54 protein-coding genes and 2 pseudogenes (1 of these 56 cut by a window edge) are annotated in these 56,590 nt (G+C 66.2%); 37 read left to right on the top strand and 19 right to left on the bottom strand.

Going from position 1 to position 56,590, the window contains the following annotated elements:
- Positions 1–1,567, top strand: the end of a protein-coding gene (gene smc, locus E3O11_RS04225) for a chromosome segregation protein SMC (protein WP_092449243.1). It extends 2,099 nt beyond the left edge of the window; only the last 1,567 of its 3,666 coding nucleotides appear in the window; the start codon falls outside the window, past its left edge; it ends in the stop codon at positions 1,565–1,567.
- 40 nt (positions 1,568–1,607) lie between these two features.
- Positions 1,608–2,165 carry a HutD/Ves family protein gene (locus tag E3O11_RS04220; protein ID WP_092449242.1) on the top strand — a complete coding sequence of 186 codons (558 nt, stop codon included), beginning with the start codon at positions 1,608–1,610 and terminating at the stop codon, positions 2,163–2,165.
- Positions 2,166–2,329: 164 nt separating this feature from the next.
- Here E3O11_RS04220 and fdxA read toward each other — a convergent pair whose 3' ends face one another.
- The 9 genes from fdxA to E3O11_RS04175 are packed head-to-tail and all read right to left on the bottom strand — an operon-like array spanning position 2,330 to position 11,685.
- Positions 2,330–2,647, bottom strand: coding sequence for a ferredoxin (gene fdxA, locus E3O11_RS04215; RefSeq protein WP_092449241.1), 318 nt, complete (start codon positions 2,645–2,647; stop codon positions 2,330–2,332).
- Complete coding sequence (locus E3O11_RS04210; RefSeq protein WP_092449240.1) at positions 2,644–4,044, bottom strand: FAD-dependent oxidoreductase; 1,401 nt, start codon at positions 4,042–4,044, stop codon at positions 2,644–2,646. The genes fdxA and E3O11_RS04210 overlap by 4 nt, the downstream gene beginning before the upstream one ends.
- A 44-nt stretch (positions 4,045–4,088) precedes the next feature.
- Positions 4,089–5,009 carry an ABC transporter permease gene (locus tag E3O11_RS04205; protein WP_092449239.1) on the bottom strand — a complete coding sequence of 307 codons (921 nt, stop codon included), beginning with the start codon at positions 5,007–5,009 and terminating at the stop codon, positions 4,089–4,091.
- Positions 4,999–5,784 carry an ABC transporter ATP-binding protein gene (locus E3O11_RS04200; RefSeq protein WP_092449238.1) on the bottom strand — a complete coding sequence of 262 codons (786 nt, stop codon included), beginning with the start codon at positions 5,782–5,784 and terminating at the stop codon, positions 4,999–5,001. The genes E3O11_RS04205 and E3O11_RS04200 overlap by 11 nt, the downstream gene beginning before the upstream one ends.
- A complete protein-coding gene (locus E3O11_RS04195) occupies positions 5,781–7,208 on the bottom strand; it encodes a sulfate adenylyltransferase subunit 1 (protein ID WP_092449237.1) in 1,428 nt (475 codons plus the stop codon). The genes E3O11_RS04200 and E3O11_RS04195 overlap by 4 nt, the downstream gene beginning before the upstream one ends.
- 4 nt (positions 7,209–7,212) lie before the next feature.
- Positions 7,213–8,259 carry an ABC transporter substrate-binding protein gene (locus tag E3O11_RS04190; protein ID WP_092449236.1) on the bottom strand — a complete coding sequence of 349 codons (1,047 nt, stop codon included), beginning with the start codon at positions 8,257–8,259 and terminating at the stop codon, positions 7,213–7,215.
- The gene (cysD, locus tag E3O11_RS04185; protein ID WP_233195300.1) at positions 8,259–9,170 is read right to left on the bottom strand and encodes a sulfate adenylyltransferase subunit CysD; all 912 of its coding nucleotides are present in this window, start codon (positions 9,168–9,170) and stop codon (positions 8,259–8,261) included. Before cysD ends, E3O11_RS04190 begins: the two co-directional genes overlap by 1 nt.
- The gene (locus E3O11_RS04180) at positions 9,167–9,952 is read right to left on the bottom strand and encodes a phosphoadenylyl-sulfate reductase (protein WP_092449234.1); all 786 of its coding nucleotides are present in this window, start codon (positions 9,950–9,952) and stop codon (positions 9,167–9,169) included. The genes cysD and E3O11_RS04180 overlap by 4 nt, the downstream gene beginning before the upstream one ends.
- On the bottom strand, positions 9,949–11,685 hold the full coding sequence (locus tag E3O11_RS04175) for a nitrite/sulfite reductase (protein ID WP_092449417.1): 1,737 nt from the start codon (positions 11,683–11,685) through the stop codon (positions 9,949–9,951). The genes E3O11_RS04180 and E3O11_RS04175 overlap by 4 nt, the downstream gene beginning before the upstream one ends.
- A gap of 321 nt (positions 11,686–12,006) precedes the next feature.
- Between E3O11_RS04175 and ftsY the strand changes: the two genes are divergently transcribed.
- Together ftsY and E3O11_RS04165 are read left to right on the top strand one after the other, a co-directional pair.
- Positions 12,007–12,882: a signal recognition particle-docking protein FtsY gene (gene ftsY / locus E3O11_RS04170; protein ID WP_092449233.1), complete on the top strand. Its 876-nt coding sequence runs from the start codon at positions 12,007–12,009 to the stop codon at positions 12,880–12,882.
- A gap of 22 nt (positions 12,883–12,904) precedes the next feature.
- Positions 12,905–13,408: a DUF2004 domain-containing protein gene (locus E3O11_RS04165; RefSeq protein ID WP_092449232.1), complete on the top strand. Its 504-nt coding sequence runs from the start codon at positions 12,905–12,907 to the stop codon at positions 13,406–13,408.
- Between the two features lie 102 nt (positions 13,409–13,510).
- Here the strand turns inward: E3O11_RS04165 and E3O11_RS04160 are convergent, their stop codons facing one another.
- Positions 13,511–15,004 (bottom strand): MFS transporter, encoded by a 1,494-nt coding sequence (locus E3O11_RS04160; RefSeq protein WP_092449231.1) that lies wholly within the window; start codon positions 15,002–15,004, stop codon positions 13,511–13,513.
- 61 nt (positions 15,005–15,065) lie between these two features.
- Here E3O11_RS04160 and E3O11_RS04155 point away from each other — a divergent pair, with 61 nt between their 5' ends.
- The 3 genes from E3O11_RS04155 to E3O11_RS04145 all read left to right on the top strand — a co-directional run bounded on the left by E3O11_RS04155 (position 15,066) and on the right by E3O11_RS04145 (position 18,453).
- Positions 15,066–15,665, top strand: coding sequence for a TetR/AcrR family transcriptional regulator (locus tag E3O11_RS04155; protein WP_158251637.1), 600 nt, complete (start codon positions 15,066–15,068; stop codon positions 15,663–15,665).
- Positions 15,666–15,744: 79 nt separating this feature from the next.
- Complete coding sequence (gene ffh, locus E3O11_RS04150; RefSeq protein WP_092449230.1) at positions 15,745–17,334, top strand: signal recognition particle protein; 1,590 nt, start codon at positions 15,745–15,747, stop codon at positions 17,332–17,334.
- Positions 17,335–17,664: 330 nt separating this feature from the next.
- Positions 17,665–18,453 carry an LLM class F420-dependent oxidoreductase gene (locus E3O11_RS04145; RefSeq protein ID WP_092449229.1) on the top strand — a complete coding sequence of 263 codons (789 nt, stop codon included), beginning with the start codon at positions 17,665–17,667 and terminating at the stop codon, positions 18,451–18,453.
- Positions 18,454–18,589: 136 nt separating this feature from the next.
- Here E3O11_RS04145 and E3O11_RS04140 read toward each other — a convergent pair whose 3' ends face one another.
- Complete coding sequence (locus E3O11_RS04140) at positions 18,590–19,726, bottom strand: glutamate--cysteine ligase (RefSeq protein WP_092449228.1); 1,137 nt, start codon at positions 19,724–19,726, stop codon at positions 18,590–18,592.
- Between the two features lie 201 nt (positions 19,727–19,927).
- Between E3O11_RS04140 and rpsP the strand changes: the two genes are divergently transcribed.
- From rpsP to rimM, 3 genes are read left to right on the top strand one after another with little or no spacing between them, the layout of a single operon-like run.
- Positions 19,928–20,332, top strand: coding sequence for a 30S ribosomal protein S16 (rpsP, locus tag E3O11_RS04135; protein ID WP_092449227.1), 405 nt, complete (start codon positions 19,928–19,930; stop codon positions 20,330–20,332).
- Positions 20,333–20,335: 3 nt separating this feature from the next.
- The gene (locus E3O11_RS04130) at positions 20,336–20,572 is read left to right on the top strand and encodes an RNA-binding protein (protein ID WP_035879344.1); all 237 of its coding nucleotides are present in this window, start codon (positions 20,336–20,338) and stop codon (positions 20,570–20,572) included.
- A gap of 4 nt (positions 20,573–20,576) precedes the next feature.
- Entirely contained in the window at positions 20,577–21,233 is a 657-nt protein-coding gene (rimM, locus tag E3O11_RS04125; RefSeq protein ID WP_233195299.1) for a ribosome maturation factor RimM, read from the top strand.
- Between the two features lie 115 nt (positions 21,234–21,348).
- Here rimM and E3O11_RS04120 read toward each other — a convergent pair whose 3' ends face one another.
- The 3 genes from E3O11_RS04120 to nirB are packed head-to-tail and all read right to left on the bottom strand — an operon-like array spanning position 21,349 to position 26,019.
- Positions 21,349–22,587 carry a uroporphyrinogen-III synthase gene (locus tag E3O11_RS04120; protein ID WP_092449225.1) on the bottom strand — a complete coding sequence of 413 codons (1,239 nt, stop codon included), beginning with the start codon at positions 22,585–22,587 and terminating at the stop codon, positions 21,349–21,351.
- Entirely contained in the window at positions 22,587–23,396 is an 810-nt protein-coding gene (gene cobA / locus E3O11_RS04115) for a uroporphyrinogen-III C-methyltransferase (RefSeq protein WP_092449224.1), read from the bottom strand. The genes E3O11_RS04120 and cobA overlap by 1 nt, the downstream gene beginning before the upstream one ends.
- Before the next feature lie 4 nt (positions 23,397–23,400).
- Complete coding sequence (nirB, locus tag E3O11_RS04110; RefSeq protein ID WP_241994635.1) at positions 23,401–26,019, bottom strand: nitrite reductase large subunit NirB; 2,619 nt, start codon at positions 26,017–26,019, stop codon at positions 23,401–23,403.
- A 311-nt stretch (positions 26,020–26,330) separates the two neighbouring features.
- Between nirB and nirD the strand changes: the two genes are divergently transcribed.
- The 9 genes from nirD to E3O11_RS04065 all read left to right on the top strand — a co-directional run bounded on the left by nirD (position 26,331) and on the right by E3O11_RS04065 (position 32,914).
- The gene (gene nirD, locus E3O11_RS04105) at positions 26,331–26,744 is read left to right on the top strand and encodes a nitrite reductase small subunit NirD (protein ID WP_233195293.1); all 414 of its coding nucleotides are present in this window, start codon (positions 26,331–26,333) and stop codon (positions 26,742–26,744) included.
- Positions 26,741–27,595 (top strand): sirohydrochlorin chelatase, encoded by an 855-nt coding sequence (locus E3O11_RS04100; RefSeq protein WP_092449223.1) that lies wholly within the window; start codon positions 26,741–26,743, stop codon positions 27,593–27,595. Before nirD ends, E3O11_RS04100 begins: the two co-directional genes overlap by 4 nt.
- 9 nt (positions 27,596–27,604) lie before the next feature.
- Positions 27,605–28,438 (top strand): tRNA (guanosine(37)-N1)-methyltransferase TrmD, encoded by an 834-nt coding sequence (gene trmD, locus E3O11_RS04095; RefSeq protein ID WP_092449222.1) that lies wholly within the window; start codon positions 27,605–27,607, stop codon positions 28,436–28,438.
- A 9-nt stretch (positions 28,439–28,447) separates the two neighbouring features.
- Positions 28,448–28,990, top strand: a complete 543-nt coding sequence (locus E3O11_RS04090; protein ID WP_092449221.1) for a hypothetical protein — start codon at positions 28,448–28,450, stop codon at positions 28,988–28,990.
- A 175-nt stretch (positions 28,991–29,165) separates the two neighbouring features.
- Positions 29,166–29,507: a 50S ribosomal protein L19 gene (gene rplS, locus E3O11_RS04085; RefSeq protein ID WP_092108884.1), complete on the top strand. Its 342-nt coding sequence runs from the start codon at positions 29,166–29,168 to the stop codon at positions 29,505–29,507.
- A gap of 149 nt (positions 29,508–29,656) precedes the next feature.
- Entirely contained in the window at positions 29,657–30,385 is a 729-nt protein-coding gene (lepB, locus tag E3O11_RS04080; RefSeq protein WP_092449220.1) for a signal peptidase I, read from the top strand.
- Positions 30,385–31,029, top strand: a complete 645-nt coding sequence (locus E3O11_RS04075) for a ribonuclease HII (RefSeq protein ID WP_092449219.1) — start codon at positions 30,385–30,387, stop codon at positions 31,027–31,029. The genes lepB and E3O11_RS04075 overlap by 1 nt, the downstream gene beginning before the upstream one ends.
- 12 nt (positions 31,030–31,041) lie before the next feature.
- Complete coding sequence (locus tag E3O11_RS04070) at positions 31,042–31,365, top strand: DUF2469 family protein (RefSeq protein WP_092449218.1); 324 nt, start codon at positions 31,042–31,044, stop codon at positions 31,363–31,365.
- 49 nt (positions 31,366–31,414) lie between these two features.
- Positions 31,415–32,914 (top strand): glyceraldehyde-3-phosphate dehydrogenase, encoded by a 1,500-nt coding sequence (locus tag E3O11_RS04065; protein WP_092449217.1) that lies wholly within the window; start codon positions 31,415–31,417, stop codon positions 32,912–32,914.
- 205 nt (positions 32,915–33,119) lie between these two features.
- On the opposite strand, the gene E3O11_RS04060 is transcribed toward E3O11_RS04065, so the two are convergent.
- On the bottom strand, positions 33,120–33,563 hold the full coding sequence (locus E3O11_RS04060; protein ID WP_092449216.1) for a nitroreductase family deazaflavin-dependent oxidoreductase: 444 nt from the start codon (positions 33,561–33,563) through the stop codon (positions 33,120–33,122).
- A 39-nt stretch (positions 33,564–33,602) separates the two neighbouring features.
- Between E3O11_RS04060 and E3O11_RS04055 the strand changes: the two genes are divergently transcribed.
- From E3O11_RS04055 to dprA, 4 genes are all read left to right on the top strand, one after another.
- Positions 33,603–34,742, top strand: coding sequence for an alcohol dehydrogenase catalytic domain-containing protein (locus tag E3O11_RS04055; RefSeq protein WP_092449215.1), 1,140 nt, complete (start codon positions 33,603–33,605; stop codon positions 34,740–34,742).
- A gap of 150 nt (positions 34,743–34,892) precedes the next feature.
- The gene (locus E3O11_RS04050) at positions 34,893–35,249 is read left to right on the top strand and encodes a YraN family protein (protein ID WP_092449214.1); all 357 of its coding nucleotides are present in this window, start codon (positions 34,893–34,895) and stop codon (positions 35,247–35,249) included.
- Positions 35,249–36,784, top strand: a complete 1,536-nt coding sequence (locus E3O11_RS04045; RefSeq protein WP_092449213.1) for a YifB family Mg chelatase-like AAA ATPase — start codon at positions 35,249–35,251, stop codon at positions 36,782–36,784. Before E3O11_RS04050 ends, E3O11_RS04045 begins: the two co-directional genes overlap by 1 nt.
- Positions 36,781–38,310: a DNA-processing protein DprA gene (dprA, locus tag E3O11_RS04040; RefSeq protein ID WP_241994634.1), complete on the top strand. Its 1,530-nt coding sequence runs from the start codon at positions 36,781–36,783 to the stop codon at positions 38,308–38,310. The genes E3O11_RS04045 and dprA overlap by 4 nt, the downstream gene beginning before the upstream one ends.
- Positions 38,311–38,568: 258 nt before the next feature.
- On the opposite strand, the pseudogene E3O11_RS04035 reads toward dprA, so the two are convergent.
- A pseudogene (locus E3O11_RS04035) lies at positions 38,569–39,450 on the bottom strand (pyridoxal phosphate-dependent decarboxylase family protein); the annotation flags it as partial.
- 74 nt (positions 39,451–39,524) lie between these two features.
- Between E3O11_RS04035 and E3O11_RS04030 the strand changes: the two are divergent.
- Both E3O11_RS04030 and E3O11_RS04025 read left to right on the top strand, forming a co-directional pair.
- Positions 39,525–40,493: a phosphodiesterase gene (locus tag E3O11_RS04030; protein ID WP_092449212.1), complete on the top strand. Its 969-nt coding sequence runs from the start codon at positions 39,525–39,527 to the stop codon at positions 40,491–40,493.
- A gap of 126 nt (positions 40,494–40,619) precedes the next feature.
- A complete protein-coding gene (locus E3O11_RS04025; protein ID WP_241991111.1) occupies positions 40,620–41,633 on the top strand; it encodes a tyrosine recombinase XerC in 1,014 nt (337 codons plus the stop codon).
- Between the two features lie 57 nt (positions 41,634–41,690).
- Here the strand turns inward: E3O11_RS04025 and E3O11_RS04020 are convergent, their stop codons facing one another.
- Complete coding sequence (locus tag E3O11_RS04020) at positions 41,691–42,227, bottom strand: murein hydrolase activator EnvC family protein (RefSeq protein WP_092449211.1); 537 nt, start codon at positions 42,225–42,227, stop codon at positions 41,691–41,693.
- Positions 42,228–42,566: 339 nt separating this feature from the next.
- Here E3O11_RS04020 and rpsB point away from each other — a divergent pair, with 339 nt between their 5' ends.
- The 9 genes from rpsB to E3O11_RS03975 all read left to right on the top strand — a co-directional run bounded on the left by rpsB (position 42,567) and on the right by E3O11_RS03975 (position 49,378).
- Positions 42,567–43,511: a 30S ribosomal protein S2 gene (rpsB, locus tag E3O11_RS04015; protein ID WP_092449210.1), complete on the top strand. Its 945-nt coding sequence runs from the start codon at positions 42,567–42,569 to the stop codon at positions 43,509–43,511.
- A 10-nt stretch (positions 43,512–43,521) separates the two neighbouring features.
- Positions 43,522–44,349: a translation elongation factor Ts gene (tsf, locus tag E3O11_RS04010; RefSeq protein ID WP_092449209.1), complete on the top strand. Its 828-nt coding sequence runs from the start codon at positions 43,522–43,524 to the stop codon at positions 44,347–44,349.
- 122 nt (positions 44,350–44,471) lie between these two features.
- The gene (gene pyrH / locus E3O11_RS04005) at positions 44,472–45,254 is read left to right on the top strand and encodes a UMP kinase (protein ID WP_092449208.1); all 783 of its coding nucleotides are present in this window, start codon (positions 44,472–44,474) and stop codon (positions 45,252–45,254) included.
- Between the two features lie 30 nt (positions 45,255–45,284).
- On the top strand, positions 45,285–45,839 hold the full coding sequence (gene frr / locus E3O11_RS04000; RefSeq protein WP_092449207.1) for a ribosome recycling factor: 555 nt from the start codon (positions 45,285–45,287) through the stop codon (positions 45,837–45,839).
- Between the two features lie 11 nt (positions 45,840–45,850).
- A complete protein-coding gene (locus E3O11_RS03995; protein ID WP_092449206.1) occupies positions 45,851–46,864 on the top strand; it encodes a phosphatidate cytidylyltransferase in 1,014 nt (337 codons plus the stop codon).
- A gap of 46 nt (positions 46,865–46,910) precedes the next feature.
- The gene (locus tag E3O11_RS03990; protein WP_092449205.1) at positions 46,911–47,555 is read left to right on the top strand and encodes a DivIVA domain-containing protein; all 645 of its coding nucleotides are present in this window, start codon (positions 46,911–46,913) and stop codon (positions 47,553–47,555) included.
- Between the two features lie 54 nt (positions 47,556–47,609).
- Complete coding sequence (locus tag E3O11_RS03985) at positions 47,610–48,269, top strand: aggregation-promoting factor C-terminal-like domain-containing protein (protein WP_092449204.1); 660 nt, start codon at positions 47,610–47,612, stop codon at positions 48,267–48,269.
- A gap of 51 nt (positions 48,270–48,320) precedes the next feature.
- Positions 48,321–48,623: a hypothetical protein gene (locus E3O11_RS03980; RefSeq protein ID WP_170851556.1), complete on the top strand. Its 303-nt coding sequence runs from the start codon at positions 48,321–48,323 to the stop codon at positions 48,621–48,623.
- Positions 48,620–49,378 (top strand): alpha/beta hydrolase, encoded by a 759-nt coding sequence (locus tag E3O11_RS03975; RefSeq protein ID WP_092449203.1) that lies wholly within the window; start codon positions 48,620–48,622, stop codon positions 49,376–49,378. The genes E3O11_RS03980 and E3O11_RS03975 overlap by 4 nt, the downstream gene beginning before the upstream one ends.
- A gap of 14 nt (positions 49,379–49,392) precedes the next feature.
- Here the strand turns inward: E3O11_RS03975 and E3O11_RS03970 are convergent, their stop codons facing one another.
- Positions 49,393–50,442, bottom strand: a complete 1,050-nt coding sequence (locus E3O11_RS03970) for an AI-2E family transporter (RefSeq protein WP_092449202.1) — start codon at positions 50,440–50,442, stop codon at positions 49,393–49,395.
- A 23-nt stretch (positions 50,443–50,465) separates the two neighbouring features.
- Positions 50,466–52,073, bottom strand: a complete 1,608-nt coding sequence (locus E3O11_RS03965; RefSeq protein ID WP_092449201.1) for a coiled-coil domain-containing protein — start codon at positions 52,071–52,073, stop codon at positions 50,466–50,468.
- A 244-nt stretch (positions 52,074–52,317) separates the two neighbouring features.
- On the opposite strand from E3O11_RS03965, the gene E3O11_RS03960 reads away from it, so the two are divergent.
- From E3O11_RS03960 to E3O11_RS03950, 3 genes and pseudogenes are all read left to right on the top strand, one after another.
- On the top strand, positions 52,318–54,144 hold the full coding sequence (locus tag E3O11_RS03960; RefSeq protein ID WP_092449200.1) for a DUF8094 domain-containing protein: 1,827 nt from the start codon (positions 52,318–52,320) through the stop codon (positions 54,142–54,144).
- Positions 54,141–55,118, top strand: coding sequence for a tetratricopeptide repeat protein (locus E3O11_RS03955; RefSeq protein ID WP_092449199.1), 978 nt, complete (start codon positions 54,141–54,143; stop codon positions 55,116–55,118). The genes E3O11_RS03960 and E3O11_RS03955 overlap by 4 nt, the downstream gene beginning before the upstream one ends.
- Positions 55,119–55,692: 574 nt before the next feature.
- Positions 55,693–56,590: pseudogene (locus E3O11_RS03950) on the top strand (hypothetical protein); the annotation flags it as partial.

Genomic DNA, 56,590 nt, shown 5'->3' with positions numbered 1-56,590 from the left:
CGCCCTCGAAACGCAGCTCGCCACTCAGACGGAACGCCGCGGCCGCCTCACGGTGCAGGCCGACGCCGCGACCGCCGACCTCGCCCGGGTCAGCGCCGCCCTGACACTCGCGACCCGCGCCGTCGAAGAGGTCGAAGCCGTCGTCGCCGAGGCGTCCGCCACGCTGGTCACCGCCCAGTCCCGGCCACGACCCCTCCTCGATGCGACCGTGCGCGATGCGCTCTACCGTGAGCTGGAGGTCGCCCGGGATCGTGAGGTGGAAGCTCGCCTCCAAGTTGAAACGGCCCGCGAACGGGTGCGGGCCGGTGAGGCACACGTCGTCGCCCTGACCGAGCAGCTCGCGGCCGAGCATACGGCCGCCGAGGCCGCGGCCCGGCGCGCCGTCATTCGCCGCCGCCAAGTGGATGCCGCTTCCCGCGTTGCCGAGGCGCTCCCGGCCGTGCTCGCCGCGGCCGACCGCTCGGTCGCCGAGGCCCGGCTGCGTCTGGCCAGCGCCGAGGCCGAACGCACCAGTCAGAACACCGAACTGCAGCAGCTTCGCCTCGACGAGAGCGCCTGGCGTGAGCGGCTGGCCGCGATCACCGAGAACGTGCACGGTCTCGAACTCGAGATCTACGAGAAGAAGCTGCACCTCTCGGCTCTGCTCGAACGGGCCGGCAGCGAACTGGGCCTGACCGAAGACGTGCTTGTGGCCGAGTACGGGCCCGATCAGCTGATCCCGACCGACGGCATGATCGTCTCTGACGACTCAGGCGCCGACAGCACCCCGCACGCCAGTGGGGCCAGTGAACGCGCTGCCGGTGAGCGCGACAGCGACAACCGCACCGCGAGCGATCGCGACATCGCGGGCCGCAGAGCCGACGGCATCCGCTTTAATCGGGCTGAACAGCAGAAGCGGTTCGCGGCCGCCGAACGCAAGCTCGGCCAGTTGGGCAGGGTCAACCCGCTCGCGCTCGAAGAATTCGCCGCGCTCGAGCAGCGGCACCGATTTCTCACCGAACAGCTCACCGACCTCACCGAAACTCGCAGCGACCTGCTCACCATCATCGCCGACATCGACGAGAAGATGCAGGCCATCTTCTCCGACGCCTTCGACGACACCCAGGCGGCCTTCGCCGAGGTGTTCCCGGTGCTGTTTCCCGGCGGCAGCGGCAGTATCTGGCTCACCGACCCCGATGATCTGCTGACGACCGGCATCGAGGTGTCGGTCAAACCGGCCGGCAAGAAGATCGAACGGCTCTCGCTGCTCTCGGGCGGTGAACGTTCCCTCGCCGCGGTCGCTCTGCTGATCGCCATTTTCAAGGCCCGCCCCAGCCCGTTCTACATTATGGACGAAGTGGAAGCGGCCCTTGACGACGCCAACCTCGGCCGGCTGCTGACCATCTTCGAAGATCTGCGCGAAACCAGCCAGCTCATCGTCATCACGCACCAGAAACGCACCATGGAAATAGCGGATGCCCTCTATGGCGTCAGTATGCGGCAAGACGGGGTCAGCGCCGTCGTCGGTCAGCGCGTGGGGACTCGTGCTGACCAACGAGAGCGCGACCGGGAACCGGCGGCGTCCTGACCGCTCGGCGTCTGCCGTCTGCTAACCTGAGCCTGAAATCATGCACATTATTCGACTTGACTCTCTTCGACCCGCCCCCTGGCGTAACGGCGGAGGGACCACCCGCGAGGTGGCGTCCTTCCCCGCCGGCGCGGTGGACTTCGACTGGCGCATCAGCATCGCCGACGTGACCGCGGCCGGTGATTTCTCGAGTTTTCCAGGGGTCGACCGCATCCTCACGGTGATCGAGGGCGAGCTGATGGTCGTGATCGTCGATGGCGAAGAGCACGCCATGGAGCAATACCGGCCATTCCGGTTTTCCGGTGACAGCGCGACGAGCTGCGCCCTGCCGGTCGGCGATACCAGAGACCTGAATGTGATGACGAGGCGCGGAGCATTCAAGGGCTTTCTGTCGATCGTCGAGCTGTCGAAGAAACGCGCCCACCCGGTGTTCGACGACCAATTCGCCCTACTGCTGAAGGGGTACGCCGTCGTGACCGCCGGCGGCGAGGAGGCCAAGCTGGGTGCCCTCGATACCGTGCGCGGCGACGATCCAGCCCCGGAAGTTCTCGGACGGGGATTCCTCGCCGTCATCACCCTGGAAGCGGTTCCGACCTAAGCGGATGCTGTTGCGGCATTCGCCACCGCTTCGTTGCCGAGCAAGCCTGCGGCATACAGAATCACGAGCGCGATGAGAAGTGCTCCTGCAATGAGCAGTGCTACCCACATTGCCGGCCTCAAGCCCGAGCCTTATCCATAGCGTGCAGAATATCAGTCGCGCCGTTACCCCTGTGGCGGCAGCGCGCTGATCACCGCGTGGTCCTTGGCGAGCACGCCGACCTTGGCCGCGCCGCCCGGGGAGCCGAGGTCGTCGAAGAATTCGACGTTGGCCTTGTAATAGTCGGCCCACTGTTCGGGCAGGTCGTCTTCGTAGTAGATGGCCTCGACCGGGCAGACCGGTTCGCAGGCGCCGCAGTCGACGCACTCATCGGGGTGAATATAGAGGGAGCGTTCGCCTTCATAGATGCAGTCCACCGGGCATTCGTCGATGCAGGCACGATCTTTGACATCGACGCAGGGCAGCGCAATCACATAGGTCACAGTGTCAGCAACGCTTCCGTGCGAGAGATCGCAACCTGTTCGGCCCGAGAGACGACTTTGACTCGCTCCCGACCGGGAGTGACCAGGTCCTGCGCGCCGAGCAGCTGCTCGTGCGCGTCCAGGGTGCGCCAGCCCGCCCAGGTCGTGAACTCGACGCCGCGCTCCGCCAGCAGGGTCAGAATCGCCTCCGCTGATTCGTCAGCCGTTTCGCCGGAGACGAGCGCGGGCAGGTCGGCCACGAGCCGGGTCACCGTCTCGAGGGCGTCGCCCTTGGTATGGCCGATCAGGCCGACCGGGCCGCGCTTGATCCACCCGGTGGCGTAGAGCCCGGAAAGAGGCTCGCCGGCGGCATCAAGCACCCGCCCGCCGTCGTTCGGAATGACGCCGCGCACGGCGTCGAACGGCACCTCGGTCAGAGCGCTGCCCCGATAGCCGACCGCGCGATAGACGGCCTGCACCGGGTAGTCGACGATCTGGCCGGTCGACCGCACGCCACCGTCTCCGGTGTGTTCGGTACGTTCAAAGCGGATGCCTTCCACTCGTCCATCGCCGTAGACCTCGACCGGCGAGTGCAGAAAGTGGAGGTGCAGGCGACGTGAGGCGCCGAGCGGAGCCTTGGTGAGCCATCCGTTCAGCGTGCGGGTCATGATCTTGACCTGGTTGTTGCTGGCGACGAGCTGTTCGCTGTGCGAATCGGGAGTGAAGTCTTCGGCGTAGACGACGAGGTCGACGTCGGGAATATCGGCGAGTTCGCGCAGTTCGATCGGGGTGAATTTCACCTGTGACGGCCCGCGGCGGCCGAACACGTGCACGTCGGTCACCGGGGATCCGTCGAGCCCGGCGTAGACCGAGGCGGGAATGTCGGTGCTGAGCAGATCGTCGGCGTGCTTGGCCAGGATGCGGGCCACGTCGAGGGCGACGTTGCCGTTTCCGATGACGGCCACGTCCGTCGCGTCGAGCGGCCATTCCAGCGGCACATCGGGGTGGCCGTCGTACCAGGAGACGAAGTCGGCGGCGCCGAACGAGCCGGGCAGGTCGATGCCGGGAATGACGAGCGGGGCGTCGAGAATGGCGCCGGTGGCGAAGATGACCGCGTGGTAGTGCTCTCGCAGATCAGCCAGGGTCAGGTCGGTGCCGTAGGTGACGTTGCCGATGAAACGAATGATGCCTGCGTCGAGCATCTCCTGCAACGACTTGACGATGCCCTTGATGCGCGGGTGGTCGGGGGCGACGCCGTAGCGAATGAGTCCGTAGGGGGCCGGCAGCGCATCGAACAGGTCGATGGCCACGGTGTGACCGGTTTCGAGCACGAGTCGGTTGAGAATATTGCCGGCGTAGATTCCGGCCGGGCCGGCGCCGATAATGGCAACGCGCAGTGCACAGGGAGCGGGGGTCATAAGGAGCCTTTCAAACAAAGGGAAGAAGAGTGGATGCGGGCGGGTCAGCGCAGGCCAGCGGCCATCAGTCCGCGGCGGCGCAGCAGGCGACGCTCGATCGGGGCGAAGATCACGAGTTCCACCAGGATTCCGACGAACAGAATCACCAGGATCGTGGCGAGCACCCCGGACAGGTCGGCGAGCTCGCGGCTTTGGTGCAGCATGGAACCGAGACCGAAGCCGATCGTGCCACCCATGGTGATGATCTCGGCGGCCATGAGTGAGCGCCAGGCGAAGGCCCAGCCCTGCTTGAGGCCGGAGAAATAGCCGGGCAGGGCGGCGGGCAACACCACGAGGGTCGCCATCTGCAGGTGCGAGGCGCCGAGTACCGTGCCGACGCGGCGCAGCTGCGGTGGAATCTGGTCGACGCCCGAGACGAGCCCATTGGCAATCGAGGGGACAGCGCCCATCAGAATGACGAAGTACACCGTGGCGTCGGTGAGGCCGAACCACATGATCGCGGCGGGAACCCAGGCGACCGAGGGGAGCACCTGCAAGCCGGAGAGCAGCGGTCCGAGCGCACGCCGCACCGGGCGGCACTCCGCGATTAGCAGCCCGATCGGGGTGCCGATGGCGATGGCGATGAGAAAGCCGAGACCGCCGCGCTCGAGGCTCGTCGATACCGCGAGTTGCAGGCGGTCGCTCGACCAGGCACTCACGAGGGAATCGAATACGTCTAAGGGGCCGGGAGTGAGGTCGGGCCGGGGTTTGACGATGAGAATGTAAACCTGCCAGGCCGCGACCAGCGCAATGAGCAGCAGAATCGGGGGAAGGACACCGTCGAGGGTGCGGCGAAAGGCGCCGCGGGGCGTTTCGGGAACGGCCTGCAGCGAATCCAAACCGGCTTCGAGGCGGCGCAGTTCGTCGTGGCTCGGGTCGTTGGTTGCTCCGCCACGAATGGTGTCGGTGCGAGCATCAAGCGGCATTGCGGCGGATCTCCTCGCGCAGCTGGTCAGTGATTTCGTCACCGAGGCGGGCGACCTCGGGGGACTCGATCCGGCGGGAGCCGGTGTCGGTGATGGTCCATTCGTTGACGATGCGGCCTGGGCGTGAGGACATCAGCAGAATGCGCTGTCCCAGCCGTGCGGCCTCGCGCACGTTGTGGGTGACGAACACGATCGTGCGGCCGGTCTGGCGCCAGACCCGTTCGAGTTCTTCGTGCAGCAGGTCGCGGGTGATGGCGTCGAGCGCGGCGAAGGGTTCGTCCATCAGCAGCACCTTGCGGTCCTGCGCAAGCGAGCGGGCCAGGGCGACCCGCTGCCGCATACCCCCGGAGAGTTCGTGCGGGCGTTTGTCGGCGGCATCGGCGAGGTTGACCAGGTCGAGCAGTTCGAGGGAATCCGCTCGGCGGTCCTTGCGCGGAACCCCGCGCAGTTTCAGGGCCAGCTCCACGTTGCGGCCGGCCGTCAGCCACGGAAACAGCGCTGCGTCCTGGAACATGACGGCGGCCTTGCCGCTCGCCACGGTGACGGCGCCCTCGGTGGGTTTCTCCAGGCCGGCAATGATGTTGAGCAGCGTGGACTTTCCGCATCCGCTTGCCCCGAGCAGGCAGACGAACTGGCCGGCTTCGATCGACAGGTTGATGTCATCGAGCACGAGCGGACCGGTGCCGTAGCGCTTACCGAGGCCATCGATCGTGATCGCGACGGGTTCGAGCGCGGTCGGGGCCGGGGCGACAGACACGCTGGTCAGGGAGGTCACGGCGACACGTCCGACCCGGCACCCGAGCCGTCGCCGGCGCGGGTGGGCTCGCCCGGCGCGGTGACGATACCGGCGGCCAGGGTTGCGCCGTCCTGCGGGTGAATGACGAGGAACGCCCCGGAGCGACGATTCTGCGCATAGCGTTCCACCGGCAAATCGCGCGACAAACGGATGTTGGCCTGCCCGATATCGTTCACGGCCAGGCTGGTGGCGGGTTCGACGCCGAGGGTCGTGAGGTCGAGGCGGCCGGTGACCTCGCGAATCAGGGCCTGCACGACGGTCGTGCCGAACTTCAGGAGCACGCGGGCTCCCGGTGCGAGCGGACGCGGGTCGAGCCAGAACAAATCGGCTTCGAGGGCGCGGGTGACCGGGGGCAGGCTGCCTGCGGCCGCGATGACGGCCCCTCGGGCGATGTCGAGGTCGTCGGCCAGGCGCAGCGCGATCGACTGGGGCGCGAAGGCCTCGTCGAGCTGCACTCCGGCGAAGTCGATACCGGTGACGGTGCTGGTGCCGCCGCCGGGCTCGACGCTCACCATGTCGCCGACCTTGATGCTGCCGCTCGCGACCTGCCCGGCGTATGCCCGGTAGTCGCGGTAGGAATCGGCCAGTTCCGGGGAGACGACGACCGCGCCCTGCGGCCGCAGCACGAGCTGAACCGGCAGGCGGAACGCCTCGGTGGCGCGCCCGGAATCGTCGAGGTCGTCGATCACGGTGAGGGTTTCGAGCAGTTCGAGCAGGCTCGGACCGGCATACCAGGGGGTGCGCTCGGAGCGGTCGACGACGTTGTCGCCGACCAGGGCCGACACCGGAATGACGTGGACCTCCGCACGCGAGTCAAAACCGAGGCCGAGTTCGGCGGTGACCAAGCGAACGCTCGCCTCCACCTCACGGAAGGAGGCCTCGTTGTAATCGAGGAGGTCGATCTTGTTGACCGCGACGATTACGTGCGGCACGCGCAACAGGGCGACAACGCTGAGGTGCCGGCGGGTCTGCTCGAGCACGCCCTTGCGGGCGTCGATGAGCATGATGACGGCATCCGCTGTGGTGGCGCCGGTGACCATGTTGCGGGTGTACTGCACGTGGCCGGGGCAGTCGGCGAGAATGAACGAGCGGGCGGGAGTCGCGAAGTAGCGGTAGGCCACGTCGATGGTGATGCCCTGTTCGCGTTCGGCGCGCAGGCCGTCGGTCAGCAGGGCGAAGTCGATGCCACCGCTCTCGCCGCCGAAGCCACGCTCGGTGGACGTGCGGGTGACGGCTTCGAGCTGGTCGGCGAGGATCGCCTTCGAATCGTGCAGCAGCCGGCCCACCAGGGTGGACTTGCCGTCGTCGACCGAACCGGCCGTCGCGAAGCGGAACAGGGTGCCTTCGGGGGCGGCGACGGCGGCTTCCGTGGTGAGGTCCTGGGTGTCAATGGTGAGGGTCATGCGATTACTCCGTTCCGAGTCCGGCGGCCGAAACAGGCGCGCCTTGCGCTGCGGCGAGAATGCCGTTGAGCTGGGTCAGGTCAAACAAGCCATTGAGGTCGCCGTCTTTTGCGAGGCCGGCAGAGACTGCTCGTTTCAGCGAGACCGGAAAAGTGCCGGCCAGGGGGTCATTGGTGAAGTGCAGGCCGACCAATGCGCGTTCGATGACCGCGTCGGCGAGCGGCTTGCCGGTGTCGGCGGTCAGCTTCGCGTTGATCACGCCGGCCGCCTCGGCCTGGTGCTCGTTCAGCCAGGCAATGGATGCCGTGTGTCCCTCGAGCAGCGCCCGCACCGTTTCCGGGTGGTCGCGATTGAAATCAGCACCGACAAGCAGCACGGTCGTGGGGAATTCGCCCTTCGGCCACCGGGATGATTCTTCGACGAGCACGTGAGCATCCGCTTCGAGCACCAGCCGAGAGACCCAAGGTTCGGGCAGCCAGGCGCCGTCGATCTGCCCACTCTGCAGCAGGGTGAGCGCGCGGGCGTTGTCGGTCGGGGTGACCGTCACGTCGCCGCCACCGGTCGTGCTGGTCTCGTAACCCTCGTCCTCGAGCCAGGAGCGGAGGGCAATGTCCTGCGTGTTGCCGAGCTGAGGGGAGGCGAGAGTCGTGCCGGCGAGGTCGGCGGGGGAGTCGATGCCGTCGCGCACGACGAGGGCGGCGCCGCCGATTGTGGCACCCGCCACGATCACCGCGCTCTGCCCCTTGCTCTGAACAAACGTGTTGATGGCCGGGCTCGGACCGACGTAGGCGGCATCGATAGCACCGGCGCTGAGCGCCTCGATCGCGGCCGGACCGGCACCGAAAGCCTGGGCGGTCAGGGTCGTTTCGCCGAGGGCGTCGGCGAAGAATCCCTGCTCGATGCCGACCAAGGCCGGGGCATGGGTGAGGTTGTCGAAGTAGCCGAGTCGGATTTCCTGGACCGGCCCGGTGGCGGAGGCCGCGCCGGAGCATCCGCTCAGCAGCAGCGTCACGGCCAGGGTGACGCCGACCGCGGAGATGGGGACGCGCATCAGAAGTATCCTTCCTTCTTGCGGTCTTCCATGGCGGCCTCTGAAATGCGGTCGTCGGCGCGGGTTGCGCCTCGTTCGGTGATGGTGGAAACGCCCACTTCGCGCACGACATCGGCGACGGATGCTGCGGTCGAGTCGACCGCACCGGTGCAGCTCATATCACCCACCGTGCGGTACCGAACCGTGCGCGTTTCGACGGTTTCGTCGGCACGGGGCAGGCTGACCGGGCTGACCGAGCGCCACATATTGTCGCGGCGGTAGACCTCACGCTCGTGGGCGTAGTAAAGCGGGGGCAGCTCGATGTTTTCGCGTTCGATGTAGCGCCAGACGTTGAGTTCGGTCCAGTTGCTGATCGGGAAGGCGCGCACGTGCTGGCCGACGGTGTGGCGGCCGTTGTAGAGGTTCCACAGTTCGGGGCGCTGGTTGCGCGGGTCCCACTGGCCGAATTCGTCGCGCAGGGAGAGGATGCGTTCCTTGGCGCGGGCTTTGTCTTCGTCGCGGCGGGCGCCACCGAAGACAGCGTCGTGCCGGCCGGCGGCGATGGCGTCGAGTAGCGGGAGGGTCTGCAGCGGGTTGCGGGTGCCGTCGGCGCGTTCGGCGAGACGGCCGTCGGCGACGTAATCCTCGACCTTGGCGACCGTGAGGCGCACCCCGTGCGCTGCGACGGTCTTGTCGCGAAACTCCAGCACCTCGGGGAAGTTGTGGCCGGTGTCCACGTGCAGCAGCGAGAAGGGAATCTTGCCCGGCCAAAAGGCCTTCGCGGCGAGGTGCAGCACCACGACGGAGTCCTTGCCGCCGCTGAACATGAGCACGGGCCGCTCGAACTCGGCGACGACCTCACGAATAATGTGGATGGCTTCGCTCTCGAGCACGTCGAGTTCGGAAAGGCGGTGTGCCGTCGTGGTAGTCATAGGTGGAGCCCGCATTCTGTCTTCTCGAGGGTGGCCCAACGGCCGGAACGGGGATCGGCTCCCGCCGCGACGGGCTGGGTGCACGGGGCACAGCCGATGGAGGGGTAGCCCTGCGACAGGAGTACGTTCACCGGCACGTGATTCTCGGTGGCGTAATCCATCAGTTCGTCGTAGCTCCAGGCGGCGACCGGGTTGACCTTGACCAGGCCATTGCGTTCGTCCCAGGTGACCAGGGGCGTGTTGGCGCGGGTAGGGGCTTCGTCGCGGCGCACACCGGTGAACCACAGTTCGTAGTCGCCGAGCGAACGCTGTAGCGGTTCCACCTTGCGCATGGCGCAGCAGGAGTTGGGGTCGCGGGCGAACAGTTCGGCGCCGTGCAGGGCGTCCTGCTCCGGAACTGTCGTGAGCGGCAGCACGTCAACGACAGTCACCGGAAGGGCGGCGGCGACAGCGTCGCGGGTCTCGTAGGTTTCGGCGAAGTGGTAGCCGGTATCGAGAAAGAGCACGTCGACGTCGGGCAGCTGCTTCGACACGATCTCGGGGAGTACCGCGTCGGCCATGGAGCAGGCGACGGCGACACTGTCGGCGCCGAAGTTGCGCGCGACCCAGGCCACGACCTCCGCAGCGGTGGCCTCGCGCCCGTTGGCTGCTGCGGCCGCTTCGAGTTCGGCTGAGCCAGCTTCGGCGAGGGCCTGCAGTTCGGCGGCAGGTCGGCGCGGCGGCAGGTCACGGGCAACGGATGCCGCGGCCTGTTTGACCGCGTTCAGATTGATGGCGCTCATTTGAGGTCCTCCTCGTCGGCGCGGTGCGCCCACTGGGCAAAGGTTTCGTCGTCGGTGCGGGCGGCCAGGAAACGCAGCACGAGGCTCTCGACATAGTCGGCGAGGTTCTCGGCGGTTACCTTGAGGCCGCGCACGGTACGGCCGAGGCCGGCCTCGTCACGGTCAGCGGAGACCAGGCCGCCGCCGAGGTGCACCTGGAAGCCGGGGGTGGACCCGCCGTTGCCGTCGGGCAGCAGCTGGCCCTTGAGCCCGATGTCCGCAGTCTGAATGCGGGCGCAGGAGTTGGGGCATCCGTTCACGTGCAGGCTGATCGGGTGCGGGGCATCGATTCCGGCGAGCCGTTTCTCCAGCTCGAGGATGGCATCCGTTGCCGTCTGCTTGGTCTCGACGATGGCTAGCTTGCAGAATTCAATGCCGGTGCAGGCGATGGTCGAGCGGCGGAACAGGCTCGGGCGGGCCGACAGCCCGATCTCGTCGAGGGCCGCGATCAGGGGTTCGACGTGTTCTTCGGCGATGTCGAGCACGACGAGCTTCTGGTGCGGCGTGGTGCGCAGTCGGCTCGAACCGTGGGCTTCGAGCAGGTCGGCGACACGGGTGAGGGTCTGACCGGAGATACGACCGACGAAGGGGGCCAGCCCGATGTAGAAGCGGCCGTCCTTCTGCTTGTGCACACCGATGTGGTCGCCCTGCGTCTTCGGGCGCGGTGCGGCAGGGCCGTCGGGCAGGGTATAACCGAGATATTCGTCTTCGAGAATACGACGGAACTTGTCGGTGCCCCACTCGGCGAGCAGAAACTTGAGGCGGGCCTTGCCGCGCAGGCGGCGGTAGCCGTAGTCCCGAAAGATGGAGACGACGCCGCGCCAAACCTCGGACACCTGGTCGGGAGCGACGAAGGCTCCGAGCCGTTCGGCCAGACGCGGGGTGGTGCTGAGCGCGCCGCCGACCCAGAGATCGTAGCCGATGCCGAGTTCGGGGTGCTCCACGGCCACGAGGCCGATGTCGTTGATCTCGTGCACGACGTCCTGGCTGGGGTGACCGGTGATGGCGGTCTTGAACTTGCGCGGCAGGTTGGCGAATTCGTCGGTGCCGAGATATTTGCGGGCAAGCTCGTTGATCGACTCGGTCGGGTCGATGAGTTCATCGGCGGCGATGCCGGCCACGGGGGAGCCGAGGAACACGCGCGGCACATCACCGCAGGCCTGGGTGGTTTCGAGTCCGACGGCTTCGAGGCGGCGCCAGATTTCGGGCATGTCCTCGATCTGGATCCAGTGCAGCTGAATGTTCTGGCGGTCGGTCAGGTCGGCGGTGTCGCGGCCGAAGTCGCGGGACACCTCACCAATCACACGGGCCTGTTCGGTCGTGAGCTGGCCGCCGTCGATGCGCACCCGAAGCATGAAGTAGCGGTCTTCGAGCTCTTCCGGTTCCAGGGTGGCGGTCTTGCCGCCGTCGATGCCGGGCTTGCGCTGCGTGTAGAGGCCCCACCAGCGAAAACGGCCGTGCAGGTCGGTGCCGTCGATCGAGTCGAAACCCTGCTTGGAATAGATCTGCTCGATGCGGCCGCGCACGGCGAGGCCATTGTCGACCTGTTTCCAGACCTCGTTGCCGTTGAGCGGTTCGGTGCCGTCGATCTTCCACTGGCCGTTCGGACGGGTGGATGGCCGCGGCGAGCGAGCTGCTGCCAGCTTGGTGGCTGCCGCCGGAGCGTTCTCGGCCCCCGTCGTGACGGTGGGCACCGTCTCGGTTTCGTTCGGCACGTCGGCTCCCTCGGTTTGCGGCGCCGCTCCAATGATTTCGATCGCAGCGACCCCGCCAACGCTACTGCGACCACGGTGCAATGTCGCAGCCGAGGGTCACGTGCTGTCACACACTGTCACGCAGCGTCACACAGACCGCCGGGTACTCGGCGCGCCTTCCGGGCAGTGGATGACGGCGGCGCCTGAGTGGTGTCGCGGACATCCGCTTGGTTGGTGCCGCTCACCGGCCATTGCTGCCACGGGGACAAGCTGGTGCCGCTCGCCGCGCGCAAGGCGGCGGCGCCCCCGTAGGCTAGGGACATGGCTGAACGCACCCCCTGGTCCCTCTCCGGCGCACTGCGCGGAATGTTCACGAAGAAGACCATCGACGCGCAGACCTGGGACGACCTCGAGGACGCCCTGCTGCAGGCCGATTTCGGCCCGAATATCACCGAGTCGGTCATCGCCGACCTGCGTGCCAAGGTCGCCAAGTACAACACGACCGACCCTGCCGATTTACAGCGGATGCTGCGCGAAGGAATTGAAGAGCGGCTGTCCGTTCTCGACTCCACCCTGACCCTCTCCGAACGGCCGGCCATCGTGCTCGTCGTCGGCGTCAATGGCGTGGGGAAGACCACCACGATCGGCAAATTCGCCAAGTTTCTGCACACCTACGGTCGCAGCGTCGTTATCGGCGCGGCCGACACTTTTCGGGCGGGGGCGGTCGAGCAGCTGGCGACCTGGGCCGAACGAGCCGGGGCGCAGATCGTGAAGCCGCAGATGACCGGCCAGGATCCGGCCTCCGTCGCCTTTCAGACGGTCGAGAAGGCGAAGAACGAGGGCATCGAGATCGTGCTCATCGACACCGCCGGGCGGTTGCAGACCAAGGGCGGACTGATGGACGAGCTGACCAAGATTCGTCGGGTCGTCGAAAAGCAGGGACCGATCGCCGAGGTGCTGCTCGTGCTCGATGCCACGACTGGTCAGAACGGGCTTGCCCAGGCCGAGGCGTTCATCGAGCACGCCGGGGTGACCGGGCTCGTGCTGACCAAACTTGACGGCTCAGCGCGTGGCGGCTTCGTGCTCGCCGTGCAGGAAAAGACCGGCATTCCGATCAAGCTGGTCGGGCAGGGTGAGGGCATCAACGACCTCACCGGTTTCACCCCGCACGTGTTCGCGCAAAAACTCGTCGGCTGATGAAGAATTTAAGAGGAGCACTATGAGCATCGAACACGATTTCTTCGGAATTCTCGGGGACGAAGACGAGGGCGAGGTGTACTGGTCGGAGTCGGCTGAGCTCGGAGACCAGAGCGTCGAGATCGACCTCAGCTCGCCCGACGAAGATTCGGTCACCGCCGAAGCGCTCGATATCGCCGCGGCCATGATCGGGTCGATGGAGGACCTCGACTCCCAGGTGCGGGAATCCCTCGTCGCTGATCTGTCGGCCGAGGTCTCCGTGACCAGCCAGTACATCGCCGAGCAGCTCGACGAAATGGACCAGGAAGCGATCGAAAACGCCATCATCTGGGATTCCGGCGACCAGCAGATTGACTTCCTGCGTTCGCTGCGCCTGCAGCGCATCGGCTTTCACCCGCACCGCGCCGGCAGCGAAGCGCACTTCGCGGTGCTCGAATACGCCATCAGCCCCGACGACACCGACGGCCTGCTAGTCGTGACAATCGACGTACACGGCGACACCGTCCAGGTAACCCTGGACAGCTAACCCATCATTTCCGGGCCCGGGCCCGGAAACCGGGCCCATGATCTATCGTGGGCCCGGTTCCTTAGGGTGGGCCCAGGTGAGCGCCGGCAGCCCCGAACCGGGCTACCCGAGGTGTGCGGCCTGCCCCGCGCCGAGCAGGTCTTCCTTGCGCGGGCGCACCAGGAAGAAGGCGATGGGCCCCGCCGCGAAGATAATGATGGCCGCCCACAGGAAGGCGGACTGGTATCCGCTCACGAGAGCGCCCAGCTGAACGACTTCGGTGGGAACCTTACCGATCAGGTACGAACTCACGGCAGCGGTGTACAGCGCGGTGAACAGGGCGGTTCCGAGCGAACCGCCGATCTGCTGCATCGCAGTCACGGCAGCGCTCGCCGCACCGGCATCATGCTCGGCAATTCCCGACAGAGCCACGTTCTGCAGCGGCACGAAGATCATGGCGAGTCCGGCGCCGAGCAGAATGAGCCCCGGCAGCACCTCGAGCGAATAGTTGCCGTTCACCGTGATCTGAGTCATCCAGAGCAGCCCGGCCGCGCCGACGATCGGTCCGACGGTCATCGGAATGCGCACGCCGGTACGCGCCAGAAACTTCGACAGCACGCCGGCACCGATCATGATCGTCGCGGTCATCGGCAGGGAAGCCAGCCCGGACTGAATCGGGGTGTAGCCCAGCACGATTTGAAAGTACAGGGTGAGAAACAGCAGCCCTCCGAGCAGCGCAGCACCCGAGAGCAGCGCCGTGAGGAAGGCTCCGCCGCGTACCTTGTTTGCCATAATGCGTAGCGGCAGCAGCGGATGATTCGACCGCTTTTCCACCAGCACGAACAGCACGAGCAACACCAGTCCGAGCGGGAGGCAAACGAGCACGGGCGAGCTGGCCCACCCACTCTCGGCCTGCGCGAAGCCGAATACCAGGGATCCGAGGCCGAGTGCCACGAGAATACTCCCCGGCACGTCATATCGGGTATTTCCGTGTGCCTTGCTCTCGCGAACGACCGGGATGGCGGCCGCAATCGCCACGATGGCGATCGGCACGTTCACGTAGAGGCACCAGCGCCAGCTTGCGTACTCGGTGAGCACGCCGCCGAGGATGAGGCCGACCGCCGCGCCGCCGCCGGCGATCGCGCCGTAGACGGCGAAGGCTTTGATGCGGTCCTTGCCGCCGGGAAAGTTGACCGTGAGCAGGGCGAGCGAGGCTGGCGCGAGCAGCGCGGCGAACAGGCCCTGCAGGCCGCGGGCGGTGAGTAGCTCCCAGGTGCTCTGGGCGGCGCCGCCGAGGGCCGAGGCAATGGCGAACCCGGCCATGCCCACGATGAAGGAGCGTTTGCGGCCCCAGAAGTCGGCAATACGCCCGCCGAGCAGCAGCAGCGCGCCGAAGACAAGCGAGTACAGCGTGACGACCCAGGTGCGCTCGCCGTCGCTCATGCCGAGCGCGGTCTGTGCCTGGGGGAGCGCGATGTTCACGATGGTTCCGTCGAGTACGACGGTGAGCTGGGCGAGCGCCACGATGGCCAGCAGCAACCACTTTCGTGGGTGGGGCGCGGTGGCCGCCGACGCGGGCGGGGCAGAACTGGACTGGTTTGTACTGATACCGGGCATAACAATGACTCTATCGTGCAAACCGAACGAACTAGTTTGTTTTGTAAACTATAGTGAAAACATGGCACGCGACGGAGCAGACCCCCAGACCCGCATTCTTGAGGCGGCGCGCACCGAATTCGCCGCCTACGGACTAGCCGGGGCCCGCATCGACCGCATCGCCAAGAGCGCCGCGGCGAGCAAGGAACGCCTCTACGCCTACTACTCCGACAAGCAGCAGCTGTTCCTCGAGGTGTTGGAGCTCAACCTGCGCGAGTTCGCGAGCGATGCCGTGCTCACCGACAATGACGTGCCGGCCTTCGCCGGAGCGCTGTTCGATCACGGAATGCTGCACGGTGACCACCTGCGCATGATCGACTGGGCCCGCCTCGAGACCGATGGTACCTGGCTGCCGGCCCTCGAGGTCATGCTGGGCTATCGGGACGAACAGGTGCGGCGCATCCGCTTGGCACAGACAGCCGGTCGGGTCGATGCTTCCTGGCAACCGGTGCAGCTCATGACGCTCATCTTCGGCATCGCCTCAGCCTGGGTTCACGAGCCCGGGGCGGTGCTCGCGCACGGGGGCCCTCCTCCGGACGTGACGGCAATCGCGGTTCGCCGAGCCAACGTCGTTCGTGCGGTCGAGCGGCTGATTGCACCGAGTGTGGCGGCGCAGAACTGACGCTCGCCCGAATTTGACGGAACCGCGCCTCAGCATCCGTTTCGAAGTAGCAGCAGCCACCGGTTAAACTAAACGCATCATGGCAACTTTTGGAAACCTCTCAGATCGTCTTGCCGAGACGTTCAAAAACCTCCGCACCAAGGGCAAGCTCAGCGCAGCGGATGTCGACGGCACCGTTCGTGAGATCCGTCGCGCCCTGCTCGACGCCGACGTCGCCCTCGAGGTCGTCAAGGATTTCACCGGCAAGGTGCGCGAGCGCGCCCTCGGCGACGAGGTCAGCAAGGCGCTGAACCCGGCCCAGCAGGTTGTGCAGATCGTCAACGACGAGCTCATTACGATTCTCGGCGGCCAGCAGCGCCGGCTGGAATTCGCCAAGAAGCCGCCGACCATCATCATGCTCGCGGGCCTGCAGGGTGCCGGTAAGACCACCCTCGCCGGCAAGCTCGCGAAGTGGCTCGCCAAAGACGGCCACACCCCGCTGCTCGTCGCCGCCGACCTGCAGCGCCCCAACGCGGTCACCCAGCTCGAGGTCGTCGCTAAACAGGCCGGTGTCGCCGTCTACGCGCCCGAGCCCGGAAACGGTGTCGGCGACCCGGTCAAGGTCGCCCGCGACGGCGTGAAGTACGCCCTGCAGAAGGTTCACGACGTCGTCATCGTCGACACCGCCGGACGTCTCGGTGTCGACGCGGAGCTCATGAAGCAGGCCGCCAACATTCGCAAGGCGATCGATCCAGACGAGGTGCTCTTCGTCATCGACGCCATGATCGGCCAGGACGCCGTCGCCACGGCGAAGGCCTTCCAGGACGGCGTCGACTTCACCGGCGTCGTGCTCACCAAGCTCGACGGTGACGCCCGCGGTGGCGCCGCCCTGTCGGTCGCTTCGCTCACTGGACGCCCGATCATGTTCGCCTCGACCGGTGAAGGACTCGACGACTTCGAGCCGTTCCACCCGGACCGCATGGCCGGTCGCATCCTTGACCTCGGTGACATCCTCACCCTGATCGAGCAGGCGCAGGGTGCCTTCGATGAGGACGAGGCCCGCAAGGTCGCCGAGAAGTTCGCGACCGACTCCTTCACCCTCGACGACTTCCTCGGCCAGATGCAGCAGCTGCGCAACATGGGTTCGATCAAGAAGATGATGAGCATGCTGCCCGGCGCCGGCGCCATGAAGGCGCAGCTCGAGAACTTCGACGAGCGCGAGATCGTGCGCACCGAGGCCATCATCCAGTCGATGACCAAGCTTGAACGCACCACCCCGAAACTGCTCAACGGATCGCGCCGCATGCGCATCGCGAAGGGTTCGGGCATGACCGTCACCGAGGTGAACCAGCTTGTGCAGCGCTTCGAACAGGCCGCCAAGATGATGAAGACAGTCGCCAAGGGTGGTATGCCCAATATCCCCGGCATGGGCCCCATTCCCGGTGCCGGCTACGGCGGCAAGCCCAAGCAGGTGGCCAAGAAGAAGGGCTCCAAGTCGGGCAACCCAGCCAAGCGCGCTGCCGAGAACGCCGCGATTGCCTCGGGCGTTAAGTCTGCCGGTGAGTCTTCCAAAGCGGATGCCGCCGGCTCCGGTTTCGGCCTCGGCTCCGGCGCCCAGCCGGGTAAGGGCAAGGCCGGCGGCCCCACCGAAGAGGAAATGGCCGCGCTGCAGAAAATGCTCGGCCGGTAGTATCCGTTTGGGGAAAGCCTTTGGTGGGCCGGGCCCGCCTTACGGAAGCGGGCCCTTGATGGATCATGGGCCCAGTTTCCGGGCCCGGGCCCGGTCGCAGAAGGTGGGCCCAATCTGCTCGCTGAGTCCGTGGACCGCGCGTAACTCCTGCAAATCGTGAGCGCCAGAAGCCCGTTCCGTGCAAATTACTGGGATCTGCGGTGATCGCCGAAGAAATGGCAGGAGTTGTGCGCGTGCAGTGGCCTTCGGTCGGCGCTGGAGGCCTGGAGGCCTGGAGGCCGGGGGCCTGGGCGCCGGGGCACGAACCGTGGGCGGTCTTAGGCTGGACGCATGACTTCGACGGCGAACCACAACGTGCGCATCGGTGTGCAGATCGCCCCGCAGCACGCCCAATACTCCAAGATTCGCGACACCCTCACCGAGGTCGAGGCCCGAGGCGCCGACATCGCCTTCAACTGGGACCACTTCTTTCCGCTCACGGGCGAGCCCGATGGTCTGCACTTCGAGTCGTGGACCATCCTCGCCGCCTGGGCCGAGCAGACCACGACCCTCGAGTTCGGCGCCCTGGTCAACTGCAACAGCTACCGGAACGCCGACCTGCAGGCTGACATGGCGCGCACGATCGACCACATCAGCGGCGGTCGCTTCATCTTCGGCACCGGCGCGGGCTGGTTCGAGCGCGACTACCAGGAATACGGCTACGAGTTCGGCACTCCCGGCACTCGGCTGAACGCCCTCGATGCCAGCCTGGGCCGCATCGAGGCCCGCTGGGCCAGGCTCAACCCGCCGCCCACCCGCGACATCCCGGTGCTCATCGGCGGTGGCGGCGAAAAGAAAACCCTGCGCATCGTCGCCCAGCACGCCGATATCTGGCACTCGTTCTCCAACCCCGAGGTGCTCGAGCACAAGCTCGGAGTACTCGGCGCCTGGTGCGACGAGGTCGGCCGCGACCTGAGCGAGATCGAGATCTCCACCGAGCTGCGCGGCCGCACGGTGGACGACGCTGACGCGCTCTACGACCTCGGCACGCGCCTGTTCACCGTAGGAATCTTTGGCCCCGACTACGACCTCGGCCAGGCCACCGACTGGCTGGCCTGGCGCGACAGCAAGAACGCCTGACCCGAGCGGATGCTGCTGCGCGGCCCCGCGCTGCTTGCGCGGCTGGTGTGCGCCGCGCGCGAGCCAACAAGGGGCGCCCGTGCAGCGAACCGGCGCGTGGCGACCGCACGGCTTGGGCGCGCGTGCAGCCAACGCGCTAGCTCCCGAGCCCCTCCGCGAGCTCGTGGCTGAGCGCCGCAACCACCGCCGGCAGGCTGCCGTCATGCGTGGCCGCGACGGCGAGCTGCCGCTGGTAGCTCCCGCCCTCATCGATGATGCGGTGCAGTCCGAGCAGCTCCGGCAGGCAGCCGAGCCGCTCGGCGACGGGGGAGAGGGTCTCGATGAGGCGACGCACATCATCCGTTACCAGGCATTCGGCGCCCGCAGCATCGAGGATGATCTCGGCGTCGAGCCCGTAGCGGGCGGCCCGCCACTTGTTCTCGCGCACGAACCACGGCTGCATGCGCGGAACGTCTTCCCCCGCGTCGAGGCGGGTGGACATCCACTCGACCAGGCACTGGATGAACGCGGCGATCGCGCCGAGCTCCACGGACGTCGAGACGCCGTCGCAGACTCGAATCTCGATTGTGCCCCAGCGCGGCGACGGGCGAATATCCCAGCGCACCTCGGTGACGTCCTCGATGATGCCGGTCACGGCCATGTCGTCGACGTAGCGCTCCCAGGCTTCCCAATCGGGCAGGTCCCAGGGCAATCCAGCGGTCGGCAGCTGCTGGAACATGAGCGAGCGGTTGCTGGCATAGCCCGTGTCGACCCCGGCCCAAAACGGGCTCGACGCGCTCAGCGCCTGCAGGTGTGGCACGTAGGTGAGCAGGCCGTTCATGATCGGAATGACCTTGGCCTTGTCCTCGATGCCGACGTGCACGTGGATTCCCCAGATCATCATATTGCGGCCCCACCACTGGGTGCGGTCGATGAGCTTGTGATAGCGGGCTTTGTCGGTGACGGTCTGGTCGAACCACTGCGCAAACGGATGCGATCCGCTGCAGATCAGGTCGACCTCGCGTCCCGAAAGCACGCGGCGCACCTCGCCGAGCTGGTCGGCGACATCCGCTACCGCACCGCCTACGGTGGTGTGCACGCCCGAAACCAGCTCGACCGTATTGAGCAGCAGCTCGCCGGTGATCGTTGGGTGGGCCGAGCCGTCGGGGCCGCGCAGGGCGTCGAGCACTACGTCGGCGATATTGACCAAATCGCCGGTCGAGCGGTCGACGAGGGCGACCTCCCACTCGATGCCCACGGTGGATCGGGCGGATCGGGCGAATTCCAGTGGCACGGGGGCTCCTTGAGTGGGCCGGTAAAAGTCGTTGAGGTCCGATTATCACAATGCCCGCAATCTCTGACAGAATGATTAGTCGCGATCCGTTGTGCCCGACCCTCTATCTCGGTGCAACGTGATCCTATAGAGCTTATGCCGAGTGTGCCCCCACGCTCACGGCCCAAGGTTCGCCAAACAACGAATTAACACTGGAGAATTGTGGCTGTCAAAATCCGTCTGAAGCGCATGGGCAAGATCCGTGCACCGTACTACCGCATTGTCGTTGCCGACGCGCGCACCAAGCGCGACGGTCGTGTCATCGAAGAAATCGGCATCTACCACCCCACGGAGGAGCCCTCGGTCATCGAGGTCAAGTCCGAGCGTGCGCAGTACTGGCTGAGCGTCGGCGCTCAGCCGACCGAGCAGGTTGCTGCACTCCTCAAGCTCACGGGCGACTGGGGCATCTTCAAGGGCGACAAGAACGCTAAGAACACCGTCAAGGTGAAGGAACCGAAGGTCGCTTTCGTCGCTGACGAGAAGAAGAAGCCGGTTCTCAAGCCCAAGGCCGAGAAGCCGGTCGTCAAGGCCCCCGAGGTTGCTGCCGAAGCAACCGAAGAGGCGTAACTGTTGCTTGCTCCCGCGCTCGAACACCTCGTCAAGGGGATCGTTGATCACCCCGATGATGTGCACGTTGCAGAAAAGAACTCGCCCCGAGGCGAGGTGCTCGAGGTTCGTGTGAACCCCGAGGATCTCGGCCGGGTCATTGGTCGTGCCGGTCGCACAGCCAAGGCCCTGCGCACCCTCGTTGCGGCTCTGGCCGATGGTCGACGCGTACGTGTCGACGTCGTCGACACCGATTTCTAGTTCAGTGAACGACACGACGGTGAACGATAGCGAGAAGGACCGCACCCAGCAATTACGGGTGGGGCGCCTGACTAAGGCTCACGGCCTCAAGGGAGCAATCAAGCTCGAACTGTTCACGGATGACCCGGGACGACGTTTCGTCCCGGGCGCCGTGTTCACCCTGCAGGTTCCGACCGGGTCGGCCTGGCACGGCAAGACGATTGAACTCGTCGAGCTGCGCTGGTATAACCAGCACGCGGTCGGTTTTTTTAAGGATGTTCCCGACCGCTCCACGGCAGAAACGCTCGCCAAGGCGATCCTCTGGATCGACGCGGACGTCGCCGAGCAGTCGGATGAAGAAGACGCCTGGTACGACCACCAGCTCGTCGGGCTCGCCGTCATGCGTGACGGTGTGCGCATCGGCACCATCGGTCGCCTCGAGCACATGCCCGCGCAAGATCTGCTGATCGTGAAGACGCCCACCGGCGACGTCATGATCCCCTTCGTGAAGGCCATCGTGCCGAGCGTCGATGTGAAGGCCGGCATCGTCACCATCACCCCGCCGCCCGGACTGCTCGAAGAGCTGCCCGAGGACCCGGCCGATGCTGCAGCCGACGCCGTGGCCGAACCGGTCTCTGAAACGGATGCCGCGGCATCCGCTCTCGAGACCGACCGCCCGTAACGCGCTCCATTCACAGGGCGCGGGACTTGCGCCGCTGCGCGGGAGGCGCAACTCCCGCGTACTGGCGCAGTTCCCGCGCAGGGCGAGGCGCCGGTCACGAGTGGTACCGCCCGGCCTACACGTTGAGCCGGTAGCCTCGTTTGACCACGGTTGCAACCAGTCCGGGCACGGCGAGCGTCTGCCGCAGGCGGCTGAGCGATACCTCCATGGCGTGATCGTCGGAGTAGCCGGCCAGCGCGAGGTCTTCGCGGGAGACGACCGCTCCGCGCGCCCGCACGAGAGCGCGCAGAATGGCGAGTGCCGTCGGGGGAAGCTGCACGCGTTCCTCGCCGATCTGCACGATCGAACCACGCAACTGCAAGAGTCCGTTCTGGGTTTCGATGCGCTCGACCATGTTCTGTTCCAGGTGTTCGCAAACCAGGCGAATCAACGCGCCCATGCGAAACCGGGTCGGTTGAATCGGCGCGATCCCCGCGGCAATCAGCGGCGCACTGGTCACCGGTCCGACGGCGGCCGCGCAGACCTGAGTCTGTAACGCTGCAATCAGCTCGGGGTAGACATCCATTCCCTCTGCCGCGGTGAACAGGGCGTGCACGGCCGGGGCGCTCGTGAAGGTGACGCAGTCCAGCTGACGGGAGCAGATGGCCTCGACAAGCTTGTAGACGCGCGCGTCGCTGTCGTCCATGGCAATCCAGCGGTACGGCGCCACGACGAGCACACGCTGATGCACGGCGCGCAGCCGGTCGAGTTGTACCTCATCGGTGGCCCCGTGCACCTGAATTCCGATGGTCAGTCCCGGCGGATACTCGGCCAAAACCTTGTCAACGAGCGAGGCGGTCGTCTCTGAATCGCTCATTCCAGAGTCATTGAGCCCGGTTGCGCGAATGCCGCCGCGGGCCTTGGGCCCTCGCACCAGAATCGTGGTGTCGGCGAGCGCATCGGTCAGTTCGGAGCCGATTCCGTCGGCCTCGGCCACCTCGAACCAGCGCCGTACGCCGTAGCCGGTCGTCGCGAGCAGTAGATCGGGCCGCGCGGCGATCATGGTGCGGGTATCGTCGAGCAGCGGGCCATCCTGCTGCGAGTGGGCGATGCGCAGCGTCGGTGCGTGAACGACCCGCGCGCCGCGTCGTTCGAAGGCGTCGATCAGGTCGCTTGAGCGGCGATCACTGGTCACGCCGATGCGAAATCCCTCGAGCTGGTTTGGCTGCAGAAACGGGGCAGCGACCTCAATGGGCTCGGTCGCTCCCGGCAGGCGTACGTGCTGCGCCTGCCGGTCCGGTGCCGGCAGCTGCGAAGCGGATTCCGCCGGCTCGCCTCCCGAAGCAGCCTCGGCCCCGTCGTTCGTCGCCGCCATCAGTCGGTCACCGAAAATTCGGCGGCGCGGGCCACGAGGTCGTTCGCGGCCGCGTCACCGCTGAACGCGAGGCGTACGACCTCGCCGACGACCAGCACGGCGGGGCTGCGTACGCCGGCCGCGGCCGCATCGGCCAGCACCGTCCCGAGCGTGCTCACGGTCGTGCGCTGGGTGGCACTGAAGCCGCGCTCGATAATCGCCACCGGCATGCCGACTGGCATGCCGTGGCGGAGCAGGCCCTGGCTCAGGGTCGGCAACGTGCCGACTCCCATCAGCACGACGATGGTGCTGCCGAGCAGAGTGAGACCCTCGAGCTCGTTGTCGGTGAGCGGCGCGTGGCCGCTGATCACGGTGAACGCGTGGCTGATGCCGCGGTGGGTGAGCGGGATTCCCGCCGCCGCCGGAACGGCGATCGCACTGGTGACGCCGGAAATCACGGTCACTGGAATGCCGTTGCGGTGGCAAGCCAGAACTTCTTCGCTGCCGCGCCCGAAGACATAGGGGTCGCCTCCCTTGAGCCGCACCACGCGCTTGCCAGCCAGGGCATGTTCGACAATGAGTTCTTCGATGCCGGTCTGCGAGACCGGATGGCTGCCGGCGCGCTTGCCGACGTCGATGAGGACCGCGTGGGGCGCGAGCAGGGCGAGTTCGTCGTTCGGGGCGAGACGGTCGAACAACACGACATCCGCTTGAGCGATGGCCGTCACTGCTGCGACGGTCAGCAGTCCGGCGGCGCCGGGGCCCCCGCCCACGAGTGTGACTGATCCGGTGCTGACTGACCCAGTCGTTCGGGAATTCTGGGCTGTCATTTGCTTACTCTTTTCGTACAGGAATGCGGCTTCCGCTTAGGAGAACAGTACTCGACGAGGCTCGCTCGGCCGGGGTCGCCGGCCGGATTTGGTCACGCTCCGTAACGAGCACGATGCTCGGGTCGGGTTCGGTCGGCGCGTTCACGAAGGAACGGAACCGGCGCAACCGCTCCGGATCAGCGAGCGTCGCCGCCCACTCGTCCTCATAGTTGTCGACGTGGGCGAGCATGGCCTGTTCGAGTTCCTCGGCCAATTCGAGCGAATCATTGATAACCACGTCGCGCACGTGCTCCAGGCCGCCCTCGAGGTCTTCCATCCAACGGGCGGTGCGCTGCATCCGATCGGCCGTGCGAATGTAATACATCAGGTAGCGGTCGATGTACTTGATCAAGGTTTCTTCGTCGAGGTCGGTCGCGAGTAGCTGCCCGTGGGCCGGCTGAAAGCCGCCATTGCCGCCGACATGCATGTTCCAGCCGTTGTCGCTCGCGATGATGCCGACATCCTTGGCGCGGGCCTCTGCACACTCGCGGGCGCAGCCCGAGACCCCGAACTTGAACTTGTGCGGCGCGCGCAGCCCGCGGTAACGCAGTTCCAGGCGGATCGCGAGGCCGACGGCATCCTGTACTCCGAATCGGCACCAGGTTGACCCGACGCACGATTTCACGTTGCGCAGCGCCTTGCCGTAGGCCTGCCCGGATTCGAATCCGGCGTCGACCAGGATTCGCCAGATGTCCGGCAGCTGCTCCAACCGCGCACCGAACAGGTCGATTCGCTGGCCGCCGGTGATCTTGGTGTAAAGGTCGAAATCGAGAGCGACCTGCGCGATCACGGCGAGTTTGGTCGGAGTGATCTCGCCGCCCGGAACGCGCGGAACGACGGAGTAGGTGCCGTCTTTTTGCATATTGGCCATGGCGCGGTCGTTGGTGTCCTGCAGGGTGCCGCGGCCGGCATCCAAAATGTAGGCGGTGTTCTGACTGGCCAGAACCGAGCCGACGGCGGGCTTGCAGACATCGCAGCCGCGGCCGGTTCCAAAGCGGGAGAAGATCTCATCGCTCGACGTGAGGCCGAGCACCCGCACCGATTCGAATAGTTCCTGCCGGCTTAACTCGAAGTGTTCGCACAGCGCGTGCGACACGGTTTGACCGGATGCCGTCAGCTCGGCCTCGAGGATCTTCTTGACCAGCGGCACGCACGACCCGCACTGGGTGCCGGCCCGGGTGCACACCTTGAGCGCGCCGAGTTCGGTGCAAGCTTCCGTTTGGTGTTCATTGTTCACATCGTCGCCGCGCACGGCGCTCCGCACCGTTCCGGCCGAGACCATGTTGCAGGAACAGACCAGCGCGTCGTCGGGCAGTTCGTCGCCGGCCGGAGCCTCGGTGCCGGCGGCCGAGAGGTAGGCGGCGGGTTCGCTGCTGAGCTCGCGGCCGACCATGGGGCGCAGGGCCGAGTAGGGCGTGGCGTCGCCGACGAAGATGCCGCCGAGCAGGGTCTTGGCGTCGTCGGTCATGACGAGCTTTTGGTACAGGCCGCGGGCCGGGTCGGCGTAGACGATTTCGAGCGACCCCGCCGTGGTGGCAAGTGCGTCGCCGAAACTCGCGACGTCGACGCCGGAGAGCTTGAGCTTGGTGGCCTCGTCGACGGTTGTGAACTCGGCGCTGCCACCGAGCAGCCGGTCGGCCACGACCTCGGCCATGGCGTTGGCCGGGGCGACGAGGCCGACGCAGCGGTCGTTCCAGCTGGCAACCTCGCCGATGGCCCAAATATTCGCATCGCTCGTGCGGCAGTCGTTGCCGATCGTGACGCCGCCGCGGGTACCGACGGCGAGTCCGGCGTCCCGGGCGAGCTCGTCGCGCGGGGAGATGCCGATCGCGTAGACGACCATATCGGCGGCGATCGTACGGCCGTTGCCGAGTTGCAGGCCGGTCACTGCGGTGTTGTCGTCGTTCGTGAGAATGGTGCGGGCCCGAGTGCCGAGGTGCAGCTCGATGCCCTGGGCCACGATGAGCCGGCCGAGGGCCTGTCCGCCGCCCTCATCGAGCTGGGCCGACATCAGCCAGCCGCCGGAGTGTACGATGGCGGATTCGGCGCCGAGTTTGTGCAGTCCGCCGGCCGCTTCGAGGCCGAGCAATCCGCCGCCGGCCACGACGACCTTGGGGGTGCGGCCGAGTGAGGCCGTGAGGGCGGCGAGTTCGTCGACGAGGGCGTCGACGTCGTCGACGGTGCGGTACACCCGAATGTGATCGCGACCGGGCATCTCCGGAACGGGCGCGCTTGACCCGGTGGCGAGCACGAGGTCGTCATACTCGAGCACGGCTCCGGCCCCGGTTGTGACTGTCTGGTTGACCCGGTCGATGCGGGTGGCGCGTTCGTTGATGCGCAGGGCGATCCGTTCGCTGTCCCACGGCGCGGTGGGCTCCAGAGTGAGGTCGATCATTCCGGCGAGCCGCTGGCTCAGCGCGACCCGGTCGTAGGGGCGGTGGTTCTCCTCGGCCAGCACGACGATCGACAGGGTGTGCTCGGTGTCGCGGGAGTGCAGGGCGTCGGTGAGGCGGTGGGCAGCGGGTCCGCCGCCGATCACGATGACCCGGCGCGGCGTCTCGGCAGCGGGAATAGCGGCATCCACTTTGCTCGTCGATGTGACGGCGTGTGTCGCAGTCCCAGCGGTTGTTGCAGGGTCTGGGGCAGAATACGCGGAAGCGGTTTCATTCGAAGCTGGCATCAGCATCCTTTCGAAGCGGGGCAATTGTGAGCGTAGTTCGGGGCAGTTTCCCCCTCGTGTCGCTCGTGTGTCCCGTGCTGGTCGAAAGCCCCACAGCGGCGCACCCCCGCTGTGAGGCGAGTTTCACGGCGAGGAAACATAGGGGGCGTCTGGTTGAAATATGGCCCGCCTACCGTGGGATCAACGCACAAACGCGACAACCCAGGGAGCGCACCATGACGATGACAACCGCCGAGTTTCGCCCTACCGTTGCACTGACCCGCCCCACCCTGGTCTGGGAGCGCGCCTGCGCCGTGGCCGATCTGGAACTCAGCTGGGGCGAAGCGGCCCTCATCCGCGAAAACCAGATCGCCCTGTTTCTGCTCTCGCCCACCGAAATCTACGCCGTCGACCACCGCGACCCGCACACCGAGGCCCACGTCATGGCCCGCGGCATCGTCGGCTCCAAGGGCGACCGCCCCACCATCGCCTCCCCGCTGCACAAAGAGGTCTATGATCTCGGCACCGGAGAATGCTTCACCAACCCGACGCTCGTACTGAACACCTACGAAACCCGCGTGGTCGGCGGTTTCATCGAGGTCGCCGTCGAGACTAAACGGCACGCCCCCGAACTACTCAGTGCCGCATGACCCTGCTCGGCGAACGACTCAGAACCGACCAGGTGCGAACCATTCCGGCTCGCGCCCCCCAGGCTCGCACCGACCAGGTGCGAGCGGATCGACCCCGCAGCAATCAAGCGGATGCCGCGCCCCAGACGGCACTACCCGCCGCGCTCGTCGCCATCTCGCACGGCACGAGTTCTGCTGACGGGCAGGCCGCCATTGCCGCCCTCGTCGATGCCGTCGCGCTCGCGCGCCCCGATCTGAGCGTGACCGGCGGTTTCGTTGACGTGCAACAACCGGATATCGCGGCCAGCCTCGGCGCGCTGCGCCCGAATCGCGCCGCAGTGGTGGTGCCCCTGCTGCTTTCCGCCGGCTATCACGTGCACGTCGATCTGCAACGCGAGTCCCGCGTGCCCGGCCGCGTGACCACCGTCTCCCGGGCCCTCGGCCCCGATGATCGCCTCATCGATGTGCTCGAGCACCGGCTCGCCGCCGCCGGATTCACCGCCCAGCCCGGCCGCGAGGTCGTCCTCGCCGCTGCCGGTTCCAGCGACACACGCGCGGTCGAGGACTGCCGCCGAATCGGCGAGATGCTGGCGCAGCGCCTCGGCGTGCGCGTCACGGTCGGTTTTTTGTCCGCCGCCTCGCCCCGACTGGCGTGCGCCGTCACCGAGGCCCGCCTCCGCAGCGACAGCGTCACCGTGAGTACCTACTTGATGGCACCGGGATTTTTCTTCGACCTGACCCGCGCCCAGAGCGCCGGTGCCGAGTCGGTCACCTCTCCACTGCTGGTGCCGGGCGAACCAGCCCCCGCTCCGCTGGTCGATTTGGTCGTCGGCCGGTACCTTGAGGCGAAAGCGCACGCCGGACTCTTCTAGAATTTGACCATGCGCATCGACATTGTCACCATTTTTCCCGAATTCTTCGATGTGCTCGATCTGTCGCTGCTCGGCAAGGCTCGCCAGAGCGGACTGATCGAACTCGGCGTGCATAACCTGCGCGACCACACCCACGACCGGCACCACTCGGTCGACGACACTCCCTATGGCGGCGGTGCCGGCATGGTCATGAAGGCCGAACCGTGGGGCGCAGCCCTCGACGCCATCCTCGGCGCCGCTCCCGAGGCCGTAGCGACCGAAGCTGTAGCGACCGACGCCGCGGCCGTAGCGACCGAGGCTGCCGCAACTGAAACGCCGACCGCCGTCAACGCCGCCGACGACGGCCCGATCCTCATCTTTCCCTCCCCGGCCGGCGCTCAGTTCACCCAGGCGATGGCCCGCGAACTCTCGCTCGAGCAGCACCTCATTTTCGGCTGCGGCCGGTACGAGGGCATCGACCAGCGCGTCGTCGACCACTATGAAGCCCGCGGCCGGGTGCGCCTGGTTAGCCTCGGCGACTACGTGCTCAACGGGGGAGAGGTTGCCGTGATGGCCATGATCGAAGCCATCGGACGCCTCATCCCCGGCGTCGTCGGCAACCCGGAAAGCCTCGTCGAGGAATCTCACGAAGACGGCCTGCTCGAATACCCGAGCTACACCAAACCGTCCAGCTGGCGCGGCCTCGACGTACCGCCCGTGCTGCTCAGCGGCAACCACGGCGCCATCAGCACCTGGCGCCGTCAGCAGCAGATCGAACGCACCGAACGGGTGCGCCCCGACCTGATGCCACCCGATCTTCTGCCCCCAGCGAACGCCAAGCAAAGCCCCAGCCGCCGTCGATAAACTGGCGCGGTGATCATCCGCCGCGCCTTCTACCACTGGCAATTCATTGCCGCCGGAGCCCTGCCGCTCTGGCTCCTCGTCGGGTCCTCGATCTTTGGATCGGGCGCCTGGGCCGTTCTGGGCATCTTCTTCGGAGCCGTGCTCATCGGCCTCGGGCTTCTCCTCGTCGCCCTCCTTTTCTTTGCGCGCAAAGAGGTGCGCGAAACCCGCGCCGTCTCCTACGCCGACGTCGGCGTTCTCACCCTCTGGCACACCCTCATCATCGCGATCCCCTTTTCCGCGGATGCCGCCGGCTGGCTCAGCGTGTTGGTCATCGTCGGCGGGCTGGCCGTGTTCTGGTTTGCACTCTGGGAGCTGTTCGACTCCGCCAAGCGTCGAATGCGCGCGATGGTCGACCTGGTGGAGCAGACGGCACGCGGGCAGTCTGCACCGGCCGCGCCGGGGCATCCACTGCCCCATGTGTCGCCGAAGACGACCAGGCCAACGCCCGGCTTTGGCCGTACGGGCACCCCGGAGGTCATCGTCATCGAAGAAAAGCGCGACCGCATCTAACTCAATCGAGCCCGACTTTGCAGCCGGGCCTCGTTCATGGCAGAATAGGCGATTGTGCCGCTGCAGGACTCTGCCACAGGGGAACCTGCTTTGTGCGGCGCACAACTCATACTGATTGCTTCGAATGAAGCACCTAGCGTAGTCGACCTGTGGCGGGTACAGAGAGCGAAACAACATGCATATTCTCGACGCGGTAGACGCCCCATCACTGAAGAAGGATCTTCCTGACTTCCGTGCCGGCGACACCGTCAAGGTTCACGTCAACATCATTGAGGGAACCCGCTCTCGTATCCAGGTCTTCCAGGGAGTCGTCATCGGCCGCTCCGGCGAAGGCGTGCGCGAAACGTTCTGCGTTCGCAAGGTCAGCTTTCAGATCGGCGTCGAGCGTACCTTCCCGGTGCACTCCCCGGTCATCGACCACATCGAGATCGTGACCCGCGGTGACGTTCGTCGCGCGAAGCTGTACTACCTGCGCGACCTGCGTGGCAAGAAGGCCAAGATCAAGGAAAAGCGCTAACTTTCGCGCTGACCCAAGGTTCAACCGGATTCTTACTGAGCTCCCCATCACCTAAACTGATGGGGAGCTCAGGCGGTTAAATGACAGATGAAGTGCTCACCTCCAGGTCCGATCATCGGGTGTCAGAGTCGAAGAGGTCCCGAAGCAAAATGGCACGAAGTACGAAGGCGCCCAGCAAGAAGCGCAGCGTCTTGCTGTTCATTCGCGACCTGTTGATCATTTTCGTGGTGGCTTTGCTGATCTCGTTTTTGATCAAGACCTTTCTGATTCGGTCGTTCTACATCCCGTCCGGGTCGATGGAGAACACCCTGCAGGTGGACGATCGCATCATCGTGAACCAGCTCGAACCCGAGCTCATCCCGATCACGCGCGGCGATGTCGTCGTATTCAAAGATCCGGGCGGATGGCTGCTGCCGCAGGCCGAGATCGTGCAAAACCCGATCGTTGCCGGGGCCGACTGGCTGCTCTCGGTCGTGGGCCTGTCTGCCCCCGACAGTAACGACCACCTGATCAAACGGGTCATCGGCCTGCCCGGCGACCACGTCGTCTGCTGCAACGCCCTCGGCCAGATGAGTGTGAACGACGTTCCGCTCGACGAATCCGCCTACGTGCTGCTGCCGGCCGGCGAGGCCAAGGTCTCCGACATCGACTTCGACGTGACCATCCCGGACGACTCGCTCTGGATGATGGGGGACAACCGCTACAACTCCAAGGATTCCCGGTTCAACGGCGAGACCGCCGGTCAGGGCTATGTGCCCGTCGAGAACGTCGTCGGGCGGGCTCTGGTCGTGAGCTGGCCGCTGGCCCATTGGGCCTGGCTCGATGACTACCCCGACGTCTTCCGCGAGGTCGAGCAGGCCGAGCAGGGCACCGAGTAGTGGCAGTATCTGATCCCACCCTCGACGTGGAGTTCGACCTGCTGCACCGCGGCGCGAGCTTCGTCATCGGGTGCGACGAGGTCGGCCGCGGTGCCCTCGCCGGGCCGGTGGCCGTCGGATTCGCCGCGGTGAACGCATCGGTTCTGACCATGCCCCTTGGACTGCGCGATTCGAAGATGCTCAGCGAGCCGCGCCGCGAACTTCTTGCGCCGCTCGCCGCGGCCTGGGCGACGTTCTCGGCTGTCGGACTCGCCTCGGCCGCGGAGGTCGACGAACTCGGCATCATCGCCTGCCTCGGCCTGGCCGGCAAGCGTGCCCTGTCCGACCTGTATGCGCAGGGCGTCGACGTGGCCGGCAGCATCGTGCTGCTCGACGGCAGTGACGACTGGTTGAATAAGGCGCTGGCCACCCCGCTGAACGTCGTGACCCGCATCAAAGCCGACCGGGATTGCGGGTCGGTCGCGGCGGCATCCGTTATTGCGAAGGTATACCGCGACCGTCTGATGATCGCGGCGCACGATGACGAACCTGGCTACGGCTGGGCGTCGAATAAGGGCTATGGCAGCGCGGCGCACATGAGCGCGATCGACCTGCTCGGACCGAGCCCTTTACATCGAAAATCGTGGCTGAAAATCTCATTGTAAGATGAGGTCACCATGGAAGAAGACGAAATCGAGGACTACGACCGAGAGGTCGAGTTGGCCCTGTACCGGGAATATCGAGACGTCGTTGGCCAGTTCCAGTACGTTGTCGAAACCGAACGACGCTTCTACCTCGCGAACGAGGTCGAGTTGGTGCGCCGTGACACTGAGCACGACTTTTATTTCGAACTGACTATGAAGGACGTCTGGGTCTGGGACGTTTACCGCTCCGACCGGTTCGTGAAGTCGGTACGCGTGCTGACCTTCAAGGACGTCAACGTGGAAGAGCTCGCGTCGAAGGACTTCGAACTTCCCAAGGAACTTGCGCTCGACGAGTAAGGAACGACTCCGGTGCCCTGGGTGGCCGGGGATATCGCCATACTGACTAATGAAGGTTAAGGAAGGCAACCCTGTGATCCAGGACGCTGATCGTGCCCGTGCAACGTGGAGCAACCGCGAGGCTCTCGCCGAGGCGATGATTCCCCTGATCGGCCGCCTCTACCGCGACAACAACGTGGTGACGAGCGTCTACGGGCGCGGCCTGGTCAACAAGTCGGTCATCGGCCTAATCAAGGCACACCGCTTCGCGCGTCATATAGCGGATGTTGAGTTGCCGCTCGACGAGACGCTGCCGATTCTGCAGGCCCTCGACGGGTTGGGTCTCGGTGCTGCCTCGGTCGACCTGGCCCGCCTCGCCCTCGGCTTTCGCGAGCAGAACGACCGAGTCACCCTCGAGGAATACCTGCGCGGCGAACTCGCCGATGTGGTCGGCCAGCACGGACGGGACGGTCGCTCCAGCACCGACGTGGTGCTCTACGGGTTCGGCCGGATCGGCCGACTGCTCGCGCGCATCCTGATCGAGCACGCCGGTGGTGGCCAGGGGCTCCGTCTGCGGGCCATCGTCGTGCGGCGCGGATCCGCCAATGACCTGGTGAAGCGCGCGAGCCTGCTGCGCCGCGACTCGGTGCACGGCCCCTTCGAGGGCACGATCACCATCGACGAAGAGAACAACACCATCCTCGCCAACGGCACGCTCATCCAGGTGATCTACTCCGGCGACCCGGCCAGCGTCGACTACACGCAGTACGGCATTCACGACGCCATCGTCGTCGACAACACCGGCAAATGGCGCGACGAAGAAGGCCTGTCGCAGCACCTGAAATGCCCCGGAGTGTCCCGGGTGCTGTTGACCGCGCCGGGCAAGGGCGCGCTCAAGAACATCGTGCACGGCATCAACCACGGCGACATCCTGGCGAGCGACCGCATCATCACCGCTGCGTCCTGCACCACGAACGCGATCACCCCGGTGCTCAAGGCGATCAATGACCGCTACGGCATCATCGACGGCCACGTCGAAACGGTGCACTCCTTCACCAACGACCAGAACCTGATCGACAACTTCCACTCCGGCGACCGCCGTGGTCGCTCGGCCGCGCTCAACATGGTGATCACCGAGACCGGTGCGGCGAAGGCCGTCGCCAAGGCTCTGCCCGAGCTCGCCGGCAAACTCACCGGCAACGCGATTCGCGTGCCCACGCCCGACGTGTCGATGGCCATCCTCAACCTCAACCTGGCCGGAGCCACCGATAAGGACGAACTCAACACCTACCTGCGCACCATGTCGCTGCACTCTTCGCTGCACCGGCAGATCGACTACATTGACTCGCCCGAGGTCGTCTCCAGCGACTTTCTCGGCTCGCGTCGCGCCGGTATCGTCGACGGGCTGGCCACCATCGTCACCGAGCAGAAGGCCGTGCTGTACGTCTGGTACGACAACGAATTCGGCTACAGCTGCCAGGTCATTCGGGTACTCGAGGAGATGGCCGGCGTGCACGCGCCCATCTTCCCGGCCATCCTCGCCGCTGAGGCCCTCGAGCCCGTCGCCTAGCAATGTGATTTGCACCGGGCCCGGGCCCGGAAAGTGGGCCCATGATCTATCACGGGCCCAGCTTCCTAAGGTGGGCCGGGGGATGTGCTCGCGTTCCGCTGGCGGTCCGCGGAGTCGGCGGGTCACCCGCTCCTCGCTCAGACATCGAGGGTAAGCAGGGAAGCCCGCCGCCGCCGCTTTCGCGTAGCGTAACCTCAACACCGGGTTAGCGCGGCTCGCAGATGACCACGGGAATGTCGCGGTCGGTTTTTGCCTGGTAGGCGCCATAGCCGGGGTAGGCGGCCACGATGCGCGGCCACAGCGCGGCTTTCTCAGCGGATGTCGCGGTGCGCGCCCGAAAAGGCCGCGTCACCCCGCGAATGGTCAGGTCTACGTCCGGCTGCGCCACGAGGTTGCTGTACCAGAACGGATGCCGGTCGTCGCCGCCCTTGGACGCCACCAGCACATACCGCCCGCTCTCATGAATCGGCGCCGTGAGCATCGTCGACCGAGGAAGCCCGCTGCTGCGGCCGATCGTGTGCAGTTCAACGGTCTGCATGGTGCCGATGGTCCAGCCGAGGCGTCCGCCCGTGAGGGCCAGAAGCATCCGGTGCACACCATTCATGGCGCGCATTGTGAAATCGGTCACCCGGTTGCGCAGCGTGGTCATAAGCCCAGCGTACGTGGCCACTGGCGATAGGTTGAAGGAATGACTCCAACAATGATGCTCAGCACGATTCTTCGCGAAGCGGGCTCGGCGCGCCCCTACGCCGACAGCCGCCCGCTGACGTTTGAGCAGATTCCGGTGCCGGTCCCGCGCGCCGGCGAGGTGCTCGTGCGCATCGAACGGGCCAGCCTCTGCCACTCGGACCTGTCGGTCATTGACGGTTCGCGCCAGCGCCCCCTGCCGATGGCGCTCGGCCACGAAGCCGCGGGAACCGTTGCCGGTCTCGGCGACGGCATCGATGATCTCGAGCTCGGCGACCGGGTCGTTCTCGTGTTCGTGCCGAGCTGCGGCGACTGCCGCGCCTGCCGGGCCGGGCGGCCAGCACTCTGCCACCGCGGCGCCGAGGCCAATGGAACCGGCGACCTGCTGCACGGCTCGGCCGTGCTGGTGGGCGGAGCGGGGGAGCGTATCAACCACCACCTGGGCGTCTCGGCGTTCTCCCAGTACGCCGTCGTCGCCCGCGAATCCGTCGTGGTGATCGACCAGGATGTTCCGTTCGAGGTTGCTGCAATGTTCGGCTGCGCGGCCCTGACCGGCATCGGCGCCGTGCTGGGCACCGGCGCCCTCGCGCCCGGCCAGTCGGTGATCGTGTTCGGTCTCGGCGCGGTCGGCCTGATGGCGGTCATGGCCGCCGCGCAGGTCGACGGCACGACCGTGATCGCCATCGATCCGCTGCCCGAAAAACAAGCCCTCGCCGTGCGGTGCGGCGCCGACCACGCCGGATCGCCCGAGCAAGCAGCGGAGCTCGTGAACACGCATGCCGGCGACGGTGTTGATCTCGCCATCGAGGCGGTCGGCAGCGCCCGGGTCATGGAGGCGAGCCTCGCCCTGCTCACCCGCGGCGGCGCGCTCGTCTCGGTCGGCCTGCCGCACCCCGAGCAGACCATCACAACGCCCGCGCTGCAGTTCGCGGGGCTCGGTCGCCGGCTGCTCGGCTCCTATATGGGCGACGCCGTGCCGAGCCGGGACATTCCGGCCTACCTGCAGCTCTGGCGCGACGGCAAGCTGCCGGTCGAGCTGTTGCACACCGATACGCGTCCGCTCGCCGACCTCAACGAGAGCCTGGATGCGCTCGTCGCCGGCGAGGTCGTGCGCCGCTTGTTCGTGCTGCAGGACGAGTAGCCGCCCCGGTCTGTTCTGCACCCCGACGCAGCCTGCTCCTGCTGCGGGTAGCCTCCTCCACAGCGCCCGGATCGCCGCATTCTGGACCAATGCGGTGGCGGCCCGGCCACGGCGCCCCGCGAGCGGTCACTCTGGTTCTCGGAGGCACTCGTGGCGCGCAAAGACGAAGTCGGCAAACTCGGTGAAGAGCAGGCCGCTCGCTTTCTGGAGGGTGCCGGCTACACAATTCTGACCCGCAACTGGCGGTGCGCCGAGGGAGAGATCGACCTCGTCGCACAACGCGGTTCTGCGGTGGTTTTTGTCGAGGTGAAGACGCGCAGCAGCCTGAGCTTTGGGCATCCGTTTGAAGCCATCACCGTGAAAAAACTTGCCCGCATGCGCCGCCTCGCCGCGGCCTGGTGTGTGCAGGCCGAGCGGTGGCCGCGCCAGATTAGGCTTGACGTCATCGCCGTGATCGCCCCGCGGGGCCGCGAACCGGTCATCGAACACCTCGAGGGCGTGTTCTGATGGGGATCGCCCGCACCCATGCCGTGGCGCTGCTCGGCCTGACCGGAGCGCTCGTCGAGGTCGAGGCCGATATCTCGGCGCAACTGCCCGGCATGATTCTGATCGGCCTGCCCGACGCTGCCCTGTCCCAGGCGACCCAGCGGGTGCGTGCTGCGGCCGCCAACAGTGGATGCCCCCTCACTGTTCACCGCCTCACCATCAATCTGTCGCCGGCCGCGCTGCCCAAACACGGTGCCGGGTTCGACCTCGCGATCGCCCTGGCTTGCCTCGCCGCCGACAGCACCATTTCGCAGGTGTCGGTGGGCAAGGTCGTGCACTTCGGCGAGCTTGCCCTCGACGGGCGGCTGCGACCGACCCCGGGAATCCTGCCGGGCGTGATGACCGCCGCCCGCCTCGGTCACACGACGGTGATGGTACCCATCGGCAATGAGGCGGAGGCGCGACTCGTTCCCGATATTCGAGTGATCGGCGTCGCATCGCTGCGCGATGCGGCGATCTGGCATGGGGCAAACCTCCCGACGATTCCGGTCGAGCCGATCCTGGCGACGACCGTACCGAGCAGTCTGGCTGCCGAACCCGACCTCGCCGACGTGATCGGCAACGACGACGCCATCCTGGCGCTGCAGATCGCCGCCGCCGGTGGGCACCACGTTTTTCTGCTCGGCCCGCCCGGCGCCGGCAAGACAATGCTCGCGGCCCGACTGCCCGGGCTGTTGCCCGATCTCGACCCGGCCAGCTCGCTCGAAGTCAGCTCCCTGCGCTCGCTCAGCGGTCTCGGACTCGGCGATGCCCTGATTACCCGGCCGCCGTGGGAAGCGCCCCATCACACCGCAACGGCCGCAGCCATGGTCGGCGGCGGCAACGGGCAGATTCGTCCCGGTGCTGCCTCGCAAGCCTCGCACGGAGTGCTGTTTCTCGATGAAGCCCCCGAATTCGCTTCGCCGGTGCTTGACGCGCTGCGCCAACCGTTGGAATCCGGCTGGATCAGCATCCACCGGGCCAATGCCGTCGCCCACTTCCCGGCCAGTTTCCAACTGGTGATGGCGGCCAATCCGTGCCCCTGCGGGCAGTACGGGGCCGGCGACCTGAGCTGCACCTGCCCGCCGAACGCGCGCCGCCGCTATCTTGCGCGCATCTCCGGTCCGCTGCTCGACCGCATCGACATCCAACTCAACGTCAAGCGCATTACCGCCGCCCAGCTGCGCCTCGCCGCCGGCACCCAGCGCGTCACGAGCATTAGCGCCCGGGATCGGGTGGTGGCCGCTCGGGCTGCAGCAGCCGAACGGCTGGGCAGCACGCCGTGGACCGTGAACTCCCAGGTGCCCGGCCCGTGGCTGCGCGGTGCCCCGGTGCGGCTGGCCCCGGCATGCACGGCGGGCCTGGATCGCGCCCTCGAACGTGGCGGAATCACCATGCGCGGCTACGACCGGGTGCTGCGCATCGCCTGGACCCTCGCCGACTACGACGGTCTCACCAGTCCCGGCGCCGACCAGGTCGGTCAAGCCCTTTACCTACGCAAAGGAATGACATCATGAAGCTGTTTGGTCTGGACGAATCCCGGGTCAGGGCACTCACCGCCGGTGTGCGCGGTGGGATGCCAGCGGCCGGTGACGGACCGCAGACCTGCGACGGCACCGCGGCTGCAGGCCAGAACCTGGTCCCGATTTCGAGCGCCAAGACACCAGGTCTGGCCGGCAGCGCAGGCGTAGCCGATAGCACAGATCGGGCCGTCGGTGCAGATCGGGCCGACGGTGCAGACAGGAGCGGCACGACCAACGGCGCCGCCATGGAAATCGAGACCGCAATGGTCGCCGAGGTGTTCGCCCGCGCCGCGTGGTCGGGCATCGCTGAGCCGGGCGACGGCATGGCGGGAGTGCTCGTGGCGAGCCTCGGTGCCAGCGTCGCCCTGACCGCTATTCTCGAGGCGTGGAGCCCGGTGCGCCTCGGTGCCCTGGTGCGCGACGCGCTCTCCGGCGACACGACGGTCGGCCCGAGTGTGCTGTTCGCAGTGAGTCCGTCCATCGATTTCAGCGAAGCGGATGCCGACACCAGCGCCGAACTCGAGGCCGCGTTAGACCAGGGGCTGCAGCGCTGGCGCCCGCGGCTCAACTCGACCGAGGTCATCCGCTCGCTGCAACAGGCGGCCCGCGTCGAGGCTCGTTTGCTGCTGGCCACGGATTCCCTCTGGCCGGCGGCTCTCAATGACCTCGAGAAGCACGCCCCGCTTGCCCTGTGGTGGCGTGGCGGACCCGGTGCCCTCGCCGCGCTGCCCAACTCCATCGCACTGGTCGGGGCGCGGGCCGCCACCGGATACGGCGAGCACATCGCCATGGAAGCTTCGGCGGGGCTGGTCGACCGTGGCTTCGCCATCGTTTCCGGTGCCGCGTACGGCATCGACGGGATGGCCCACCGGGCCGCCCTGGCCAGTGACGGTCTGACCGTGGCCTTTCTCGCCGGGGGAGTCGACCGGTTTTACCCGAGTGGCCACGACTCCCTGCTCACCCGCATCGTGGCCTCCGGCGCGGTCGTCTCCGAGCTTCCCTGCGGCGCAGCACCCACGAAATGGAGGTTTCTGCAACGAAACCGGCTCATCGCCGCGTCCAGTGCGGCGACGGTCGTGCTTGAGGCCGGCTGGCGGTCCGGCTCGCTCAACACAGCCGGCCATGCCTCCGCGCTCGGTCGCCCGCTTGGCGCGGTGCCCGGCCCGATCACGAGCCCGACCTCGGCTGGCTGCCACCGCCTCATCCGGGAGTTCGCCGCGGTGTGCGTGACCAACCCGACCGAAATGGCCGAGCTGGTCGGCGATCGGTCGATTCAGGTGCCCTTGGCCAATTTCCACCTGGAAGCGGGGCCCAACACCGATGCGGGCCCCGGTCCGATTCCCCGCACGAGCGACCAGGTGCGCGTGTTTGATGCTCTCAGCGGTCGCTCGCCGCGCACGGTCGCCGACCTGTCACGCCGAGCCGGGCTGTCGAGTGCGGCCGTGCGCGGCGCCCTGGGCGGCCTCGACCTCGACGGGGCCGCCCAGGAACGCGAGGCTGGCTGGGTGCGCCGCGCGTAAGGCGCGTATGGGGCTACCAGGAGCCGGCTGGAGCGGCGCTCCCGTGGCCGGGCGTGCGGCGTCACTGGATGGTGGTCGGATGCGGCCGTTAGATCCGCAGGGTCAATTTCGATCGTCCGTTGCGGGGCTATGGATCGCGTGCGGGTGTGGGTGCGGAGCAGGGCACGTGGCGTCCGGCCGGCGCTGCACTATGTCGTTGGCTGCGTCCACAACTGCGCCCATCGCTGCCTCCAAGTCCGGGACCACCGCTATGTCCTCGGCCCCGTCCATGGTCGCGCAGGCTCGCTTCACGGCGGCGAGGGAGAACGCGACGTCCGCGGCATCCGTCGACCAGTTCCTCACCGAGATGCGCAGAATGTCAAGGTCGTGCCAGAGCGACCCCGACATCCACGCTGAGCCGTGGGCAATGAGCTGTTGCGTCACCCGCCGGGTGCGAGCGTCGCGGTCGAAACTCACGCACACCTGCGTGAACACCACCTCGTTGAGGACCTTGACCCCCGGCATCGACCGCAGTCCATCGGCCAGGGCACGCGCATCGGCCGCGAGACGGTCGACCAGCGCGATCGTGCCATCACGACCGAGGGATCGGAGCGCCGCCCAGACTGGAACGCCTCGCGCCCGACGGGACAGCTCCGGCACCTTCTCGAACGGGTCGCCCGGGCCAATGTTGCCGGCGTGCCGTCGGCCGCTACCCACAGGCCGAAAGCCCCGTGCACGTGCACCCAGGCTCCCTGCCGCTTCGCCACGTCGATCGCTGCACCAATCGGGTCGGATGCTCCAGAACCCACTGCCGACCCGCGGCAAGACCGACGAAATTGGCCATCGTCGCGCCCGTCGTGAATCCGACATCGGATCCGAGAGGAAGCCCGAGCATATCGAGGATCCAGCCCGCAGCGTTCTCCTCAAGTACGGCAGTCGCGGGAGTGGCGAAGCGCATTCCGGCGTTCTGGTCCCACGCGGTCACCAACCAGTCGGCGGCGAGGGCTGCGGGCAGGGTCCCCCCAATCACCCAGCCGACGAAGCGGCCGGACGGCAGTGCCATCAGTCCGGGTTCCGCGAAGGGAGTGACGTAAGCAAAGCTTGGGCGTGCAACAGTGCACGGTCCAAAGCCTGGGTGTAGGAGTCCGGGTGGGCAGACATGCCGCCGTGATAGCCCTGGGTGACCGGCCTGTCGGTGGCAGCCCGTAGGGTGGATCCCAACGACGGGACGGGAAATGGCGAGCATGCAGTGGGGCCAGTATGCGCCCGCCGACAAGATTCTGGTTCACCTCAGCGACACCCATTTTCTAGCGGATGCCGCGGCGCTGTACGGCACCGTCGACACCGACACCACGGTGCATCGTGCCCTCGAACAGCTGCACCGGTCGGGCATCCGCCCCGATGCCCTCATAATCACCGGTGATGTCGCCGATCGTGGCGAAGCGGATGCCTACCGCCGCATCCGCGGCATCGTCGAAGCCGTCGCGGCCCAGTGGCAAGCGAAGGTCATCTGGGTGATGGGCAACCACGACCAGCGCGCCGCTTTTCGGAGCGTCCTACTCGGGCAGGATCAGCCGGGCGAAGCGGCGCGCGCAGCTGATCAAGGCACTGTCGACCAAGGCCGCGTCGACCAGGACCCCGTCGACCAGGACCCCGTCGACCAGGTGCACGACCTCGACGGCCTGCGAATCATTGCCCTCGACACCAGCGTGCCGGGCTATCACCACGGTGAGGTGACCGACGCGCAGCTGGAGTGGCTGCGCACGGTGCTCAGCACGCCCGCCCGTCACGGCTCCATTCTGGCGCTGCACCACCCGCCGATTCCCACCCCGCTGCCGTTGATGAGCCTGCTCGAACTGCAGGAACAGCCGCGCTTGGCGGCGGTGCTGGACGGCAGCGACGTACGCGCGATTCTCGGTGGTCACCTGCACTATGCGACCCAGGGCCTGTTCGCCGGAATTCCAGTCTCCGTGGCCGCGGCCACCTGCTACACGATGGATCTCAGCGCTCCCGAGCGTGAACTGACCGGCGTCAAAGGCGGCCGCACCGTCAACCTGCTGCACGTCTACGCCGACCAGATCACGCACTCGCAGGTACCGATCGGCGCCTTCGATACGGCCACCCATTTTCCGGCCGACTATGTCGATCGACTGGCCATCCTGTCACCCGAAGCCCGACTCGAAGCCTTTTCCCGCCAACAATGATCACGCGAAGTGTCCCAGCGCCAGCAGACCAACTCGACCACGAACGGATGCCGTTCGGCCCGCCAATTCTGCCCCCGTGCCGCGGGTCGCGCGCGGGACGCTCGCTGCCGAGACGAAACTGAACCCGTGCCCCTGACCGACGACATCGACGCGTTTCTGCGATACCTGAGCGCGGAGCGTGGCTACTCGGCGCACACCGTTCGGGCGTACCGCACCGATCTGGCGCAGCTGGCCGCGTTTGCTGCGGAACGTGGTAGCGCGGCATCCGCTGATCTGACCCTGGAGCTGCTCCGGGAATGGCTGTGGGTGGGTACCCAGGCCGGCCTCGCCCGCGCGACGCTCGCCCGTCGGTCGGCGTCGGCGCGCAGCTTCACCGCCTGGCTGGCGCGGGCCCGCGACGACAGCGTGGATCCGGCCGCTCGCCTGCGCTCGCCGAAGCCTGGCCACACGCTTCCCCGCGTGATCACCCACACCCAGATGAACGAGTTGCTTGAACTGCTCACGACCCGCGCGCACGGGGAAGTGGAGGCCGGCGGTAGGCCAGATGGCGCCGAGTCCGGGACCCGCATCGATCGCGAACCTGCCGTGCGTGATCTGGCCGCGCGTGATCTGGCGATCGTCGAACTGCTCTACGCTTCGGCCCTGCGTGTTTCCGAACTCGTCGGACTCGACGTCGCCGACGTCGACCTCGACCGGCTGACCGTGCGGGTCACGGGCAAGGGCTCCAAGGAGCGCGTGGTGCCGTTCGGCGTGCCGGCGCAGCGTGCGATCGTGCACTACCTCGGCCAGGCCCGCCGCTCGCTCGTGGAACACGCGTCGAGCTCGGGCCCGACGTCAGCGCCCGGCGCCACAGCACCCGGCACCACCGCGTTGTTTCTTGGCCGCCAGGGTCAGCGTCTGGGCACACGCGGGGTCTACCGACTGGTTGCCACCCTGCTCGCCGAGGTTCCCGGAACCGGTCCGGCGGGTCCCCACGCCTTGCGACACACCGCGGCCACCCACCTTCTCGACGGCGGCGCCGACCTGCGGGCCGTGCAGGAGCTGCTCGGACACGTCAGCCTCGGCACCACCCAGATCTACACGCACGTCTCCGCCGAACGGCTCAAGGCCAGCTACGGACTGGCACACCCCCGCGCCTGACCGCCAGCGTTGGTTCCTCGTTTCGACGTCGCGCTGACCTGCCAGTACGGCGCACCGTCACGGGCCGGCCGGAAGTAACACGGCTCGCTGCAAGCCGCCGAGATAGAGCAGCGGCGACACGTAGTTCCCGTGCAGGCGTACCCCCAAGTGCAGGCAGCCCGGCGGGCAATGACCGCCCGTCGCCACAGTTCCGATCTGCTGCCCGCCCTGCACCCGGTCGCCCTCGGCCACGAGCGCCAACACCGGCTCCACCGTTGTGATCAGATCACCGACCTGGGTGATGGAGAGCACCGGTCGATCAACGACCACGCCGGCGAATGATACGACGCCGTCGTGCGGAGCCAGCACGGTATCGCCGGTCTGCGCCGTCAGGTCGATGCCGCGATGACCGGCAGCATAGGGCATGACCGGCGCAATGAACGGGGCGATCACCCGGTGCGGCTCCGGGAGCGGCCAGCGCCAGCCATCCACTCCCGGCGTCACGACCGCCGGGGGAACCGCGCTCGCCGTGGCAAACGGACTCCCGAGGAGAATGAGCAGCATCACAGCGGATGCCGCCAGGCGGCGAATCGCGAGATTGCGTAACGTATGCATGGGGCCAGCCTGGCCGGGTGGCGCCTCGGGCGAACAGCTCGTGGGCGCATTCGTGCAGAGGACATAAGGACCGCTGCGGTGGAGGAGCTGTTTTCCTACGGTCCGGTCTCGACCACCCGGCCGACGGTGATACGCTATCCACAGCAGCGCTTCGTGCGCTGACTACGCGTGCCCATTTGGCCGCCATGTCCAATCGGTCCCGTACAGCCAGATTCATGCACAGCGAATCTTGCAGGTACAGGGCGGACATGTGCCGGGTACCAGGAGTGATGATCGACCGATCATCGCACAAACCGATTGGTGTGCGTGCGAGCGCGCATCAGAACAGGAGTACGGCACATGGCCGTCGTAACCATTCGCCAGCTGCTTGACAGCGGCGTGCACTTCGGGCACCAGACCCGCCGTTGGAACCCGAAGATGAAGCGCTTCATCTTCACCGAGCGTTCCGGCATCTACATCATCGACCTGCAGCAGTCGCTCGGGTTCGTTGACAAGGCCTATGACTTCGTCAAGGAGACGGTTGCCCACGGCGGCACCATCCTCTTCGTTGGCACCAAGAAGCAGGCCCAGGAATCCATTTCAGAGCAGGCGCAGCGCGTAGGCCAGCCCTACGTCAACCAGCGCTGGCTCGGTGGACTCCTCACCAACTTCCAGACCGTTTCCAAGCGTCTGGCCCGCATGAAAGAACTCGAAGAGCTCGACTTCGAAGACACCGCCAAGAGCGGTTTCACGAAGAAGGAAATGCTCATCAAGAAGCGCGAACTCGTCAAGCTGCACAAGAGCCTCGGCGGAATCCGCAACCTCACGAAGACCCCGTCTGCGCTGTGGGTTGTTGACACCAACAAGGAACACCTCGCTATTGACGAGGCGCGCAAGCTCGGCATCCCCGTCATCGCCATCCTCGACACCAACTGCGACCCCGACGACGTGCAGTACCCGATCCCGGGCAACGACGACGCCATCCGCTCCGTTGGCCTGCTGACCCGCATCATCGCGGACGCTGCAGCCGAGGGCCTGATCCAGCGCCACGCCAAGCCGGAGGCTGAAGTTGAGCCCCTCGCCGCGTGGGAAGCTGAACTGCTTCAGGCCTCCGACGCCGAAACCACCCCCGCGCAGTCCTCTGCCGAGACCGAGAAGGTTGCCGACGCTACCGTCGTCGCCGACGAGGCCGTCGTTGCAGAGCCCTCCGTCACCATCGCCGACGCTGTCGCCGACTCCGACGTTGCCGCCGTACTGGCTGCCGTCGCCGATGAGCCGACCGTTGCCGCCGAAGAGACCAAGTAAGGAACCCGGTATGGCAAACTTCACACTCGAAAACGTCAAGGCTCTCCGCGAGAACCTCGGCACCGGAATGGTCGACACCAAGAACGCCCTCGTTGAAGCCGACGGCGACATGGACAAGGCCATCGAGATCCTGCGTCTCAAGGGTGCAAAGGGCAACGCCAAGCGCGCTGACCGTTCCACCTCTGAGGGACTCGTCGCTGCCAAGGAAGTCGGCACGACCGCGTACATGATCGAACTCGCCTGCGAGACCGACTTCGTCGCCAAGGGTGACAAGTTCGTCGTTCTGGCCGACAAGGTGCTCGACGCGATCGCCGCCGCTGGCGCGACGACGGTTGAGGCTGGACTGGCCGCAACGGCCGGCACCCAGACCGTTGCCGAGCTCATCGACGGCGAAGCGGCCATCATCGGCGAGAAGTTCGAACTTCGCCGTGTTGCCGCCGTCACCGGCGAATCGTTCTCGATTTACCTGCACAAGACCAGCAAGGACCTGCCCCCGCAGGTCGGCGTTGTTCTCGGCTTCTCTGGAGCCGACGTGGAGACCGCTCGCAGCGTCGCCCAGCACATCTCGTTCGCCAACCCCGAGTACCTCGCGGCCAGCGATGTTCCTGCTGACCTGGTGGAGACCGAGCGCAAGATCGTCACCGAGATCTCGAAGAACGAGGGCAAGCCGGAAGCGGCACTGCCCAAGATCGTTGAGGGACGCGTCAAGGCGTACCTCAAGCAGGTCGCCCTGCTCGAACAGGACTACGCCAAGGACAACAAGGTATCCGTTGCGAAGGTCCTCGACGATGCAAAACTGACCGTGTCGGGCTTCGCCCGGTTCAAGGTCGGCGCCTAACAACGAATGACGGAGGTCGGATTGCGAAAGCAATCCGGCCTCCGTTTTTGTGTGTGCCCCCTGGGGTACGCGCACGCTCTTGGTAGTTTGGTAACACCCCACTTCGGAAGGCCCCGCACGCCATGACTGACACGGCCAGCACGCACACCCATAACAGCCCGGCCAGTACTTTTTCTGTACCGGTCAGGCCCACCGCTATCGTCAAGAAACGACGAGTGCTTCTGAAATTGTCGGGTGAGGCTTTTGGCGGCGGCGCCGTCGGAGTCAACCCGGATGTCGTCAGCTCGCTGGCCCGTGAAATCGCCGAGGGCGCCAAGCAGGTCGAGGTCGCCATCGTCGTCGGCGGCGGCAACTTCTTCCGCGGCGCAGAGCTCTCCCAGCGCGGCATGGACCGTGGCCGCGCCGACTATATGGGCATGCTCGGCACAGTCATGAACGCTCTGGCCCTGCAGGACTTCCTGGAGCAGGCCGGCGCTGAAACCCGGGTGCAGTCCGCGATCTCGATGACCCAGGTCGCCGAGCTGTATATTCCGCGCCGCGCCGAGCGTCACCTCGAGAAGGGCCGCGTCGTCATCTTCGGTGCCGGCGCCGGACTGCCCTACTTTTCCACCGACACCGTCGCTGCCCAGCGCGCCCTCGAAATCGATGCTGACGTTGTGCTCGTGGCAAAAAACGGTGTCGACGGCGTCTATTCCGACGACCCTCGCACCAACCCCGATGCGCAGAAGATCCACCACATCACCTACCTCGAGGCGCTGCAGCGCGGGCTCAAGGTGGTCGACTCCACCGCTTTCAGCCTGTGCATGGACAACCACATGCCGATGCAGGTCTTCGGCATGGCCCCGGAAGGCAACGTCACCGCCGCCATTCTGGGCACCGATCTGGGCACGCGCGTCTCCAACTAGAATTATTCCACCACCAATAAAGGAGTCACCGTGATCGCGGATGTTCTTTCCGACGCCACTGCGCGCATGAATCGGGCCCTCGAGGCCGCCAAAGATGATTTTGGAACCGTGCGCACTGGACGTGCCAACCCGCAGATGTTCGCGAAAATCCTGGTGAGCTACTACGGCACCATGACCCCGCTGGAGCAGCTCGCTTCCCTGCAGAACCAGGAAGCCCGCACCATGCTGATTGGCCCGTACGACAAGGCGGCCCTGCGCGACATCGAGATCGCCATTCGCGACACTCCGAACCTGGGCGCCAACGTCGGCAACGACGGCACCACCATTCGCGCGACCCTCCCAGAGCTCACCACGGAACGCCGCAAGGAATTCGTGAAAATCGTCAAGGCCAAGGCAGAGGATGCCCGCATCTCGGTGCGAAACATCCGTCGCAAGGCCAAGGATGAGCTCGACGCGCTCAAGAGCGAGGTCGGCGACGACGAGGTCGGTCGGGCCGAGAAAGAGCTGGAGCTGATCACCAAGAGCCACGTGGACGGCATTGATGACGCGTTCAAGCGCAAGGAAGCCGAACTCCTCGAGATCTAGGGAGCCTTCAGATGACCGAGAAACCCGGGAACGACCAGCCGCCCAAGCGCGGTCACGGTGTCAGTCGTGCCGAGTTTCGGGCGCAAGTGAAGACGACGCGGGCCGATTTTGAACGTCAGGTGCAAACTACCAAGGCTGATTTCGAGCGGCAGGTGCAGGCGACGCGTGCCCAGCTCGATGCCACCAACGAGCGCATTGAAGCCCGTACCGGGCGCAACCTCATTCTCGCGATACTGATCGGGCTCGTGCTCGGCGGTTCGATGCTGGTCAGCCTCATCATCGTCAAGCAACTGTTCATGATCTTCGCGGTCGTGATCGTCGCCTTCTGTGCCTTCGAGCTGGCCCAGGCGCTGCGGCACGCGGGACGTAATGTTCCGCGCATCCCGGTCCTCATCTCTGCCGTCGCGATCGTCCCGGCCGCGTTCTACGGCGAGGCGACCGGCCAGTGGCTCGTGATGCTCGGCGGGATCGTGCTGATCGCCCTGTGGCGGCTGGCGCTTCTGGTGATTCCGTCCCATCGCGCCCCGGCCCGGTCTATTGTCGGCGACGTGGGCGGCGGCATCCTGATTCAGGTCTATGTCGTGTTCCTGGCGAGCTTCGCCGTGCTACTCGTCGCCCAGCCCGAGGGGCAGTGGTGGGCGCTCGCCTTCCTGATCCTGGTTATTTCCGCCGATACCGGGGCCTACGTCAGCGGGCTCAATTTTGGCAAGCATCCGATGGCACCCTCGATCAGCCCCAAGAAAACCTGGGAAGGCTTTATCGGTGCCGGCCTGATCTGCATGATCGCCGGCGTTCTGCTGTCCATCTTCATGCTGGATCAGGAGTGGTGGTTCGGCCTGGTCTTCGGCCTCGTGATTCTGCTCACGGCGACGTTCGGCGATCTGGCCGAATCGCTGATCAAACGCGACCTCGGGATCAAGGACATGAGCTCCTGGCTGCCCGGGCACGGCGGTTTTCTGGACCGGCTGGACTCGATCCTCCCGTCGGCCGCCGCGGCCTACGCCCTCTACCTGGTCTTTGCGTGAGCCGAACCGATTCGCTCCCCGTCAGCACAACCGAGACAATGAGGCTATGAGCACCATATTTCCCCGAGTGGCCAAGAAAACTCTCGGCTACAACGTGAGTCAGGTCGATACTTTTCTGGCCGCGGCCCGACGCGCCTACGATCGGCACGACCTGACCGACAGTGAAACGGATGCCGACACCGGCGCGAAGGGGACCGAGGCCATCCACACCAGCGTCGCGGACAAGGCAGCCGCGGAGGCCGAGCGAACCGGCGCGACCTTGACAGCCGAAGCCATTCGACACACCGCCTTCGCCATGCACAAGGGCGGATATTCGCCGGAACATGTCGACGCCGCACTGGAGCGACTCGAGGACGCCTTTGCCGCCCGGGAACGCGATCACGCCTCGCGCACCGGGGGAGAGCAGGCCTGGACGGTCGGCGCCGAGAATGCGGCCACGGTACTTGTTGCCCGCCTCAGCCGTGCGCCCGGGCATCGATTCACCCGTACCAGTGTGCTCGCGGTCGGCTACAAACGGGTCGATGTCGATCGGTTCGCAAACAAACTGGTGAAGTATTTTCTGGACGGTCGTGAGCTTACCGTCGACGAAGTACGAACCGCCGTTTTTCGCCCTGAACGGGGCGGATACCGCGAAGGCCAGGTCGATCTGGTGCTCGACAGCGTCGTCGACGTGATGCTGGCGGTACGTTGATTTGGTGACCGTTATCTGGCCGTTACCAAAGATGTGGGCTAGGGTCATCTAGTAATGGGTAGGCATCTGCAACGAATCGAATCCGTCCCGGCCAAGGCGCGGCCGCCGGTTCGTCGAACTCGGCGTCGGGCCAAGCCGTCTCACTTTCTGTTCGGATTCACCGCCGCCTTCGCGTTCGTGCTCGTGACCGTCGTCGATCCCTACTCGGGTGCCACTGCATCCCCCTACTTTCAACTCGCCGGCAGCACCACCGACGAGGGGCCGGCCCAGGCCGTGCTCGTGGCCGGCAGCTACACAAATACCATCACTCGCGACGGCTTCACCGTCACCGAGAAGCCCAAGCCAGTTCCGGTGGTCGTCGCCGTGGAAAAGAAGCGAAGCGTCACCGCCCCGTCTGCCGCTGTGCCGGATCCCGGCTCGGCTCAGGCTTACGCCTACGATGCTGTCGCGGGTCGCGGCTGGGGCGAAGACCAGTACAACTGCCTGGTCTCGCTGTGGCAGAAGGAATCAGGCTGGCGTGTGAACGCCGAGAACAGTTCGAGTGGAGCCTACGGCATCCCGCAGGCGCTTCCCGGCTCCAAAATGGCCACGGCCGGTGACGACTGGGCGACCAACGCCGGAACCCAGATCGAGTGGGGCCTCAGTTATATCACCGGCCGCTACGGCACCCCGTGCGGTGCCTGGGCCAAGTCCCAGGCTTCCGGCTGGTATTAGCGCTTACCCTTCTGATTTACGGCGTCGTCGGGCAGCAATTAGACTGTTGTGATGGCGCGCAGCAATCGACCCCGAGGCCGCAAGAGCGCTCCGCGAGACGATGGCGAAGGTGCTGACCTGAACGACCTGCTGGCGGGTTGGCGCCGCAGCGAGGTGCGCCGCGACGGACTGTGGCACGTTCAACCGGTGCCGGCCATGCAGGCCGCGAAGACCTATCTGTGTCCCGGCTGCACCCTCGACATCGCGCCCGGTACGGCGCACATGGTCGCCTGGCGCGGCGACGGAGTGCTCGGCGATGCGGCCGACCTGGCCAACCGGCGGCACTGGCACACTCACTGTTGGAGAATCAAATGATCGAGGAGACGTCCGTGACCCTGCCGGTCGGCATTCGTGGCGGCATCGAACTGCCCGCCAGCATCGAGCACATTGAACTGAAAACCAGCGATGGCCTCACCCTGGTGGGGGAGTTGGCGACCCCGATCGGGCGTACGCCGGTGGCGACGCTCGTGACGCTGCATCCGCTGCCCACGGCCGGTGGATTCATGGACTCGCACATTCTGCGCAAGGCGGCCAACCGCCTGCCGGCGATGGCCGATCTGGCCGTACTGCGCTTCAACACCCGCGGGACCTCGTCGCCGCGCGGCACCAGTGGCGGTGACTTCGGGGAGGGCATCACCGAACGCGCCGACGTGGCCGCGGCGATGGCCTTCGTCGCCGAACGCCAGCTGCCCAATCCGTGGCTGGTCGGCTGGTCCTTCGGCACTGAGCTCGCCCTCAAGTACGGGCTGGAGCACCCGATCCGCGGTGCCATTCTGCTGTCCCCGCCGCTGCACCGCACGACGAAGGCCGAACTGGCCGCGTGGGCCGGGAATGAGCGGCAGCTGGTCGCGGTCATTCCCGAATTCGACGATTACCTGCGACCGGATGCCGCTCGCTTGCGCTTCGCGAGTGTGCCCAGCCTTCGGTTCGTCGCCGTCGAGGGCGGCAAACACCTCTGGGTCGGCGAAAACCTGACCCGGCGGGTTCTCAGCGAGATCGTCGCCACCGTTAACCCCGCCGCGCTGCCACTACCCATCGAATGGACGGACGGCCTGCGCGACCCGTCCTAAGCCGGTTGTAGCAGCTAGAGCTCGTTCTGGCGGGGGATGACGACCTGCTTGACGATCATGATGACCGACGCGGCGACCGGGATGGCGATCAGCGCGCCGAGAATGCCGAGCAGGCTGCCGCCGGCCAGGGCCGCAATCACCACGACAGCGCCCGGAACCGACACGGCGCGGCTCATGATGTTTGGACTGAGAACGTATGCTTCCACCTGCATATAGATGAGGTAGTAGATGGCGGCGGCCAGCGCGGTCTGGGGTGAGCTGCCGATCTCGGGAATCAAACAGGTCAGCACGATGATGACCGAACCCGAGATGGTTCCGACGAGCGGAACGAGCGAGAGCAGAAAAGCGATGAAGGCGAGCAACGCCGGGAACGGTGCGCCGATGATCGAGAGAAAGATGAAGCTCAGCACGCCGTTCACCGAGGCGAGCGCGGCCTGTCCCACGATGTAGCGGCCGACGGCCGTGGTGATCTGCTCACTGATATCGGTGAAGCGCTCCCGCTTTGAAGCGGGAACCAGCTGGTAGGTGGCGCGCTTCATGCTGTTGAGGGAGGCGGTGAAGTACAGCGTGAGAATGAGAATGATGAGGGCACCGAACAGGCCACCGACAAACGCGAGGCCCGACTGAACGATCGTGGTCGTGATGTTGGTGAGGTTGCCGCCCAGAGAATCGGTGACGGTCTTGGTGATCCCCGTGATGTCGAGGCCGGGAAACTGCTCTTGCAGATCACTCAGAAACGTTGAACTGTTCACCGCCTTGACCAGATCCGGAATGAGCTGGGACAGCTTGGAGACCTGGTCGACGATGATCGGAGCGATTGCGAACACGACACCGGTGAGCACACCGAGCACGGCGGCGACCACGGTCAGAATGGCCGCCCAGCGGGGAAACCGCTTCTTCTCCAACCAGGAGACGGCCGGGTCGAGGCCGAGCGCAATGAATAGCGCGGCTCCCACGTAGATGATGATCGTCTGCAGGGTGATCACCGAAGTGATGATCAACAAGCCGAGGCCTACGCCCAGGGTGCCGACGAGTCCGAACCTAAACGCATTCTGAATTTTCACGGGTCGTCTCCAGGAGTAGGGAATTACTCGGCTGCGACCCGTTCTGCCTGGGTCAAAACGCTGCGCAGACTTTCAAAGTACCCTGCCACGGCATCGCGCTCAATTCTAATCTGCGCCATGCGATCTTCCGCGTCAGCGACCAGGGCACGCGACCGTGTCGTCGCATCCTCGACGAGTGCCGAAGCGCTGGTCTGGGCGTCGTGCAGAATGCGTGCGGCAGTCTCGTCGGCGTGGTCCTTGTTGGCCTTGGCCTCCGCCCGGGCTCCCGCGTCCAGCTGCTCGTTGAGCGTACGCAGTTCGAGCGTACGCTCAGTGGTCTCGGCGAGCTGCCCGGCGGCATCCGTCTGGAATTTCTGCGCCAGTGCCACCGCCTCTTGGTGCGAGGTGAGGTGTTCCTGCTCTGCTTCGTCGCGGCGGGCTTTCAGCTCGACATCGAAGTCGGCTCGGGCCTGGTCGATTTCTCTGGCCAGCTGGGCGGCCTCGTGCTGGCCGGTCTTCCGGGTCGCGGCGAGCTCGGTTTGTACGTCGATGCGGGCCTGCTCGGCCTCGGCCTCGGCCTCGAGGCGGGCTTGCTGGTTGTCCCTGGTCAGGTCGGCGCCGGCCTGTTCCACGTCGGCGGCCAGGGCGGCACGTGCCTGCTCGATCTCGCGATCGGCCGTGACGCGCTTGCGCTCGAGGTCGCGGGCGAGGTCAGTCTGGGCCTGCGCGCTTTCGACCTCGGCGACTGCGCGGGCCTGCTCGATTTCGCGGGCCACGTCGATGCGGCCCTGTTCCACCTCGGCGGCGAGCAGGGTGCGTGCCTGCTCGGCTTCGTGTGCGCGGCTCAGGCGGGCTTCTTCGGTGTCGCGCGCGAGATCCACACGAGCCTGGTCGGTTTCGGCAGCCAGTGTTACGCGGGCCTGGTCGGTTTCCTGGTTGAGCGTCGCGCGCTGCTGGTCGAGTTCCAGCGCTACTTCGGCGCGAATAAGTTCTGTTTCGCGCGTCAGGCCGGCCGCTTCTTCGCGAGCCTCGGTGGCCTCACGCTGCGCGACGACGCGCACCTCGGCGGCTTCGCGATCCGCTTCAGAGCGGATGGCTGACACCTCACGTTTCACTGTGGCTCGGGCCTCGGCCGCCTCGGTGGCGACAGAGCCGCGAATCAGCGAGGCGTCCCGGGCAGTGTCCTGCATGACCCTCGCCTGCTCGTCCTGGGTACGTGCGCGTAAATCATCCGTTTCAATGCGAGCATCGTCGAGCAGTCGGCGAGCTTTGACGGCGGCGTCGGAAAGGGTGCGCTCGGCCTGCTCAGTGGAATTCCGTCGCAGCTGCTCGACCTCGTCGCTGGTCGTGGCGCGCAGTTTCTCCGCGTCGATATCGGCCTGGGCGATGACGCGGGTGGACTGTTCCTCGGCGACGCGAAGGGTGTTTTCCAGTTTCGTGCCCAGACCGGAGAACGTGGGACTGCCGACCTCTTCGATCTCGGCGGTGAGGTCATCGATGCGGGCGGCCAATCGTTTGACCTCGCGGCCGGCCTCAGCATTTTGGGTATTGGCCTGGATGAGTTGTCGGCGCAGGGATTGAACAGCCTTGGCGACCTCATCCTTGTCATAGCCACGAAAGACCTGGGTGAAATCGGCGTCGTCGTCAGACACTTGTACTCCTTACACGCGGGGCCCGGCCCCTCAATGGATCGTGCATTACGGGGCACCCGACCAATTTTAGTGTGTTGGTGCCCCGCGCGGTACGCGCCGGCTGCCAAATGGAGGCTGAACGGCTATTAGGCTCCTTTCAGGCGAACGGAGTAACGTTGAAAATCGTGTCTGAGGACTTTCAGTCACGTGGTTCAGCCAAAGTGACTGAACAGTACCAACCAGCTCAATTGCTGAAGGGTGATACGTGCGTTTTGTTCTAGCCATCGTGGCATTCGTGCTTGCCGCCGTGATGATCGTGCTCGGCATCGCGCAGCGAACTATCCTGCTCGAACCAGCCTTCAGCTCACTAACCTCGACCGCCACCGGCGAGACTTTGTACACCGTGATCGACCCGAGCGCCCTCGCGGCCTCCCCGGGGAGCCAGACGATCAACGTACGCGGCGAGGGACCCATCTTTTTGGCCTACGGGCGCTCCGAAGACGTGGCCGCCTGGATCGGTGATGACGCCTACGCCACCGTGGCGCTGAGCGAAAAAACGGGCGAACTGACCTCCACTGTCACGGCTGCCGTCGAACCCGACACGGACGACGACAGCTCGGATGAGCCGGTTGCCGCCGATGCTGCCGAGCCCCTGATCGTCAATCCGGCCGGTTCCGACCTGTGGCTCGAGGAGGTCAGCGACACGGATTCGTTGACGACCACGCAGACCCTCCCGGAGGGCATCTCGGTGCTCGTTGCTTCGGACGGAGTCGAACCGGCGCCCGCGAATATCCGTTTGTCGTGGGCATCGGATAATTCCACCCCGTGGGCCGGCCCGCTGCTTGCCGGTGGCGCCCTGTTGCTGCTGTTCGGACTCGTGTTGTACCTGCTGGCCCTGTTGCACCTGCGCCGGTCCCGGCGACCGCGCCGCAACGTTCCGCGCGGACCGCGCCTGCCGCGGCTGCCGCGCGCACCCCGGCCGAAGGCCATCAAGGCCAGTCAGATCACCTCGTCGCGCCGCGGTATTGCCCGTCGCACCGCGATCTTGCCGATGATTTTGGTGTCCGGTCTCGCTCTGAGCGGATGCTCGGCCGATCTCTGGCCGGATTTCAGCGCAACGACGACGGAAACAGCGACCCCGACCCCGACTCCGGTGTCTACCGACTCGGTCGAAGCGGCCGCCGAGCTGGCACCGCCGGCCGTCACGGTCCCGCAGCTTGAAATCATCATGGGCGAGATTTCGCTCCTGACAGCGGATGCCGATGCGACCCTCAACGCGGACACTCTCGCGACCCGGTTCACCGGACCCGCGCTGGAACAGCGCCTGGCCAACTACGCGATTCGGGCGGTCGACGCGACAGTGTCGCCACTGCTGGCCTTGCCGGGAGCCCCACTCACCTTCACGCTGCCGCAGCAGACGAATTCCTGGCCGCGAGTGGTGATGACGGTGATTCAGAACGAAACGGATGCCGAGATTCCACCGACCGCAATTATTCTGCAGCAGGAATCACCGCGGGCGAATTACCTCATCGAGTACGCCTTCCAGCTTGAGCCGGCTGCGCGGGTGCCCGAAGTTGCTCCGGCCCTGATCGGGGCGCCGGCGATCGCCCCCGACAACAAACTCCTGCTCTTGCCGCCGAACGAATTGGCCGCGGCCTACGCCGATGTGCTCCTGCAGGGCGCTGCGAGCCCGTCCGTCGACCTGTTCGAAGACGAAGTGGATGCCTTCCGCGCCCAGTTTGACGCCAGTCGCGCCGACCGGCAGGCGACCCTGCCCGCCACCGCATCGATCGAATTCGGCACGGCGGCGGGGGACGGCAGCACTGTCGCCCTGGCCACCAACGACTCGGGCAGCATCGTGGCGGTCAGCGTCAACGAGACCGAGATCGTCAAACCGATCAACGACGGTGCCACGGTCAGCCCGAGCGGTGCTGCTAGCAAGGCACTGTCGGGAATCTCGTCGTCGTCCAAGGGCATTCTCAACACCTACAGCGACCAGCTTTTGTTCTACGTGCCGACGGCCGGATCGAGCGACAAAATCATCCTCCTGGGCTTTGCCCAGGGCCTCACCCAATCTGCGGAGCTTCCATGACCAACCTGCCCCCGTCCGGATCCAACCTGCGCGGAGCGGTTGACCTTTCCTCGCTCGTCAACCGTGGCCAGGCGGCAGCGCCCGCAACACCCGGTGCCGCAGCGGCACCAGCGGCTGCTGGCGTGCCCGCCGGTGTCGTGCCGGTGCCGAGCCTCGTGCTCGACGGCACCGACGCGAACTTCGGTGAGCTGCTCGAGCTGTCTTCGCGCGTTCCGGTTATCGTCGGTCTTTGGGCCTCGCGGAGCGAACCGTCCACGGCGCTGATGACCGTGCTGGAGAAGCTGATCACCGATCTAGCGGGCCGATTCGTACTGGCCCGCGTCGACATCGACGCCAACCCCCAACTCGCCCAGGCGTTTCAGGCCCAGTCGGTGCCCACGGTCGCGGCCGTCATCACCGGCCAGCCGGTACAGCTGTTCAACGGTCCGCTGGCCGAGGAGCAGATCAGCGACGTGCTCGGCCGCGTGCTCGAACTTGCTGCCCAGCAGGGCGTGACCGGCACGGCCGAGGCGCCGGCCGCCGCCGCAGACGGAGAACCGGCCGAGGTCGTCGAAGAGCCCCTGCCGCCGCACCACGTCGAGGCCTATGCCGCGATCGAGGCCGGCGATTATGCCACCGCGCAGAGCGAATACCGCACGGCGATCGCCCAGAACCCGAATGACACCATGGCCGTCGCCGGCCTTGCCCAGGTCAGCCTGCTGGCCCGCCTGCAGGGCAAAACGATCGACCAGATTCGGAACGGTGCCGCGTCTTCTCCCGACGATCTCGACGCGCAGTTGCTGGTCGCCGACCTCGACCTGTCCGGTGGGCACATCGAGGACGCCTTCGACCGACTGCTGAGCCTGTTCCCGGCCCAGCCGGCTCCCGGCCGCAACGCTATTCGCGAGCGCATCCTCGAACTGTTCGAGGTCATCGGCCAGGATGACCCCAGGGTCCCGCCGACTCGGTCCCGGCTGACGGCCCTGCTCTACTAGCGTCCTGAGGCGGAAGCCTGCCGTTTCACGGATTCGGGGACCTGTTTCAGATTAAGGACCTGACGAACGCGGCGACTGCTGCACGAACGGATGCCGCCGCCTCGGCCGCCGCCGACGTTTTAGTCGGAGGCGCCGGTCATCTGCTGCGCGAAGCAGGTGAGCGGCTGCCGGTCGGACGCGTCGAAACCGCCTTTGACCAACGCGGGTGGCCTGCGAAACCTGGCCATCCCCCGTTGGTCGAGCCTATCGAGGCCCCCAGGGATCAACGATGGCAACTTGCGAAACCCGGCGACTTCCATTGGTCGATCCCGTCGAGACCGCTGTGGATTGGCCTGAGCGGTCTGGAGAACCCGGCCATTTGTCGTTGGTTGAGCTTGCCGAGACGGCTGTGGACTGGCCAGAGTGGTCTGGAGAACCTGGCCATTTGTCGTTGGTCGAGCTTGCCGAGACCGCCATGGACTGGCCTGAGCCGGTCTCGACAACGCGCGGTCTGCCCGAATGCATATTCGCACAGAAATCCAAACATATTTGAGAATCTCTCGACTCTGGCGCATGGTTTTGGTATACTTCTTCTATGAGCCAGAGCGGCGATACTCCCCAGCCGGGCCGTGTCGATCCGTTCTTCGCGGCTCACGGCTACTGGTCGTCCACACCCGAGGAGCGTGCCGAGTTCGAGGTGTTCTGGGCGCAGTGTCAGGCTGATTGGCGGTTTGAAATTGCCGAGGGGCTCGGAGACTGCGCCCCGTACGATGACCTCGACCTGGAACCGGTGAGCCCGGCAGCAGTGAGCCCGGTGGCTGGCCGCCCGGAGCTGATTGACGGCCCGACCATTCCGGCAGGCCTCGATCTGACCGAGGTGTTCGGTGCGGTGCCGCCCGAGCACCTCTTCGATGAGGACCTCCGCGAGGAGTTCCTCTATACGAATTACCTCGCGGACAATTTTCTCCCGGTCGATTTCATCCCGGACGGGTGCACCGCTGACGGATGCACCGCTGACGAATGTCACACTGACCCTGCCGACACTGACCGTGGCGAGGCTGACCCGGCTGACGCTGACCCGGTTGAGGCTGACCCGGACCAACCCGACTCGGAAGACGACAGCCCCGCGGATGTGCTGAGTCCGTTCCAGCGGCACCAGGCGCAGTTCGTCGACCGGGTGATTTACCTGGAGAAGGTGATCGCGTGGGCGCAGGCGAGTAAGGCTGAGGTCTTGACTGAGGCGTGGGATTACACCACCAACAGTGCCGAGACCGGCCGCCCGCAGGCCGGTCCGCAGCATGAGCACGACTGGGATGCGACCTTCGCCGCTCAGCAGGGCCTGGTCGCCGAAATGGCCTGTGCGCTGCGCATCCCGGCCGGGACCGCGTCTGGCCTGTTGCGGGAGAGCCGGGTGCTGGTCGAGTCCCGGCCCGAGACCCTCGATGCTCTCCGCACTGGGGAGATCTCCCTGCGGCATGCCCAGCGGCTGCTCG

The sequence above is a fragment of the Cryobacterium levicorallinum genome (assembly GCF_004402405.1).
Classification (GTDB): Bacteria; Actinomycetota; Actinomycetes; order Actinomycetales; family Microbacteriaceae; genus Cryobacterium; species Cryobacterium levicorallinum.
This window is presented reverse-complemented; position numbering and strand designations above follow the sequence as displayed.

What these genes read in the sequence shown, in the direction of transcription:
- E3O11_RS04030 (WP_092449212.1), top strand. Translation starts at nt 39,525, where the DNA reads ATGGCGAGCATGCAGTGGGGCCAGTATGCGCCCGCCGACAAGATTCTG.
- E3O11_RS03980 (WP_170851556.1), top strand. Translation starts at nt 48,321, where the DNA reads ATGGCGCGCAGCAATCGACCCCGAGGCCGCAAGAGCGCTCCGCGAGAC.
- rplS (WP_092108884.1), top strand. Translation starts at nt 29,166, where the DNA reads ATGCATATTCTCGACGCGGTAGACGCCCCATCACTGAAGAAGGATCTT.
- ftsY (WP_092449233.1), top strand. Translation starts at nt 12,007, where the DNA reads ATGGCTGAACGCACCCCCTGGTCCCTCTCCGGCGCACTGCGCGGAATG.
- E3O11_RS04195 (WP_092449237.1), bottom strand. Translation starts at nt 7,208, where the DNA reads ATGACCCTCACCATTGACACCCAGGACCTCACCACGGAAGCCGCCGTC.
- E3O11_RS04155 (WP_158251637.1), top strand. Translation starts at nt 15,066, where the DNA reads ATGGCACGCGACGGAGCAGACCCCCAGACCCGCATTCTTGAGGCGGCG.
- pyrH (WP_092449208.1), top strand. Translation starts at nt 44,472, where the DNA reads ATGACTGACACGGCCAGCACGCACACCCATAACAGCCCGGCCAGTACT.
- E3O11_RS04020 (WP_092449211.1), bottom strand. Translation starts at nt 42,227, where the DNA reads ATGCATACGTTACGCAATCTCGCGATTCGCCGCCTGGCGGCATCCGCT.
- E3O11_RS04070 (WP_092449218.1), top strand. Translation starts at nt 31,042, where the DNA reads ATGGAAGAAGACGAAATCGAGGACTACGACCGAGAGGTCGAGTTGGCC.
- E3O11_RS04120 (WP_092449225.1), bottom strand. Translation starts at nt 22,587, where the DNA reads ATGGCGGCGACGAACGACGGGGCCGAGGCTGCTTCGGGAGGCGAGCCG.
- E3O11_RS04060 (WP_092449216.1), bottom strand. Translation starts at nt 33,563, where the DNA reads ATGACCACGCTGCGCAACCGGGTGACCGATTTCACAATGCGCGCCATG.
- lepB (WP_092449220.1), top strand. Translation starts at nt 29,657, where the DNA reads ATGGCACGAAGTACGAAGGCGCCCAGCAAGAAGCGCAGCGTCTTGCTG.
- E3O11_RS04055 (WP_092449215.1), top strand. Translation starts at nt 33,603, where the DNA reads ATGACTCCAACAATGATGCTCAGCACGATTCTTCGCGAAGCGGGCTCG.
- E3O11_RS03985 (WP_092449204.1), top strand. Translation starts at nt 47,610, where the DNA reads ATGGGTAGGCATCTGCAACGAATCGAATCCGTCCCGGCCAAGGCGCGG.
- E3O11_RS04160 (WP_092449231.1), bottom strand. Translation starts at nt 15,004, where the DNA reads ATGCCCGGTATCAGTACAAACCAGTCCAGTTCTGCCCCGCCCGCGTCG.
- dprA (WP_241994634.1), top strand. Translation starts at nt 36,781, where the DNA reads ATGAAGCTGTTTGGTCTGGACGAATCCCGGGTCAGGGCACTCACCGCC.
- E3O11_RS04100 (WP_092449223.1), top strand. Translation starts at nt 26,741, where the DNA reads ATGACCCTGCTCGGCGAACGACTCAGAACCGACCAGGTGCGAACCATT.
- E3O11_RS03955 (WP_092449199.1), top strand. Translation starts at nt 54,141, where the DNA reads ATGACCAACCTGCCCCCGTCCGGATCCAACCTGCGCGGAGCGGTTGAC.
- E3O11_RS04190 (WP_092449236.1), bottom strand. Translation starts at nt 8,259, where the DNA reads ATGCGCGTCCCCATCTCCGCGGTCGGCGTCACCCTGGCCGTGACGCTG.
- ffh (WP_092449230.1), top strand. Translation starts at nt 15,745, where the DNA reads ATGGCAACTTTTGGAAACCTCTCAGATCGTCTTGCCGAGACGTTCAAA.
- E3O11_RS03995 (WP_092449206.1), top strand. Translation starts at nt 45,851, where the DNA reads ATGACCGAGAAACCCGGGAACGACCAGCCGCCCAAGCGCGGTCACGGT.
- tsf (WP_092449209.1), top strand. Translation starts at nt 43,522, where the DNA reads ATGGCAAACTTCACACTCGAAAACGTCAAGGCTCTCCGCGAGAACCTC.
- E3O11_RS04065 (WP_092449217.1), top strand. Translation starts at nt 31,415, where the DNA reads ATGAAGGTTAAGGAAGGCAACCCTGTGATCCAGGACGCTGATCGTGCC.
- E3O11_RS04165 (WP_092449232.1), top strand. Translation starts at nt 12,905, where the DNA reads ATGAGCATCGAACACGATTTCTTCGGAATTCTCGGGGACGAAGACGAG.
- cobA (WP_092449224.1), bottom strand. Translation starts at nt 23,396, where the DNA reads ATGACAGCCCAGAATTCCCGAACGACTGGGTCAGTCAGCACCGGATCA.
- trmD (WP_092449222.1), top strand. Translation starts at nt 27,605, where the DNA reads ATGCGCATCGACATTGTCACCATTTTTCCCGAATTCTTCGATGTGCTC.
- E3O11_RS04045 (WP_092449213.1), top strand. Translation starts at nt 35,249, where the DNA reads ATGGGGATCGCCCGCACCCATGCCGTGGCGCTGCTCGGCCTGACCGGA.
- E3O11_RS04145 (WP_092449229.1), top strand. Translation starts at nt 17,665, where the DNA reads ATGACTTCGACGGCGAACCACAACGTGCGCATCGGTGTGCAGATCGCC.
- E3O11_RS04205 (WP_092449239.1), bottom strand. Translation starts at nt 5,009, where the DNA reads ATGCCGCTTGATGCTCGCACCGACACCATTCGTGGCGGAGCAACCAAC.
- E3O11_RS04180 (WP_092449234.1), bottom strand. Translation starts at nt 9,952, where the DNA reads ATGAGCGCCATCAATCTGAACGCGGTCAAACAGGCCGCGGCATCCGTT.
- cysD (WP_233195300.1), bottom strand. Translation starts at nt 9,170, where the DNA reads ATGACTACCACGACGGCACACCGCCTTTCCGAACTCGACGTGCTCGAG.
- E3O11_RS03975 (WP_092449203.1), top strand. Translation starts at nt 48,620, where the DNA reads ATGATCGAGGAGACGTCCGTGACCCTGCCGGTCGGCATTCGTGGCGGC.
- E3O11_RS04220 (WP_092449242.1), top strand. Translation starts at nt 1,608, where the DNA reads ATGCACATTATTCGACTTGACTCTCTTCGACCCGCCCCCTGGCGTAAC.
- E3O11_RS03990 (WP_092449205.1), top strand. Translation starts at nt 46,911, where the DNA reads ATGAGCACCATATTTCCCCGAGTGGCCAAGAAAACTCTCGGCTACAAC.
- rpsB (WP_092449210.1), top strand. Translation starts at nt 42,567, where the DNA reads ATGGCCGTCGTAACCATTCGCCAGCTGCTTGACAGCGGCGTGCACTTC.
- nirD (WP_233195293.1), top strand. Translation starts at nt 26,331, where the DNA reads ATGACGATGACAACCGCCGAGTTTCGCCCTACCGTTGCACTGACCCGC.
- E3O11_RS04210 (WP_092449240.1), bottom strand. Translation starts at nt 4,044, where the DNA reads ATGACCCCCGCTCCCTGTGCACTGCGCGTTGCCATTATCGGCGCCGGC.